The sequence below is a fragment of the Dyella monticola genome (assembly GCF_003363155.1).
Taxonomy (GTDB): domain Bacteria; phylum Pseudomonadota; class Gammaproteobacteria; order Xanthomonadales; family Rhodanobacteraceae; genus Dyella_B; species Dyella_B monticola.
In genome coordinates this window covers 115,344-173,014 of the sequence record NZ_QRBE01000001.1, presented here as the reverse complement: position 1 = coordinate 173,014, position 57,671 = coordinate 115,344, and the positions used below count along the sequence as shown (strand labels likewise).

The following is a 57,671-nucleotide window of genomic DNA, read 5'->3' as shown; positions in this document are numbered from 1 at the left end:
TCTGCGACTCTCGATCGTCGACTTGACCGCGGCCGGTCATCAGCCAATGATTTCGAATAGCGGCAATCTTGTCCTGGTCTATAACGGAGAAATTTATAACTCCAATGAACTTCGAGAGGAGATCGGCCGGGTCGACCCCAGTTATCCTTGGCGGGGACATTCTGATACGGAAGTACTACTTGCATGTATAGAGAGATGGGGTGTTCAAGCTGCTCTCCAGCGCTGCAATGGAATGTTCGCACTCGCGCTGTGGGACAAAGCAAAAAGAACGCTGACTCTTGCTCGTGACCGCATGGGCGAAAAACCCCTTTATTTCGGTTGGCCAAAGGGTCGTTTTGCATTTGCATCAGAGCTCAAGGCGCTATGCACAATCCCGGACTGGTCCCCTCGCATGCATGCCGGAGCTATTTCGTGCGTCTTAAGTCTGGGCTATGTAAGAGGCGCCCAATCTGCTATCGATGGTATTTACCGCCTTCCACCTGCGTCAATGTTGACCCTCAACGCCGACGAGTTTAATAACACTCAAACGCTGGCGGATCTTTCGCACCGTATAGTTCAGTATTGGTCATTACAGAATTTTGCCGAAACAGGGCTCAATGAAAGCGACGTGGGAGATGAAGACGCCCTTCTCAGTACATTGAGCGATCTACTTCATGACGCCGTGGCAATGCGTATGACTGCAGACGTACCCATAGGGGCGTTTCTTTCTGGCGGCATCGACTCCAGTCTCGTTACTGCGATCATGCAGCAACATTCAACCCAAAAAATACAAACTTTCTGTATAGGGTTTGATGAAAGTAGCCACAACGAAGCAAATTATGCGCGCGTCGTGGCCGAACACATCGGTAGCGAACATACCGACCTCTATCTAAGCGCCACCCACGCGCTAGACCTTGTTCCTAGGCTAGCCACAATATTCGACGAACCTTTTGCGGATAGCTCACAGCTCCCTACCCTGCTTGTGTCCGAACTGGCTCGCAAAAAAGTCAAAGTCGTACTTTCTGGTGACGGCGGCGACGAATTATTTGCCGGTTACGGTAGATACGCTTCGATATTGCAGATATGGAAATGGCTCAATCAATCTAGCTTTTCCGCACGGCACGTTTTCAAGCCCGCGCTATCCGCCATGACCATGGCGTCACACCTTCTGACGCCATTTTATTCCAAATCTTCGCAGCGTCTTGAGCGACTTCGCGAACGCACGCAGTTCAGCGACATTGACGACTTACGGCTTTCCTTCATAGCAGGCGCTGGTTTTACGCACATTCAGTCATCTACCTTTGGACAAGCACAGAGCCAAACGCCACGTCCAATGAATATCCAAAGCCCCTTGCGAAAGGTGCTGTTTTCAGATCAGGCTGACTACCTACCCGACAACATATTGCACAAAGTTGATCGCGCCACAATGGCTTATAGCCTAGAAGCACGAGTCCCGTTACTAGATCACCGTATCGTCGAACTTTCTTGGCACATGCGAGATTCTGCACTCTTTTCGGACAATGTCGGCAAACGCCCACTCCGTAAGTTACTCAGACAGTACGTACCGGCCTCGTTGGTCGATCGGCCAAAACAAGGTTTTGCCCCTCCCATTACTCAATGGTTGCGAGGCCCCCTTCGAGACTGGGCAGAAACGCTGCTTTCGACTGAATCATTACGCGAGCTACCACTTGTAGATGTCGCGGAAGTGCAAAGACTCTGGCGCAATCATTTGCGCCTCAGAATTGACGCGGGGCAAGTGCTTTGGAACGTCCTCATGCTCTGTAGCTGGCGATCATATATGAAGATAGGGCGATCCCTGTGAGGATACTCGTCATATCGGACCTACCACAGTTCGTGACCGGCGGCGCTGAAATGCAAGCCATGCGGCTCATAGAAAAGTGGCATGAACAGGGTCATGAGATCATTTGCCTCGGTCGGCGCATGGGCAGCTCCCCCGTAAAAACGCCCTCTGGCGCCATCGAGACCCATTGCATCCACACATTTTCTGCACTCGGCCGAATAGGCCGGGTATTGACTTACACACTATCTCTTTCGTGGCTTTTGCTGAGACTTAGGCACCGCGTCGATGTTGTCTACACTCGTTTCCTCGGGGAAGGCGCAGCGACCGTCGCGTTGCTCAAACGTTGGGGACTATTGAGCACTCCATTGATCGCAACCCCGGCCAATACCGGTACTGGCGGAGATATAACGTTCATTCGATCTATTCCTATGTCGAATCGATTGATCCGCCTCCTCGACAAAGAATGCGACGCCATTAATCTTATTGCAGAGGGCATGATTGCCGAGCTGAAGGCCGAAGGCTTTTCCGGCCATAACTTCACTACCATTCCGAATGGTATCTACGTAAAACCAATTTGCATCCGAAAGCCGTCGCACATCTTGCGGTGCATTGCCGTGGGTCGACTTACTCCTCAAAAGGGTTATGACGTATTGCTTCAAGCCCTTGCACACATACGCGCTCACCTCTCCTCCTACGAATTCGTGATTGTGGGAGATGGTCCAGAGCGTGCGCGCTTGGAACGAATGACGGAGGAGCTCGGCCTTTCTTCTCAGGTCCTTTGGCTCGGCGAACTAGGCGCGCAGCGTGTGCTGGAGGAGTTGGAACTGGCCCAACTATACATATTGCCGTCCAGATATGAAGGTATGTCTAACGCCGGCCTTGAGGCTATGGAGCGCGCGCTACCCGTCATATTGACCTGCTGCGGCGGTCTTGACTGTTATATCAAACAAGACATGGGCTGGGTCGTGCAACCCGAAGATGACGGCGCCTTGGCAGAAGTCATCCTCACCGCGCTGAACGAACATCATGAGCTGTTGCGAGCTCGCGGGATTCATTGTCGCAAAGTCGTGGAAGACCTGTTTGATATTGAACATACCTCGCGCCGCTATATTTCGCTGTTCGAAGATTTGCAGCGTCGGCTTCGCTCAAGAGAAGTCGCCGTATGACAGAGTTTATTAGTGTTGTAATCCCTACATATAGAAATTGGACCGGGGCCTACACTCTTGCAGAGGCGCTAGGCAGACAAGTCCTCCCCGCTGAAACAGAGCTGGACGTAGTTATAGTTGACGACGGCTCAGGCGAGATTCCTCCAGAAACGGTGAAGGACCTGAAATATGTCCAACTGCTGCAACTTGAGAAGAATATCGGTCGTGCAGGCGCTCGAAATGCCGGTAGCCGTGCATCCAAGGGGCAATATCTGTTCTTTATCGACTGCGACTGCCTGCCCTCAGACAATAAATTTCTCGCTTCGCACATGCATGCACTCCGCCACAATGCGGTCGGCAGCACCGGACACGTTTTAGGCGTAGGGGGTGGATTCTGGGACAAATATCAACGCCTCGCATCTCTACGCAGGCAAAAGCAGCACCGGCAAGGCCACGTCTGGGTCGGGAGCACTCAAAATCTTGCTGTCGCACGCTCAGCGTTTGAGCAGGCGGGGGAATTCAATGCCAGCTATCGACACTATGGATTTGAAGATAGGGAGTTTCTTATTCGACTCTCGTCTATAGGTGCTATCGCGTGGCCTTTGGAAGCGTCCGTGCTCCATAACGACGCCGTGCACCTCACCAGTATTGTGGAAAAGATGATTCAAGCGGCCGCGCTTTCTGCAAGGACGTTCTCATCTCACCACATGAAGGAATATCGCACTCTGGGTTATGCGCGCATCGATGCGCGCCTTCATACTTGGCTATATCTGCCAGCACGTTTGCTGGCCCCTTTCATCAAACCAGCGGCGCGGATGCTTGACAATACGCTACCACGGCTGCCTTTTTTTCTTGCTTACTCTCTCGTTAAGCTAATTACTGCCGGCGCTTTTCTTTATGGAAGCACTCTCGAACAAACGGATAACGGCGACGAGCAGCAAGCGCGGCCCTAGCGACGATCAGTTGCACATTGTCGCAATGCGACAACTGGTCCAAGCAAATCTGCAGCCTTGCTTCCTAACTGAAAATTCTTCGGTAATAGTCTAAGAATAGGCCACGAAGGATTTCCCGACCTCGCTCCGCCTGCAGCTATTCACCGAGGACAAACGCAGCGTGCCTCTGCATCCAAAGCAAATCGGAGTGGCTGCCGCTCAAGTGGTAAAAACTTTTCAGTCGCACGGTGGAGAGTAGTTTGACTTTGCCAACCCGATTCTCTCGGGTTAAATTGCCCAAAGCGGCCCATTCACACCAATTGCACATATACATATGACCACCTCTTCGCCCAAGATCACGCATTTGGATTTCTTGCAGAAAGTTCGCTCAAAAGAGCTAAGCCAAGTCCTCACATATTTTCCCTCTGCCGAAAATAATGGAACTCGACGAGCAGTTCTTGAAATCGGCGCCGGCACAGGTCAGCAAGCAAAAACAATTAAGGACCTCGGATATGATGTGACCGCCATAGATATTCCGAGTAGCCATTATTATAACGACCGCATTTTTGACGTAATTGATTACGATGGCCGTGCTATACCGGTGGCAACCGGCTCGATTGACGTAGTTTTTAGCTCTACCGTACTTGAGCACGTGCGCGAGATTGATGATCTCCTCCAAGAGACCATTCGAATAATGGCAAAGGATGCCATTGCCGTGCATGTTTTACCTACCAGCGCGTGGCGCCTTTGGGGGATAGTTGGCCACTACCTTTGGCTGATCAGGCGAATGCTAGCGTATACGTTTTCCAAGGTGAAAAGGCGCGGCGAACGAGTTTTTTCCAATGCCTCTCCGCGTAAACCGACATCTTTGAGAGAATGGCTAGGAACTTTTTTCCCTCTTCGCCATGGCGAGCGGGGAGTTACGGTAACTGAGGCCTATTATTATTCGCGCTATTGGTGGAAGCGAAAATTTTCAGAGCATGGATTGAGGATCATCAAGATCGAAGGCAACCACATTTTTTATTCTTCAGCTAATGCTTTAGGCGTGAACCTTAACATCAAGATCAGGACGTGGCTGTCATACTTATTTGGTTCTGCATGTAACATTTACGTATTGAAGCGAGATCCAGAAATTTAGCTTTAAAACAGCAGCAGCGAGATACAAGCAATATCAGCCGTCCATGCAGGACTACACATTCACGCCGCGTATGTCACCACTCCCAAGCAGCTGGTGGCACTAGGACGCGACGCGATGAGCATAGAGAAATGTGCTGGTAAAGCCCGGCCATGCCTCGTTTTCGTGATGGCAGGCGAATCCGCGCTGCTCAAGGTCTTTCCGAACGACATCCAGGTCGTACATATGCAATTGCATAGCAGGCTCGAACACCGGTCGACCACGAAACAAGTTGCGTAGCCAGTTCACCGGCGGAAAGTTATAGCGGATTCGCACCAGTCCTCGGATGATCGGCGAAGCATCATGACCGCTTAGGATTTGTACGACCAAATGGCCACCCGGAGCAACGCGATCAGCTAGTGCCTGTAGGATTAGGCGCCCTCGACGCCAGGGAATGTGCTGCAACACAATGTAAGAGTGCACCAAGTCGAATGTGCCTTGCACGCGCGAAAGAGAATCATCGGATTCAACGAAAGTGACATCCGTAACGTAAGCTGCGGCGCAGTTTCGTTTTGCTTCGACTATCATGGATGGCGAGATGTCGACCCCGGTTACCCGACCAATGCGGCGCGCGAGAGGGATGACCAGGCGGCCAACGCCACAACCGAAGTCGAGCGCAGCACGGGGAACGAACGCTGCCTTCGTTACGTCCTCGATATTCTGAAAGATTCGGGCGACGTGAGCTTCACCTGACGAGAAGAATTCCTTTTTTGCTTCGCTCGTCATCGTACCAGTGCGAAATTGTTCGCTGCTGTACACTCCGAAATAAGGGTCGGTCGCTCCCCATTGTTCCCAGTCGCGGTCAGTTCCCATCTAGTAATCCCCTCGTCTTTTCAAGAAACGATCTTACCTAACGCCGCCGTTTCCGTGTCCGCTCACGCCGACACCCTAAATCTGCTGGACAATCTTACTTCGCTGCCTGTAGTCAGCCCGCGACGGCATCAGCAGTATTTGCCGTTTTTTTGGAATTTTCGACTGGCGTGAGAGGATATCCCAAGTAGGCATGTGATTGCCTCTCAATATTCATTATTACTCCAACATCCCGAACAGCGCTGTTGATATCTTCTTACCGAAGCAACTCCAGTCGAAATGATTTGCAAAATCCTGTATGCCTTCACCTGGTAACGGCCGGCTTAGCAGCGCCAACACTGCATCCGCAAAAGCGCGACCATCACCGGAAGGAACAAGGTGTCCCGATATGCCCTCGGCTACGGCATCGACGACCCCACCGGTGGCGTAGGCGACCGTCGGTAGGCCGTGTGCTGCAGCCTCGATCGCGACCATACCAAAGCCTTCGGGATCGTTCGGGATGTCACGAACTGGGAATACATGCACATCGGCCGCCTGATAAATACTCGCCAATCGAACTCGGTCGGTCACGACGCCCATAAACTCCAGATGATCGGCGACGCCAGCGCTCGCAGCTGCCGCTTGTATGCTTTCGACGGTCTGCGCTTTTGCATGCAATGAATTCATGGGCGCACCACCCACGATCACCAGCAAAGCATTAGGACAATGCTCAAGAATACTTGGCAGTACATTCACAACGAATTCGCGCAAGCCCTTGCGGTTCGTCAAGCGCCCAACCGACAGCAGCAATGGTCGGTCGTTCCATTTTTTTTCCGCGCGCAGGTTAACTCCCCTATCAACATCCTCCGATCGATGGTGGGAAATGGTCACTCCCGGATTCACTACTTTGATCTTTGCTGAATTAACGCCAGCAACTTTGGCGAGTTGAGCTGTAGCCCTGCTGTTGGCGACCACACAGTCCAATCGCCGCAATGCCGGTATCCACACCTTGCGATAAAGCATGCTATCGACAGCCACATCCAGCCCATGCACGTATGCGGCAGATTTCGCCCGGCTCGTTCGTGCTGCAAACTCAGCGATCGGCGCGGTCAGCCCACTGCCTGCCAGGACAATGTCGGGGTCCCAGCGACGCGCCAACTTCGTTGCTTTTGCCAAAGCATTGAGTAGAAACCAAGGCAATGGCTCCAACGCGACCTCTAACACATCGACACCGTCAGGAATACCTTGCCGTGAACCAACAGGACCTACCAAGCACACCGAAGCCCTTTTGCTGAGCTCATCCACCATATGCCAATTGAGTTGTTCCATGCCCCCCCATAATGGCGGCATGTTTCGCGTGACTAGAAGCACACGCGGCCGGGAGCCTTTAATCATGACGACGATAGGTGAGCGCGGTGATTTGCTCGGACACCAGACCAATGAGAAATACGATGACGGATGCACTCCACATCAGCGTACTCATGTTTGTGAGTCGCCCGTCATGCATAAAAGTCCATGCGTAATTGGCACAACCAAGCAGAAAGAAAATTGCGCTAGCAGGAACAAACAGCTTCAGCGGCGAATACAGCGTAGCGATCTTAAAAATAATCAGTAGGAAACGTAATCCATCGCGCAATGGTCGGATATGGCTTTTGCCAATACGCTGTGCTGCCTTGATCGGCACGTAGGCTACTGGATAGGCGCTGCGGAAAAACGCCATCGTACTTGTGGTGGGGTAGGAAAACCCATTTGGCAGCAAGTAGAGGAATTCACGAAACCGGTCTGCACGAACCGCGCGAAAACCTGACGTGAGATCGGCTACCTCATGGCCCGTCATGCGTGTGGCAAGCCAGTTGTAAAGTGTGTTGGCGAGGCCGCGCCCCACTCCGGCCTGGCTCCCCCAATCGCGAGCTCCCACGGCCATGTCGTAACCTTCTGCAAGCTTTTCAATCAATCTGGTGATGTCTGCCGGATCATGCTGTCCGTCTCCGTCCATGAACACGACGATTTCTCCAAGAGCGGCACGTGCTCCGCGCTTTATGGCAGCACCATTCCCCATCGAATAGGGAGAGCTTAAGCACTGAACACCGCTTGCCTCGCACACATTGCGCGTTTCATCGGTTGAACCGTCGTCCACAACGATGATTTCCGCCGCAGAGTGAACTGCACGCAGGCGAGGCAGCAGGTCGATTAGGGCTCGCGCCTCGTTTTTGGCCGGCAAAACGATGCTGACAGTCTTCAAGCTTGTGTTTCCAGGAAAAGTTAAGGCCCGATGATAGCGGGTGCCTCTGATGGATAGGACCTTCGACGCATTATCAGCCCGGCTTCAAGAGGTCGACCTCAACACCGTGCGCAGAAATCGCGCCAAATCGATAGCCGGTCACCAAAATGTGCGGTAAATTCAAAGCCCACAGGGGGTCAGGCAGGTTCCAGCATGTCATCGCAACCACAACCATCCGCCGTCGGGCTGTCGGGCATGGCCCGGCGCCTCGTGTCCGAGGGGCTGCTTCCTGAGGCTGATGCCCGCAAGGCCATCGCCGAGTGCAGCCAGAACAAGAAGACACTGACCGCGTGGCTACTGGAACAGAACCTGGTGGATAGCCAGAAACTGGCCCAGGTCGCCTCAGCGGAATTTGGCATGCCGATGATGGATGTCACGGCCTTGACGCCGGCCAACATGCCGTTAAACATCATCAGCCAGGAGTTGATTAGCAAGCATCAGGTGCTGCCCCTGCTCAAACGCGGCAAGCGGCTGTTCGTGGGCATTGCCGATCCGATGCAGCTTCACGCCCTAGATGACATTAAGTTCCACTCCAACTGTATGGTGGAACCGATTCTGGTAGAGCGCACGCAGCTCATCCGCGCGATCGATGGTGCCGTCAGTAGCATGAGCAGCGCCATGCCAGACCTGGGTGGCGGTGAACTGGACGAGCTCGCCCTGGAAACGGGCACTGATGAGGAAGGTGGTGGCGGCAGCGGCAGCGATATTGACGCCAACGCCGATGCGCCGGTGGTGAAGTTCGTGAACAAAATTCTGGTGGACGCGATCCGCCGCGGGGCCTCGGATATCCACTTCGAGCCATTCGAATCGAACTACCGGGTGCGCTTTCGCATGGACGGTATGTTGCGCGCCATGGCTTCGCCTCCGCAGAAGCTGGCCAGCCGCATTTCCGCACGCCTGAAGGTGATGGCCGGGCTGGACATCGCAGAGCGCCGCGTGCCGCAGGACGGGCGCATCAAGCTGAATCTGTCCAAGAGCCACGCAATGGACTTCCGCGTCAGCACGCTTCCAACGCTGTTCGGCGAAAAAGTGGTGCTGCGCTTGCTGGACAGCTCCTCTGCCAAGCTCGGCATCGAGAAGCTGGGCTATGAGGAAAGCCAGAAGCAGCTTTACCTCGATGCCATCCACAAGCCTTACGGCATGGTGTTAGTTACCGGCCCCACAGGTTCAGGTAAGACCGTGTCGCTGTACACCGCGCTGAATATCCTCAACACCGCCGAGCGCAACATTTCCACGGTAGAAGATCCTGTCGAAATCCGCGTGGAAGGCATCAATCAGGTGCAGCAGAACACTAAGCGGGGAATGACCTTCGCGGCGGCGCTGCGCTCCTTCCTGCGTCAGGACCCTGACGTGATCATGGTCGGCGAAATCCGCGACCTGGAAACGGCGGAAATCGGCATCAAGGCCGCCCAGACCGGCCACATGGTGCTGTCCACGCTGCACACCAATGACGCGCCGCAGACCGTGGCGCGCCTCATGAACATGGGCATCGCGCCGTACAACATCACCTCATCGGTGACATTGATCATCGCGCAACGTTTGGCCCGCCGCTTGCATAGCTGTAAGAAACCCCTGCAACTACCGGCACAGGTCCTATTGGAAGCAGGTTTCACACAGGAGGAGATCGACGCGGGCCTCACCACTTATCAGGCAGTCGGCTGTGAGGAATGTAACGAGGGCTACAAGGGGCGCGTAGGTATCTATCAAGTGATGCCCATGCTGGAAGACATCCAAAAGATCATCCTGCAGGGTGGCAATGCGCTGCAGATCGCCGAGACGGCTCGCAAGGCAGGCATCAACGATCTTCGCGCCTCTGCGCTGCAGAAGGTCAGGGATGGCGTTACCAGCCTGACGGAAATCGACCGTGTCACCAAGGATTGAGGAACCGGTCAAATTTCCGGGGCGCTCCCGTGGCGGACTTGCGCCAGGGGCCACGAAACGGACGCCTGAAGTAACGTAAGCTGGGTAATGCCCTGTTTGGCGTTGGATGCCTGACAGGGACCGAATCATTGGGGGAATCTGCATGGCCACCGTAACAGCCGCCAAAAACATCCGGAACCAGGCCGCTCAGCGCGCCCAGGTGACCCAGATGCCGACCTACGACTGGGTCGCTCTGGACAAGCGTGGCAAGCTCATGAAGGGCTCCATGCAATCCAAGAACGCCACCTTGGTGAAGGCGGAGCTGCGTCGCCAGGGCATGAACCCGCAGACGGTGAAAGAGCGTTCCAAGCCGCTGTTTGGTGCCAGCGGAAAATCCGTCAAACCGCGTGACGTCGCAATTTTCAGCCGCCAGATCGCCACCATGATGGCCTCGGGTGTGCCGATGGTGCAGGCTTTCGACATTATTGCCGATGGCCAGAAGAACCCTCGCTTCAAGAACATGTTGATCGATGTGAAACAAGGCATCGAAGGCGGCTCATCGCTACATGAAGCGTTCGGTCAATATCCGGTGCATTTCGACGAGCTCTATCGAAACCTGGTGCGCGCGGGCGAATCGGCGGGTGTGCTCGATACGGTGCTCGATACGGTCGCTACCTATAAAGAGCGCATGGAAAGCATCAAGAGCAAGATCAAAAAAGCCATGTTCTACCCGGTCATGGTGCTGGTCGTGGCCATGCTGGTGTGTATGATCATGCTGCTGTTCGTTGTGCCGGTGTTTGCAAAAACCTTCCAGGATGCCGGTGCGGCGCTGCCCGCTCCCACACAGGTGGTCGTGAGCGCATCGAAATTCATGCAGAGCTATTGGTGGGTGGTGGTTTTCGGTGCTGTCGGAGCCGTGATCGGTATCTCGCAAGGCAAACGCCGCTCGCAGAAGTTCTCGCACTTTCTCGATCGCGTGATGCTGCGTTTCCCGGTCATCGGCGCCATTTTGCGCAATTCGGCTATTGCACGCTTTGCCCGTACCTTAGGCGTCACCTTCCACGCCGGTGTCCCGCTGGTGGAGGCGCTCGATTCAGTGGCAGGCGCCACTGGCAGCGTGGTCTATGGTGACGCCATCAAGCTAATGCGCGACGACGTGGCGGTTGGCCATCAATTGCAGCTCGCCATGCGCCAAACCGGCCTGTTCCCTAACATGGTGGTGCAGATGACCGCCATCGGCGAGGAATCCGGTGCCCTGGACAGCATGTTGTTCAAGGTGGCGGAGTTCTACGAGGAAGAGGTCAATAACGCCGTCGATACCCTCTCAACGCTGCTCGAACCGCTGATCATGGTGATCCTGGGTACGCTGGTAGGCGGCATGGTGGTGTCCTTGTACCTGCCGATCTTCAAGCTGGCGGGCGCCGTCGCAGGCTAATATCGCGACCATCTTTTTCTTTGGAGCCGGGCATGCCCGACTTGCCGTTGGTTGCGTGGATCATTCTGGCCGGCGTCGTCGGCCTCATCGTTGGGAGCTTTCTCAACGTCGTCATTCTGAGGCTGCCGACGCGGCTGGAGGCGCTGTGGCGGCGCGAGGCCAATGACGTGTTGGGGCTGGATGCGCCTGAGGCCGCGCTGCCTCCGGGCATCGTCAAGGAACGCTCCCATTGCCCCCACTGCAAGCACCCCCTCGCCGCGCGCGACAACATCCCGCTGTTCGGCTGGCTGTTGCTGCGCGGTCGCTGCCGTTATTGCCAGGCGCCCATTTCCCTGCAATACCCCCTGATCGAACTGCTTGCCGCGATTCTCAGCGCGGTCATCATCTGGAAGTTCGGCCCGACGTGGGCCGGTCTGGCAGGACTGTTTTTTACCTGGGCACTGATGGCCCTCTCCGGCATCGACTTCCGCACACAGCTGCTACCGGATCAGATCACCCTGCCCCTGCTCTGGGCCGGCCTGCTCCTGAGCCTCGCACACCTGTACGTCGAACCACCAGCATCCATCCTTGGCGCGGCCATCGGCTATCTCAGCCTTTGGAGTGTGTACTGGGTCTTCAAGCTGCTTACCGGCAAGGAGGGCATGGGGTTTGGGGATTTCAAACTGCTGGCGGCGCTAGGCGCGTGGATGGGACCGATGTCGTTATTGCCGGTGATCCTGCTCTCCTCGCTGATCGGCGCACTGGTTGGCGGCACGCTGATCGCCCTGCGTAAACATGGGCGCGAGGTGCCGATGCCGTTCGGGCCGTTTATCGCCATGGCCGGCTGGGTGTGGTTCGTGGCCGGCGAGCAGTTATGGCACGCCTACATGAGCTTCGCTGGCGTGCAATGAACAAACGCGTGCCGCTCACGGTGGCGCTGACTGGCGGCATCGCTGCCGGCAAAAGCGCAGTGGAACAGCGCTTCAGAGCACTTGGCGCACCGGTGTACGACGCTGACCAGGCGTCTCGAGTGGTGGTGGAGCCGGGTGGCGAAGGGCTGGCAGCGATCGTCGATGCCTTCGGCAAAGAAGTATTGGATTCCCACGGCCGCCTCGACCGCCCGCGCATGCGCGAACGCGTCTTCACCGACCCCACCGCGCGCAGGACATTGGAAGCCATCGTGCACCCGCGTGTGCGACAGTGGATGCTGGATCGGGTGCAGGTCGACGAAAGCCCTTACGTGATGTTGGCCATTCCGCTACTGGCCGAGAACATCGGGCATTACCGCTGGGTGGACCGCATCGCGGTCGTGGATGTGCCGGAAACCACCCAACTCCAACGCCTGATGGCTCGCGATGGCATGGATGAGGATCTGGCCGCCCGCATTCTGGCCACCCAAGCCTCCCGCACTGCCCGCCTGGCGCTGGCGGACGATGTGATCGACAACAGCGGCGAGGAATCGGCCCTTGAGCCGCAGATTGCCGTATTGCATCAGCGTTACCTGACCCTGGCAGCCGAGCGCCGCTGACGCCTGACGCCGCCTGCGGTTACGTAAACCCCTCAAACGGTTAAACTCGGGGGTTCCCGCCCCTCGCGCGAAGTTTTGACCCGATGTCCACCGAATCCGCCGCCGCCAAGCCTGCCGCAACCCCCGAGACCGACGCGCCGCGTGATTTCATCCGCCAGATCATTCGCGAGGATTTGGCCAACGGCAAACACGCAGCCATCCGCACGCGCTTTCCGCCCGAACCCAACGGTTATCTGCACATCGGCCACGCCAAGGCCATCTGCCTGGATTTTGGCATCGCTCGCGAGTTTGCCGGCTGGTGCAACCTGCGCCTGGACGACACCAACCCCGGCAAGGAAGACCCCGAGTTCGTCGAAGGCATCAAGGACGACGTGCGCTGGCTCGGCTACGAGTGGCACGACCTGCGCCACGCCTCCGATTATTTCGAAGTGTTGTACTGCGCCGCGATCAAGCTGATCGAGGACGGCAACGCCTACGTGGACGACTTGAACCCCGAGGAGATGCGCGAATACCGCGGCACCCTCACCGAGCCCGGCCGCAACTCGCCCCATCGCGACCGCAGTGTCGAGGAAAACCTGGCCCTCTTCCGCCGCATGCGCGCGGGCGAGTTCGCCGACGGCAGCAAGACGCTGCGCGCGAAGATCGACATGGCCGCCGGCAACATGAACCTGCGCGACCCGGCCATTTACCGCATCCGCAAAGTCACCCACCAGAACACCGGCGATGCGTGGCCGATCTATCCGATGTACGACTACGCGCATTGCCTTTCCGATGCGCTGGAAGGCATCACCCACTCGCTGTGCACGCTGGAGTTCGAAGATCACCGTCCGCTCTACGACTGGTTCGTGGACAAGGTGGATCTGCCGAACCATCCCGAGCTGTGGCAGCACATGCGCGACGCCGGTTTTCGGACCGAACCGGCCAAGCCGCGCCAGATCGAGTTTTCCCGGCTCAACCTGAGCTACATGATTACCAGCAAGCGCAAGCTCGCCCAGCTCGTGAACGAAGGCCTGGTCGACGGCTGGGACGATCCGCGCATGAACACCCTGCGCGGCCTGCGCCGTCGTGGCTTCACGCCGGGTGGTATCCGCCTGTTGATCGAGCGCCTGGGCGTAAGCAAGCAGAACAGCGTGATCGACTATGCCATCCTGGAGAACTGCGTACGCGAGGATCTGGACGCCGCCGCGCCGCGTCGCATGGCCGTGATCGATCCGTTGAAGCTGGTGATCACCAACCTGCCGGAAGGTCACGAGGAGTCGCTCACCTTCGCCAACCATCCGAAGGACGAAAGCTTCGGCAGCCGCAAAGTACCGTTCGCGCGCGAGCTGTGGATCGAGCGCGAGGATTTCGCCGAAGTGCCCCCGAAAGGTTTCCACCGGCTCAAACCGGATGGCGAAGTACGCCTGCGCGGCGTGGGCATCGTGAAGTGCGAGAAGCTCATCAAGGCGACCGACGGCAGCGTCGCGGAACTGCATTGCACGCTGGACCTCGAATCCCGCTCCGGCATGCCCGGTGCCGACCGCAAGGTCAAAGGCACCATTCACTGGGTGAGCGCCAAGCACGCCGTGGCGGCCGACATCCGCCTGTACGACCGCCTGTTCAACGTCCCCACGCCGGACGACGAAAACGACGGCAAGACCTGGCTGGAACACATCAACCCAGATGCCAAGCGCATCGTGCGCGGCTGGCTGGAGCCTTCTGCCGCCGAGGCGTCCCCCGAGCAGCGCTACCAGTTCGAACGCCTTGGCTACTTCGTGGCGGACCGCCTGGACCATCTGCCGCAGTCCCCGGTGTTCAATCGCGCTGTTACCCTGCGCGACACATGGACGACCAAACAGAACGCATGATGCTGCCGCTGCAGATTCACCTCACCCTTCCGCCGTGGATCGAAGACGTCGCCGATACGCAGCGCCGCTATCTGACGGATGAAGAACGCGTGGGTCTGGCCATCGATTTATCGCAGCGCAACATTGAACACGGACAAGGCGGCCCGTTCGGCGCCGCGGTGTTCGATGAGCATGGCCGCCTGATCGCCGCGGGGGTCAATCGCGTGATTCCGCAGACCTGCTCCGTGGCGCATGCCGAGATGCTGGCCTACATGGCCGCGCAGCAACGCCTGGCCAGTTATCGCCTCAACGAACAAGGCGGCCACTACACGCTCGCCACCAGCGCGCAGCCGTGCTGCCAGTGCTACGGCGCCACCTTCTGGGCCGGCGTGGACACCCTGCTGATCGGCGCCCGTGGTGAAGACGTGGAAGAACTCACCAAGTTCGACGAAGGCCCGCTGCCCGCCGATTGGCAGGGCGAACTGGAGCGACGCGGCATTGCCGTACGGGGTGACATCCTGCGCGACAAGGCCCGCGCCGTGCTGGCTGCCTATGGCGACAAAGGGGAAAGCTATTGAGCCGGCTGCGCGCCGCGCTTCCGCTGCTGCTGCTCATCGCGGCCGGCATCGCGCTGATTTTCTCCGGCATTTTCGATCGCCTTCATCCCGAACATCTGGTCGCACACCAGCGTGAACTGCGCGCGCATCTGGCCGAGCATCCCTGGATCGCGCGGCTCATCTATACCGGCTTGCTGACCCTCGCCACCTGCACCGGCATACCCGTGACGATCGTGCTGATCCTCGCTGGTGGATTTGCCTTCGGAGTGGTCGAAGGCACGATCTATTCCTCGATCGGGCTCACATTGGGCTCGCTGGTGCTGTTCCTGGCCAGCCGCTATGCGTTCGGCGTGGGCAGCAAACATCCGCCGAAGATTGCCGACAAGCTGCATCACGGTTTCGAGCGTCATCCCACGGCCTATACGCTGTTTTTGCGGCTGGTTCCGGTAGCTCCGTTTGGTCTGGTCACCATGGCTCTGGCATGGTTCCGCTGCCCGCTGTGGTTGTTCCTCGGCGCCACCTGGTTCGGCGGTGCGGTGATGTTGGTGTTTGAAACCTCGGTCGGTGCAGGCCTTGGACAAGCGCTCAGTCATGGGCGACGCCTGGGCAGCGGCCTGCTGTTCGATCCGCACGTGATCCTCCCGCTCAGCGCGCTTGCTGTGCTCTCGCTGATCCCCCTATTGGTCGAGCGCCTGCGCAGCCGGCGTCACCCTGCATCCGCGCAGAGCGAACAGTCGCCGCGCGAGCAATGATCTGACTCACCGTCGTGCCATGGCGTGGCTGTGTCCGCCAGCTATCGCAATGCAACATGGCATTTCACGAAATCAGAAGTAGAGTCCGAACCCTCGTTTCCCATTTTTTTTACGGCAGAACGCCGCGCTGTACCTTGCCACGCAGGTGCTTCTCCGTTAGCGTAATGGTAGCGCTAACATTATATGGTCACAAAACACGTATGAGCCTTGTTGTCGGACTCGATGTAGGCACCCAAAGCGTCAAGCTCGTCGCCTACGATCCCGCAAACCATCAGGTGGTCGCCACGCATGGTCAATCACTCCAATTGATCGCGGGCAACGATGGAAGCCGTGAGCAAGAGGCTCATTGGTGGATCGATGCCATCCGCCACTGCTTTGCCAAACTGTCTCCTGCGCAGCGCGCGCAGATCGTCGCCATCGGCGTGTCCGGACAACAGCACGGTTTCGTGCCGGTGGATGCGGCCGGCACGGTGCTCGCGCCAGCCAAGCTCTGGTGCGACACCAGCACGCAACGCGAATGCGACGAAATCATGACTGCTGCCGGCGGCGAGCAACGCTGCGTCGAGCTGGCGGGCAACCCCATCCTGGTTGGCTACACTGCTTCGAAGTTGCCGTGGACACGCAAACATCGGCCCGATGCTTACCGTCAATTGGCCAGCATCATGCTGCCGCACGACTATGTGAACTTCTGGCTGACCGGCGAGCGCTGGATGGAATCGGGTGATGCCTCGGGCACGGGCTGGCTGGACGTACGCACGCGGCAATGGTCTTCCACCATGCTTGCCGCGACCGATACGCAACGCGATCTGGCCGCATGCCTGCCGCCCCTGGTTGCCGCCGACGCAAATTTTTCCATTGCGCCCCCTATCGCCGATGAACTGGGCCTGCCCCGCCACGTGCGCGTCTCGGCGGGCGGCGGCGACAACATGATGGCCGCCATCGGCACCGGCAATGTCGTGCCCGGCGTGCTGAGCATGAGCCTGGGCACGTCCGGCACGTTGTTCGCGTATGCGGATCATCCGGTGGTTGACGCCGACGCACGCTGGGCCGCGTTCTGCTCATCCACCGGCGGCTGGCTGCCATTGATCTGCACGATGAACTGCACCGTCGCTACTGAAAATGTTGCGCGGGCTTTCGGGTTCAGCACGCGCGATGGCGACGCCATCATGGCCGACACCCAACCCGGTGCAGACGGCCTCACGTTACTGCCTTTCTTCAACGGCGAACGTACACCGAACCTGCCTTACGCACGCGCAAGCCTGCATGGCGTGGATCTCAACAATCTCACGCGCGGCAATCTGTATCGCGCAGCGATGGAAGGCGCGACCTACGCGTTGCGCAACGGCTACGACGCGTGGTGCGATGCCGGCCTGCCCTTCAACGCCATTCGCCTGACTGGCGGTGGTAGCCACAGCCAAGCGTGGCGGCAAATGGTGGCCGATGTGTTCAACCTTCCTGTCGAAGTGCCCGCGCAGGTCGAAGGCGCCGCGTTCGGCGCTGCATTGCAAGCGTTGTGGGCCTATGAAAGCGCACATCAGTCGAACACCGACTTCGCAGCCATCGCGCGCGAACACGTTCTGCTCGACGAGCGCCTTTCAGCTCAACCGAATGCCTCCAACGTCGCCGCTTACGAAGGCCACTACCAACAGTTCCAGCGTCACCTGCAAAACGCCACCGTGTTCTACGCGAGTCACTCCACCGAGCGCGCCGTCTGATTCGCAACCGAGCCCACCCAAGCCTTACCTATTGATCAGGATTTGAACATCATGAGCACCCCATTTATCGGCAACCGCGAATATTTCCCTGGCATCGGCCGCATTCCCTTCGAAGGTCGCGACTCGGACAACCCGCTGGCGTTCAAGCACTACGATGCAAACAAGAAGATCGGCGACAAGACGATGGCCGAGCATCTGCGTTTCGCGGTGTGCTATTGGCATAGCTTCTGCAACACCGGGCATGATCCGTTCGGTCCTGGCACGCGCAATTACCCCTGGGATGCCAAGGCCACGCCAATCGCCCGCGCCGAAGCCAAAGTCGACGCGGCGTTCGAGTTCTTCACCAAGCTCGGCGTGCCGTACTACTGCTTCCACGACATCGATCTCGCGCCCGATGCCGATGATGTGAGCGAGTACGAACAGAACCTCAAGCACATGGTTGCGCTCGCCAAGGAGCGCCAGAAGGCCACCGGTATCAAACTGCTGTGGGGTACGGCCAACCTTTTCAGCCATCCGCGCTACATGAATGGCGCCGGCACCAATCCTGATTTCGCAGTGGTCGCACGCGCAGGGGCGCAGATCAAAGCCGCACTGGAAGCGACGGTGGAATTGGGCGGCGAAAACTATGTGTTCTGGGGCGGCCGTGAAGGGTATTCATCGCTGCATAACACCCAGATGAAGCGTGAACTCGATCATTTCGCCCGCTTCCTTACCATGGCGCGCGACTATGGCCGCAGCATCGGCTTCAAGGGCACGTATCTGATCGAGCCCAAGCCGATGGAGCCGATGAAGCATCAGTACGACTTCGATTCGGCCACTGTCGCAGGCTTCCTGAAAGAACACGGCCTGGAAAAAGATTTCAAGCTGAACATCGAAGCGAACCACGCCACGCTCGCTGGCCACACCTTCGAGCATGATCTGCAAGTCGCCTCCGATCATGGGCTGCTCGGCAGCATCGATGCCAACCGCGGTAACGCGCAAAACGGTTGGGACACTGACCAATTTCCGACCGATCTGTACGACACCGTCGGCGCGATGCTGGTGGTACTGCGTCAAGGTGGCCTGGCACCGGGTGGATTCAACTTCGATGCCAAGGTTCGCCGTGAATCTACCGACGCCGACGATCTGTTCATGGCCCACATCGGCGGCATGGATGCATTCGCGCGCGGACTGGAAGTGGCGCATGCGCTGCTCACTGCATCGCCGTGGGAAACGTGGCGCGCCGAGCGTTACGCCAGTTTCGACAGCGGCGCCGGCCGCGATTTCGCGCAAGGCAAACTGAACCTGGCCGATCTGCGCGAGCTGGCCGCCAAGAACAGTGAACCGGCAAAGCGTAGCGGCAAACAGGAGCGCTACGAAAATCTCATCAACCAATACCTCGTACGTTGAACCGCCACGTGGGCGCTTCTCCATCGCTGCATGCGAGAAGCGCCCGCACAATGAACCGCTGTAATGCGCCCATGGAAGGATCCGATGATGTCAACGAGGTATCTGCGGCATGAATGACGTTCTGCTCGAAAGCACGCTGCCCGCGCAGCGCGAAGAAAACACGCGGTTCATCGTGAAAATCAGTGGCGTGGCCACGCTTGGCGGTTTTCTTTTCGGGTTCGACAGCGGCGTCATCAATGGTACGGTCGAAGGCCTGAAGACGGCGTTTCAATCCAGCTCCAGCGGTGTCGGTTTCGAAGTGGCGTCGATGCTGCTGGGCTGCGCACTCGGTGCATTCTTCGCCGGACGTGTCTCCGATTACTGGGGGCGGCGCTCGGTTCTCATCATTTCCTCGGTCTTGTTCCTGCTCTCCGCACTGGGTGCCGGCGCGGCGCACGCGGCGTGGTTTTTTATCTTCGCGCGCGTGACCGGTGGCTTTGCGGTAGGCGCCGCCAGTGTGATCGCGCCGGCCTATATTGCTGAAGTGGCGCCTGCGCGCTATCGCGGACGCCTGGCGACGGTGCAGCAGATCGCCATTATCGGCGGCCTGTTCTGCGCCTTCCTCAGCAATTATCTGTTGGCGAAGGCCGCCGGCGCCTCCACCGGCTCGCTGTGGCTTGGCCAATCCGCATGGCGCTGGATGTTCTGGATGCAGGTACTGCCGTCCTCGCTATTTTTCACCTCCCTGCTGTTCATTCCCGAAAGCCCGCGCTATCTGGTGGTGCGAAAGCGCGAGCGCGAAGCGTCTGCGGTACTGAGCCGCTTGTATGGTCAGGGCGAGGCGCTGATCAAGCTCACCGAAATCAGCGCTTCACTTGCGCAAGATCGTCATCGTCCGCAATTGTCGGATCTTCTGGACAAAGTCAGCGGCAAGATTCGCCCCATCGTATGGGTTGGCATTGGCCTGGCTGCGTTCCAGCAATTGGTCGGCATCAATGTGGTGTTCTATTACGGCGCGGTGTTGTGGCAGGCCGTGGGTTTTTCCGAAAGCGATGCATTGCTGATCAATGTGCTTTCCGGTGCGTTGAGCATCGGCGCATGCCTGATCGCCGTCATGCTGATCGATCGCATCGGGCGCAAGCCCTTGTTGTGGGTCGGCTCGCTCGGCATGGCGATCACGCTTACCTTGGTCACCTTCGCCTTTGCGAACGGTGGCCTGGATGCCAGCGGCAAGCTTGCGCTGTCTCCTTCCATGGGCACGCTGGCGCTGGTCGCCGCCAACGCCTACGTGGTGTTTTTCAACATGTCGTGGGGGCCGGTGATGTGGGTGATGCTCGGGGAGATGTTCCCCAATCAGATCCGTGGCTCAGGGCTTGCGGTAGCCGGGGCTGCGCAGTGGACGTCGAACTTTGCCATCACGGTCACCTTCCCGATTCTGCTCACCGGCATCGGCCTGGCCGGCGCTTACGGCTTGTATGCGGCGGCCGCGATTATCTCCGTGTTCTTCGTACGCCGTTGCGTGCACGAAACGCGCGGTAAAGAGCTGGAAGAGATGGAGGGCTGACCGTGTACAGCCGTGCGCCCTTCCGTCGGCGTCATGCGCGGGTAACCCCGCACAACGCCTCAGGCGCGTGGCTTGCCGGCAGAAGCCGTGTAAGTGGCGACCGAATCGCGCACAATCAATTGATGCGCGACTACGTGATCGACCACCACCTTGGTGTTGTTGTCCTTGCGTCGAATCGCGCGCAGCAGAATGTCGATGGCCGAATCGGCCATGGTCGAGATCGGCTGGCGGATGGTGGTGAGTTCGGGCCACACGGTGGTCGCCGCGGAGGTGTCGTCGAAGCCCACGATGGACAGATCGCGCGGCACATCGAGCCCGCGGCGGTGCGCCACCGAAATGGCCGCCGCCGCCATGTCGTCGTTGCTGGCAAAGATGGCACTGGGCGGCTTGCGCAGTGTCAGGATCTTCTCCACTTCGGGCAGCGCGGATCGGTAGGTGAAATAACCCTGCTGAACCAGCGCGGGATCAAACGCCATGCCGGCCTCCTTCAGCGCAGCCTGGTATCCCTCGAAACGCCGCGTGCTGGCCGTCTGGTTGGGATGTCCCTTGATGAAGCCGATGCGCGTATGGCCCATCTTGATGAGGTACTCGGTGATCTCCTTGCTGGCCAGGAAATCGTCGATGCGCACGCTGGAAATATCGTGATTGAAGCGCCCGGATGCGATCGCCACCACGGGTACGCCGGCGCTGACCAGTTCTTCGATCACGACCTTGGATTCGCACAAGGGCGGCGGCAGGATCACGCCGGACACACCCCTGGCCAGCGCACGCGCCGCCTTGCGTTCGCCGCCGGCATCGAGTTCATCCCAGTCGGCGATCACCAGTTGCGCCGCCGCGCTGGCCGCGCCGTGCAAGGCGCCCAGCAGCAACTCGCGCAGGTAGGCCGCGCTGGGGTTGGTGTAGATCAGCGCGATGCGCGCGTCTTGCGCCGCCGCCAGCGAGCTCGCCGCCAGGTTGGGGATGTAACCCAACTCCTGCACCGCCTTCATGACCCGTTCGCGCGTGGAATCACGCACCTTGGTGTGACCGTTGATGACGCGCGAGACGGTCATCGAAGAAACTTTGGCCAAGGACGCCACTTCGTCGATCGTAACGGCGAGGCCCTTACGGCGAACCGATTTCTTACCTGTCTTTTTCAATGCTGTTTCCCTTCAACCGGATCTGCCGCACCGTCGGGTCGCAGTATGTCGCGGAAATCCATGCCAGTCGTCATGCCGGAACGAATATGAAAGCATTCTTGCACAGGTTAGCGATAACAGGCGCACGCTCCGATAAAGATATCCGGGCGCGGCCGATGCATCCGGCTCCACGCGTGCATGCATGGATGACCATGCTGGTTTTGGCGGTTATATGCGTGTGCATGGCACCGCTCCACGCCGAAGACGGGTATGAGCTGTGGCTGCGTTACCACCTGCTTGCGACACAACAGGCAGCGATCTACCGCAGCCATGCCACGCAGTTGATCGAAAGCGCGTCGACGCCCACGCAGACCGTCACCCGCGCGGAGCTGCTGCGGGGTCTCGGCGGATTGCTCGGGCAGGCACCCCCCTCATCCGATGCAGTGACGAGCAACGGCGCGATCATCGTCGGTACACCTGGTTCCTCGCCGGTGATCGCCGGCCTGCATCTGGATACGAAAAGCCTCGGACACGAGGGCTACATCATCCGCACCGTTGAGGTGAATGGCCATGCCGCCACCGCCATCGTCGCGCATGACGACATCGGCGCGCTGTATGGCACCTTTCACTTCCTGCGCCTGCTGCAGACCGAACAATCCATTGATCATCTCGACGTAACCCAAATCCCGCACGTGAAACTGCGTGTGCTCAATCACTGGGACAACCTCAACGGGCAGGTGGAGCGCGGCTACGCCGGCGCCTCGATCTGGGATTGGTGGAAGCTGCCCGATTGGCGCGCGCCGCGCTATACCGATTACGCACGCGCGAATGCATCGATTGGCATCAACGGCACGGTGTTGAATAACGTCAATGCCGGCGCCCAGATTCTTACGCCCACATATCTGCAAAAGGTTGCCGCGCTGGCAGACGTTTTTCGCCCTTACGGCATTCGCGTTTACTTGAGCGTGCGCTTCAGCGCGCCGATTGAAATCGGTCACCTGAAGACCGCCGATCCGCTCGATCCGCAAGTGCAACGCTGGTGGCGTGACAAAGCGGATGAGATCTACAAGCTCATTCCAGACTTTGGCGGCTTCCTGGTGAAGGCCAATTCGGAAGGCCAGCCTGGCCCGCAGGATTACCACCGCACGCATGCCGACGGTGCCAACATGCTGGCCGATGCGCTCGCGCCGCATGGCGGCGTGGTGATGTGGCGCGCCTTCGTCTACTCGGCTAACGGGGAAGATCGCGCCAAGCAGGCCTACGACGAATTCAAACCGCTGGATGGCCATTTCCGCGACAACGTGCTCATCCAGGTCAAGAACGGCCCGATCGACTTCCAGCCGCGCGAACCCTTCAGTCCATTGTTCGGCGCCATGCCGAAAACACCGCTGATGATGGAGTTCGAGATCACCAAGGAATACCTGGGTTTCGCCACGCATCTGGTGTATCTGGGCCCATTGTTCCAGGAAGTGCTTTCCTCCGACACGATGGTGCACGGCAAAGGCAGCACCGTCGCCAAAGTGATCGATGGTTCGCTCGACCATCACACGCTTACCGGCATGGCAGGTGTCGCCAACATCGGCACCGACCGCAACTGGAGCGGCTCGGATTTCAACCAGGCCAATTGGTACGTATTCGGTCGCCTTGCCTGGGATCCCACGCTGTCTTCGCGCACCATTGCCGAACAATGGGTGCGGATGACCTTCACCAACAACCCTGCTTTCGTCAAACCCGTGGTCGACATGATGATGGGTTCGCGCGAAGCGGCCGTTGATTACATGACACCGCTGGGGCTGCACCACATTATGGGGCCGAACCATCATTACGGACCCGCGCCGTGGGATGCCAGCGAAGCACGTGCCGATTGGCGGCCCGTTTATTACAACCGCGCGGATCACCAAGGCATCGGTTTTGATCGCACGCGCACTGGCAGCGATGCGGTCGATCAGTACGCGCCAGCCGTCGCTGACGAATTCAACGACATCACCAAAACACCTGAAACACTGCTGCTCTGGTTCCATCATGTGCCGTGGGATTACCGCATGCATTCCGGCCAGACGCTGTGGTACGAACTGGTCGCGCACTACACGCAGGGCGTCGATGACGTAAAGCGCATGCGTGAAACCTGGAGCCACATGAACGGCTACATCGACCCCGAGCGTTATCAGCAGGTGGCGACGTTCCTCGCGATCCAGCAAAAAGAAGCGCAATGGTGGCGCGATGCCTGCATTGCGTACTTCCAGAGCCAATCGGGCCTGCCGCTGCCGCCAGGCTTCGCACCGCCGCAGCATTCGCTCAAGTACTACCAATCTCTGACGTTCGACTTTGTCCCGGGCTACTCTTCATGGTGATCCGTGCTCGTGCGGGCGCGATGCTGTTGGCGCTGTCGTGTGCAACGACGTTCTGTGCGCACGCTGCCAGCACCAACGACGCGCTATTGAACCCCCTCTTCCAGGACAGCGCCGTCCTGCAGCGCGGCCATGCCAATCCGATCTGGGGGCATGCCACGCCCGGCACCGCGGTTACCCTCACGCTGGCCGATAAGCGCGTCAGCAGTCGCGCCGACACGCATGGCCATTGGGAAGCATCGCTGCCGCCGCTTCCGGCAGGCGGTCCGTACACGCTTACCGTCAGCACGCAAGACGGTGCGACACAAACCATCCACGACATCCTGATCGGCGATGTATATCTGTGTTCCGGGCAGTCCAACATGGTGTTGCCGGTCAGGCGCACGCTGGATGTGGATTCGGAAATCGCCAACGCATCGAACGATCGCATTCGCGTGCTGAGCGTGGACAACGTGAGCAGCGCCACGCCACTGGACAGCATCCCGGCCAACGATCATTGGCTGAAAACCACCCCGGCGAACGTGCCCCAATTCTCGGCCACCTGTTATTACTTCGCACGCGAATTGCAGAAAACCGTTGACGTGCCGATGGGCCTGATCGTGTCCGCCTGGAACGGCTCGCGCATCGAACCGTGGCTAAGCGCGCAGGCGTTGCGCAGCGTCGGCGGCTACGACGATAGTCTGAACCTGCTCGAACGTTACGCTACCGATCGCACGCAAGCGGACGCGCTCTGGGACCATCAATGGAAAACCTGGTGGCTATCGCGCCCGGGTGTCACCGCAGACAACGCACCGTGGAACCCTGCACATATCAGTAGCAAAGGCTGGTTGCCCGCACCGATCGACCGCGGCCCCTGGCAGCATTGGGGGGTGCCATCGCTGGCCAGCTTCACTGGCATGCTGTGGTATCGCACCACGCTCACGTTGACCAAGCAGCAGGCTGAGCACGGCGTCGCGCTGTCATTGGGCATCGCCAACGAGATCGATGAAACCTGGATCAACGGCCACTGGATCGGCACCGCTTACGGTGGCGTTGCGCGCGTGTATGCCGTGCCACCGGGCGTGCTGCACGAAGGCGACAACCTGATTACCGTCAACGTGCTCAACACTTATCGCGACGGTGGTGTCTATGGCCCGGCCGATCAACGCACGCTGCGTTTGAGCGATGGCTCCACCGTGCCGCTGGGCAACTGGCAATATCGGGTTGTACCCTCCGCCTTCGGCTCGCCGCCGCGTGTGCCCTGGCAATCGACATCGGGGCTCACCACGCTCTACAACGGCATGATCGCGCCGCTTGGCCACTACGGCATGCGCGGTGCGCTGTGGTATCAGGGCGAATCCAATACAGGCGATCCGGGCAATTATCGTGCGTTGCTGGAAGCACTGCGCAGCGAACTGCGCACGCGCTTCGGCGCTGATCTGCCGATGCTGATCGTGCAACTGTCCAGCTACGGCCCTTCGCCCACGCATCCAGGCGAAAGCGGCTGGGCCGATGTACGCGAAGCGCAGCGGGAAGTCGCCGCGGAAGATGCGCATTCCGGCCTCGCCGTTACCGTCGACATCGGCGAACGCTACGACATTCATCCGGCCAACAAACAAGAAGTCGGCCGGCGTCTGGCACGCGCTGCTCGTCACGTGGTGTACGGCGAAGCGTTGCCGCCCTCCGGCCCCGTTCCGGCCAAAGCGAAGCACGATGGCGATACAGTCACGCTCGCATTCAAAGATGTCACGGGACAACTGGTCGCCTATAGCGGCGATCATCCCATCGGCTTCGAACTGTGCGGCGCGACACAGGGCAGCTGCCACTACGCGCAAGCGGACATCCACAGCGATCAGATCGTTCTGCACGCTCCATCCGCGAACACCGTTACTCGCGTGCGCTATTGCTGGGCCGACAGCCCCATTTGCACGCTTTACGACAACGCCGGCTTGCCCGCCGGGCCGTTTGAGTTTTCCCTTTCATCCACGCACTCTCATTCGTGAATCCGATCATGAACACCGCATCTACTCCTGCAAGCAACACCCATAGCTCGGCGCGCGATCGCGAGATCGTGGACGCACGCGTCATCGTTACCTGCCCCGGGCGCAACTTCGTCACCTTGAAGATCGAAACGCGCTCCGGCATCACCGGCCTTGGCGACGCGACGCTCAACGGGCGTGAATTGGCCGTCGCTTCGTATTTGCAGGATCACCTCGCGCCCAATTTGATCGGCCGCGATGCCGGCCGCATCGAAGACATCTGGCAGTTCTTCCATCGCGGCGCCTATTGGCGACGCGGCCCGGTGACCATGACCGCCATTGCTGCGGTAGACGTGGCGCTGTGGGATATTCTGGGCAAGTTCGCCAATATGCCGATCTACCAGTTGCTGGGTGGACGCTCGCGCGAAGGCGCGCTGGTATACGGCCACGCCAACGGTCGCGACATCGAAGAAGCCAGCGATGCCGTCGGGCGCTTTATCGAGCAAGGTTTTCTCGCTGTGCGTGCGCAATGCGGCGTACCGGGCGTGAAGAAGGCGTATGGCATTTCCAGCGGCAAAGCCTACGAACCGGCAGAAAGCGAGCTTCCGCTCGAGACAGTCTGGTCGACGCCGCAATACCTGGACATCGCGCCGAAACTGTTCGAACGCCTGCGGCACGATCACGGCACCGATGTCCACTTGCTGCATGACGTCCATCACCGCCTGACACCGATCGAAGCCGCACGCCTCGCACGCAGCCTGGAACCGTATCGCCTGTTCTGGATGGAGGATGCAACGCCGGCGGAAAACCAGAAGTCCTTCGAGCTCATCCGCCAGCACTCGACTACGCCACTGGCCGTCGGAGAAGTATTCAACTCGATCTGGGATTGCAAACACCTGATCGAAAACCAGCTCATCGACTATATCCGCACCACGATCGTGCACGGCGGTGGCATTACGCACATGCGGCGACTGGCCGATTTCGCGGCGCTGCATCAAGTGCGCACGGGATTCCACGGCGCGACGGATCTGTCGCCGGTATGCATGGGCGCCGCACTCCATTTCGACACCTGGGTGCCCAATTTCGGAATTCAGGAATACATGTTCCATTCTGACGAAACCGACGAAGTATTTCCGCACGACTACGTGCTCCGCGACGGCCGCCTGCATTGCGGCGAAACAGCGGGGCATGGCGTCACGATCGACGAAAAGCTTGCGGCGCGCTTTCCCTACTCGCCCAAGCAACTGCCGATTGCGCGTCTTGAAGACGGCTCGATGTGGGACTGGTAACAACCAAGGATTCGCGCGTGAAAAAGCTCAATCTCAGAATGCTCCTCATCGTCGCCCTGCTTACGTCGAGCGCGCTTCCCGCGTGGTCGCAGACAGCCATCTATCAGGACCCCACTCGCAGCTTCCAGGATCGCGCTGCCGATCTGGTGTCGCGCATGACACTGGAAGAAAAGGTTTCGCAGATGCAGAACACCGCCCCGGCGATTCCTCGCTTAGGCATACCCGCCTACGATTGGTGGGATGAAGGCCTGCACGGCGTAGCACGTGCCGGACAGGCTACCGTCTTTCCGCAAGCGATCGGCCTTGCCGCCACCTTCGACACCACGCTGATGGGCCAGGTTGCCACCGCCATCAGCGATGAAGCCCGCGCCAAGTACAACGAGTTCGAACGGCGCGGCATGCACGGTCGCTACGAAGGCCTGACGTTCTGGTCGCCGAACATCAACATTTTCCGCGATCCGCGCTGGGGACGCGGGCAGGAGACCTATGGCGAAGACCCCTTCCTCACGTCGCGCATGGGTGTAGCGTTTGTGGAGGGCATGCAAGGCGATGATCCGAAGTACCGCAAGCTGGACGCCACCGCCAAGCATTTCGCGGTGCACAGTGGTCCGGAATCGGAACGTCATCACTTCGACGTGCATCCAAGCGACCGCGATCTCTACGAAACCTACCTGCCGGCGTTCCAGGCACTCGTGCAGGAAGCGCATGTCGACGCCGTCATGGGCGCATACAACCGGGTCAACGGCGAACCGGCCACAGCCAGCACGTTCTTGCTGCAGGATACGCTGCGCAAGCAATGGGGTTTCACCGGTTATGTCGTTTCCGATTGCGATGCCGTGCAAGACATCTATCTGCAGCACAAGGTCGTGCAAACGGCCGAACAAGCTGCCGCCCTTGCGGTAAAGCATGGCGACGATCTCAACTGCGGCACCACCTATGCCGCGCTGACCAAGGCCGTGCACGACGGATTGATCAGCGAAGCGGACATCGATAGATCACTCAAGCGCCTGATGTTCGCGCGCTTGCGCCTGGGCATGTTCGATCCGCCCAAGCGCGTGCCGTGGTCGAAGCTGCCCTATTCGGTCAACGATTCCCCGCAGCACGACGCGCTGGCGCGCCGCGCTGCGGACGAGTCGATCGTGTTGCTGAAAAACAACGGCATTCTGCCGCTCTCGCGCAGCACGCGTCGCATTGCCGTGATCGGGCCGACCGCTGACGACGTCACAGCATTGGTCGGCAATTACCATGGCACGCCGGCAGCACCGGTAACCATCCTTCAGGGCATTCGCGAGGCCGCCCCCAACGCGTCGATCACCTATACGCACGGCACTGAACTCGTCGAAGGATTCAACAGCTCCGGCTTGGCCACGCTGATCGAGCCGGCCTACTTACGCCCATCCGCGGATGCGACCGAGCATGGTCTCAAGGCCGAATATTTCCGGGGTGACAATTTCAGCACCGCACCGGTTCTGACCCGCGTCGATACCAAGATCAGCTTCAACTGGGATCACAGCACGCCCACCGATGATCTGGTGACGCGTGGCGAATTTCCCGCCGACAAGGCCCTCCAGGACAACGATTTCAGCGTGCGCTGGACGGGCAAGCTCATTCCGCCCGTATCCGGCCGTTATGAACTGAACGCTGCTGCCAAGGGTGGTTTCCGCCTGTATCTGGATAATCACCTGCTGATGGACGCATGGCGAGCGAATGGCGACTCGCGAAGTCATAACGCCTCCATCGAGCTTGAAGCCGGCAAGGCTTACGACATTCGCCTCGAATACGCCAAGACGAGCGATCAAAACCCCGACGTAAAGCTGGCGTGGCGCGTGCCGGGTGCCAAATCCCCGTTCGACCAAGCCTTGGATGACGCACGCCAGGCCGACGTAGTGATCTACGTCGGCGGCCTTACCAGCGAGCTCGAAGGCGAAGAGATGAAGGTCAACTATCCGGGTTTCTCCGGTGGCGACCGTACCGATCTGCGACTACCGGCCACACAGCAAACATTGCTGAAAGCTCTCAATGCCACCGGCAAACCTGTCGTCTTCGTGGTAACCACCGGCTCCGCGCTGGCGATCGACTGGGCCAAGCAGCACATTCCGGCAATTCTGGTGGCGTGGTATCCCGGGCAACGCGGCGGCAATGCCGTGGCGGATGTACTGTTCGGCAACACCGATCCCGCAGGACGCTTGCCGGTCACCTTCTACAAGGCCGACGAAAAGCTGCCGCCGTTCGATGACTACAGCATGATGGGCCGCACCTATCGCTACTTCAAAGGCGAGCCGCTTTATCCGTTCGGCTATGGCCTGTCATATACGACGTTTGCCTATTCCAATCTCCAGCTCGACCAGCAGACGGTCAATGACAAGGGCCACCTCCACGTCACGCTGAAGGTGAAGAACACCGGTTCACGTGCTGGCGACGAAGTGGTGCAGTTGTACATGCATCCGCTCACCGCGCCGCACGCGCGCGTGATCAAGGCATTGCACGGCTTCCAGCGTGTGCATCTGCAACCGGGCGAAGAACAGAGCGTTTCTTTCGAGATTTCGCCAGAACACGATCTGCGGTATTACGACGAGGTGCATCATGCCTACGCCGTCGATCCGGGCAGCTATCAAGTGCAGATCGGTGCGTCCAGCGACGATATACGCCTGACCCACGATTTCAGCGTTGACGATTGACGAGAACCGCGATGCCTAACGAACCACTATCCACCGCGCGCCGTATCGTGTGCTTCGGTGAACTGTTGATGCGGATGTCGCCGCCGGGAAACGAGCTGCCGCTGCAATCACCCCGCTTTGAGGTGCGTTTTGGTGGTGCGGAAGCCAATGTCGCCGCGTCGCTGGCTATTCTCGGTCACGACAGCGTCATGGTCAGCGCGCTACCGGACAACATGCTCGGGCACGCGTGCGCGGGCGAGCTGCGCCGCCACGGGGTGGATACCACGAGCCTGCATTACGCCGAAGGACGCATGGGGCTCTATTTTTTTTCGCCGGGCGCCATGCATCGGCCTTCCGAGGTGCTCTACGATCGGGCGGACTCGGTCTTCGCGCGCGTAGCGCCGGGTGCCTACGATTGGCCGAGCCTGCTTGCGGGCGCGCAGTGGCTGCACGTATCGGGCATCAACCTAGCCCTCGGCACATCCACGGCCCAAGCGACGCTCGATGCTGTCCGCGCGGCGCGCGAAGCCGGTCTGTCGATCTCCTTTGACTGCAATTACCGCAGCAAACTGTGGGGATCGCGCGCCGCGCAGGCGCCCGCGTTGTTGCGCGACATCGTCAGCGAAGCGGACCTGATGTTCGGCAATGATCGCGATGTTGCCCTGATACTTGGCCGCGATTTCCCAGGTGCAACGGCCAACGACCGTTTTCGTGCCGCCGCCGATGCCGCCTTCGCGCAATGGCCGCGCCTTCGTCGCCTGGCTGCAACTGAGCGTTTTCATCGCAACGTCGATGACCAGGACATCGTGGGTCTGCTCGCCACACGCGAACACGTACTGAGCAGCACCACACATAGCTTGACCCAGATTGTCGACCGTATCGGCGGCGGCGATGCCTTTGCCGCCGGTCTGTTGCACGGCCTGTTCCGAAACATGCCCGAACACGCCGCTCTCGACTTTGCCATGGCAGCCACGTGCCTGAAGCATTCGATTCCTGGCGACGTGAATACGTTGCGTGAAGCGGACATGCTTGCCTTCCTTACCCAAGGCGGCTTCGAGGTAAAGCGATGATGAGCACTGTCTCCCATCGCACCGATCGCCTGTCGGAACTGTCCCTGGCCAGTTTGCCGGCGTCTGTCATCAAGCCGGCGTATGAACCAGGCCGCACGCGCATCGGCATCGTGCACATAGGCGTGGGCGCGTTTCATCGTGCGCATCAGGCGGTTTACATCGACGACCTGCTGGCGGACCGCCCGGATTGGGCCATTTGCGGCGTGTCCCTGCACAGCGCGGAAGTAAGCCAGGCATTGATGCCACAAGATGGGCTTTACTCGCTGCTGTTATTGGGTCAACAGACACGCTTGCGCGTGATCGGCTCGATCCGCGAATTACTGTGCGCCCGCGAGGAACAGGCCGCGGTGCTGTCGCGACTGGCCGATTCGGCCGTGCGCCTGGTCACGCTGACCATCACCGAAAAAGGCTACTGTCTGGCGGGTGACGATCTGGACGTTACGCATCCGGACATCGCGCATGATCTCGCTTCGCCCGAAACGCCGCGCAGCGCCATCGGTTATATCGTCGCGGGCCTGCGCACGCGCCGTCGACAAAGTGTTATTCCCTACACCGTTCTCAGTTGCGACAACCTCGCCGATAACGGCCATCGTCTGCGCCGCGCCGTGCTGCAGTACGCCCATCACATCGACCCGCGCCTGGCCGACTGGATCGACGCAAAGGTGGCGTTTCCGTGCTCGATGGTGGACAGCATCACGCCGGCCACCGACGATGCGCTGCGCGAGCGCGTCGTCGGCGAATTGGGTTATGTGGATGCATGGCCCATCCAGCGTGAAATGTATACGCAATGGGTGATTGAAGATCGGTTCTGCAACGATCGGCCGCCGTTTGAGCGTGTCGGCGTCACCATCAGCCACGACATCGCCGGCTACGATCGCGCCAAGCTTCGCTTTCTCAACGGCGCGCATTCGACGCTGGCGTATCTGGGCTCGCTGATGAACATCCAGACCGTGGCCGAAGCCATGGAGGAACCGCTTCTGGCAGGCTTTGTCGAGCGTTTGATGCACGCGGCGATAGCGCCTGCGATCACGCTGCCGGGCAATTTCGACACCGATGCCTATATCGCGGCCATTCTCGAGCGCTTTCGCAATCCCTCCATTCGCCATCGGCTTCTGCAAATTGCCTGGGACGGATCGCAGAAACTCCCGGTTCGCTTGCTGAGCACGATCGCCGACGCGCAGGCGAAGGGGCAATCCATCGACCTTCTCTGCCTGCCCATTGCCGGATGGATGCAGTTCGTGCGCAGACAGGCGCACAACGGCATTGCGCTGGTCGACCCACTCAATGACACGCTTTCGCACGTGGGTCGCGCGTGCACCGGCGATGCGCGGGCCGATGTCGACGCATTCCTCAAGCTGGAGAGCGTGTTTGCCAGCTTGGCGCAGAACGCGGCGTTTGTGCATGCGCTGCAGGGCGCGTACGCGGCATTAGGCGATGGCACTCCCGCGTCGGTGACACGGGCATTGACCACGGCGTTGAACGCCTAGGGAGCGAACCGGCGACCAAAGCAACCAGGGCAGGCAGCTGATGCTGGATCCTCGCCGGATGCACATCTACCGGGTGCGCCTGTACGCGGCGCGGCGATAGCCTTTGCACTGCTGGCGCGGCGTCGCGTCGGTCCTGATCGTCGCGCTAAAGCTTGTAAGCCTTTTTTGGCAGGTTGTACGCGAGATCCACAGCGAGCTCTGCTGCTTCATCTTCATCAAGTCGGTGCTCGGCCACCAGCTTGGCCAGGAACGCACAGTCGACGCGGCGCGCCACATCATGGCGTGCCGGGATGGATAGAAAAGCGCGGGTATCGTCGTTGAAGCCGACGGTGTTGTAGAACCCTGCACTGCTCAGCGTCCATTCGCGGAAGCGCCACATGCCCTCCGGCGCATCGTGGAACCACCAGGCTGGCCCCAGCAAAAGCGCTGGATAGTGGCCCGCCAGCGGTGCGAGTTCGCGGCTGTAGGTGCTCTCGTCCAAGGTGAACACGATCAGCTTGAAGCCGGGCTCGTTGCCGAAGCGGTCCAGCAGTGGCTTGAGCGCATGAACGTATTCGGTGCGCAGCGGAATATCCGCACCTTTGTCGCGCCCGAAATGCTTGAACAGTTCGTGGTTGTGATTGCGGAAGCATCCCGGGTGAAGTTGCATCACCAGACTGTCGTCGAGACTCATCGCGGCCATTTCGGTGAGCATTTGCGCGCGAAACAGCTCCGCGTCCTCGGCGGTAGCGACGCCGCGCACCACTTTGTCGAACAATTTACTGGCCTCCGCACGGGAGAGATCGGCCGTTGCCGCGGTCGGGTGGCCATGATCGGTCGAGGTGGCGCCCGCCTGCGCGAAGAATGCCCGGCGCTGGCGATGAGCCTGCAGATAACCATCCCAGGTGTAGACATCTTCTCCCGTCAATACACCAAAACGTTGCAGCGCAGAGGGAAATTGCTCGTGCTCCGGATCGATCACCGGGTCAGGCCGATACGCCGTGATGACGCGCCCGTGCCATCCGCTCGCGCGAATCGCCGCGTGGTGGTGAAGCTCGTCCAGCGGCGATTCGGTAGTCGCAATCAGCTCGATGTTGAAGCGCTCGAACAGCGCGCGCGGAAGATACTCTGCCCGCTTCAAGGCCTCGGTGATATGGTCGTAGTAAAGATCGGCCGTCGCGGCATCCAGTTTGACGCGCAGCCCGAAGACGTCATGGAACACATGATTGAGCCACATGGACGACGGCGTACCGCGGAACAGATGGACGTTTTTCGCAAAGATTCGCCATGCTTCGCGCGGATCGACCGCCGCGCGCGAACCATCCAGGCGCGGAATGCTCAACGCATCCAGCGATACGCCCTGACTGTAGAGCATGCGAAATACGTAGTGATCCGGAACAAGCAGGAGTTCCGTCGCATTCGCAAAAGGCTTGTTCTGGGCAAACCATGCCGGGTCGGTATGACCGTGAGGGCTGATGATCGGCAGCTTGGCGACGTGGGCGTACAAACGCCGTGCGATGGCGCGCTGCGCTGGATCAACGGGGAAAAGGCGGTCTTCGTGCAGCGACAAAGGTTGGGTTTGGGTATGCATAGCTTCAACGAGGCTCAAGGTGCTGTACCGGTTACGGCGCGATCTGATCCGGCAATGGTGGAATGGTCGCCCCCGCGCACGTACTCACGCAACCAGCGCAGCGCGGGGCGTTCGCTGCCATCGGCACGGACCAGATAGGCGCGCTGCTTGGTTCGCCATAGGCCTGGCCGGTAGCCCCATAGCGTGATGCCTTTGACATCCGGATGGCTCCAGAACACGGGGACGATGCGCTGGTAATCCTTCAACTGCTGCGCATCCGTTGGGCCGTCTATGTCGAGTTCGGAAACATAAATGGGCAAGCCCGTCGCAGCCAGTCGATCGAGATTGGCGCGATGCACGGACATCGGCACTTTCGGCGTGGTTTCGAAGGCGTGCTCTTGTACGCCGATGCCATCGATCAGATGATTCTTTTGCAGCAGGGTGATGATCTGCAGATAGCGCGAAGTATTTTTTTCGCTATTGGTGACGTTGTATTCGTTGATCAGCAACTTGGCATGGGGAAAATCCCTGCGTGCCATGCGATAAGCAGTGACGACCCAATCCCAGCCGCCCGCACCGCTGCCGCCAAGTGCCTGCATGTAATGGCCACCGTCCTTGTGATTCGTGTCCGGTGGCGTGTTCAAGGGTTCGTTTACGACATCGATGAAATCGAGGTCCGGGTAGCGCGCCGCCACGGCGGCAAACCACTTTTCGATCTCACGGCGCTGCTCGTCCGGCGGCAGATGCCGGATCCAGCTCGGCTGCTGCTGTCCCCAGATCAGGTTGTGCATCTGGAACGGAAAGCCATGCGATTTGGCGAAGTGATAAGCCTGGTCGAGCGCCGTCCAGTCCATATGGCCGCGTATCGGCTCCGCATTACCCCATTTGCCTGCGTTTTCCGGCGTGACCTTGTTCCAATAATCGGCGAACCCCGGCGCCTGCGCGGTACTGTAAGCGGAGCCGAGAAATTTTGGCTGCCCCTGCGCAAGTGGCGTGCCTTGCGCATGCACGCCTAGTGAGCTGAGCAAGAGAGCAACTGCGACCGCACCTTTCATTCCTTTTACTCCGCCGCGCCTGCGATGATTGAAGAGGTTTCCAAGAGGGCCGGTTCCAATCGAGGAACCAAGCCGTGGACTACAGCGAGTGCGATCAAATACGCCGAACCCGCCATGAAAAACACGGGCAGATAGCTCCCCGTGAACTGCAATAAAAGACCTATCGCCGTCGATATCAGCATGCCGCCCACCGCACCGGCAAACCCGCCAATGCCCACGACGGAAGCGACGGCATGACGCGGAAACATGTCCGAAGCCATGGTGTACACGTTGGCGGACCAGCCTTGATGGGCCGCCGTCGCCAATCCAATGAGTGCAACGGCCACCCACAAATGACTGGCCTTCGCCGCGAAGACGACCGGAACGACCAGCAATGCGCACAGCAACATCGTCCCCTTGCGCGCGCGATTGACACTCCACCCTCGCCGAATCAAACGACCTGCAACCCAGCCGCCTGCGACACTGCCGACATCCGCCAGCAGGAAAATGGCGATCAGCGGCGCGCCCAGCCCCAATAGCGTCAGGCCGTATTCGGAGTGCAGAAATTTGGGCAGCCAAAAAAGAAAGAACCACCAGATGGGATCGGTGATGAACTTGGCGGCCGCCAACGCCCAGGCCTGACGATGACGAAGCAGCCGCGACCATGGAATGCGCACCGAAGGTGCAGACGGCTCACGCCCGATGTAGTCGCGTTCGGCTGCGGATAATTTGGGTTGCTTATCCGGCGTGCGATATGTGATCAGCCACACAGTGACCCACGTGGCGCTCAATACACCCGTAAAAAGAAAAGCTGCCTGCCATCCCAGCCGCGAGGCAATGATGGGAACGAGCGCCGGCGCAACGATGGCGCCGATATTGGAGCCGGCATTGAAAATCCCTGCCGCCAGCGCACGTTCCCGTTGCGGAAACCATTCGGCCACGGCTTTGATCGCTGCCGGGAAATTGCCCGACTCGCCCAAACCGAGCGCAAATCGCGCCGCGGCGAAACTTACCACCCCTACCGCGAGCGAATGCGCCATCGCTGCAAAGCTCCACACGCCAATGGCCAGCGCGTAGCCGATACGGGTGCCGAAGCGGTCGATGATGGCCCCCGTGCCCAGCAAACCGATCGCATACGCGGCCTGGAAAGCGGTGACGATATAGCTGTAATCAAGCTCGCTCCAGCCGAAGTTTTGCTGCAGGAAGGGCGCGAGCACGCCAAGCACCTGGCGGTCGATGTAGTTGATGGTGGTGGCCGCCAGCAACATCGCGCAGACGCGCCAGCGGTAGCCGCCAAGCTTTGTGGTCACGCTCACCCCTGCCGCCCCGCTCAAATCATTCATATCAACCCCAAAGGGCCGGCCGACGTCAAGGTCGTCTCCAGCATGAAAACTGCGCCCGGCCAACGCCTTGCGCGGCAAGGCTTAACTGTTAGCGCTATCACTAACATACTCGCATTACCGAGGATCATCCAGCTGCGCTCGGCGACCCCCGATGTTCGCCGAACTTGCCTTTCTAACGCGTATTTGTCGGGTTTTATGTGACTTTAGTCATTAGGTAAATTTATGTTGCCGTGCAGCGTGCGCGAGCAAAATGTTAGCGCTACCTTTCGCTGGCCGATGCAAAAGCCGCGCTCGTGGTCTTTTGCATCGAAGGGGTGCCCGCCTTCGGCGATGAGCATTCCGGCCATAACAATTCGGGAGGGGAAGTAAGGTGCAGATTCAATTTGCAAGAACCGTGCTCTCGCACGCATTGATGGTTGCCTTGTTGGGTACGGCGGGCATCGCTCAGGCGCAGGACACGTCGCAGCCAACGGCTACGACGCAGAATCAAACACAATCGCAAAATTCGCCAACGCGGGCGAATGCGCAACAACAGAATTCTCAGCAGACCCCCAAGGCGCAAGTCAAACAGCTCGGTGCCGTCAATGTCAGCGGCGGCTATCGCAGCAGTATTGAATTTTCGACGGAAGCCAAGCGCGACGCCACCAATGTGGTCGACACGGTCTACGCCGAAGACATCGGCAAATTCCCGGACACCAATATCGCCGAGTCGCTGAACCGCATCCCTGGCGTGCAGATCTCGCGCGACGTGGATGGCGAAGGCATGAACGTACAGATTCGCGGTTTGGGCACGGACTTCACCAAGATCCTGCTCAATGGCGACCAGATTTCGGTGGCCTCTTCCGGCTCTTTGGATTCGCAGAACCAGAACCGCGAAGTCGACCTGGATCTGCTCCCTACCGAGTTCTTTACGCAGTTGACGGTCAACAAGACGCCGCAGGCCGACATGACCGAAGGCGGCATTGCCGGCGTGGTGGACATGCGCACCACGCGCCCGTTCGACAACCCAGGCACGCACCTGACCTACTCGGAACAGAACACCTATAACTCGATCGGCGATGACGTGAAGCCGCGTGGCGCTGTCATCGGCAGCTGGACGAATTCAGACAATACCTTTGGCGCCTTGATCGGCTTAACGGGCTCGCGCAGTGACTACGACGTGCGTGGCTTCGAAACGATCGGCTGGACCACGCCCAACCTCAGCGCGGCCCAGTGTGGCGGCGCCGGCGGCTGCAGTCCCGGCGCTGGCAGCTGGATCATCCCGAGCACGGTGCCCGCCGGCGCTGGCGCGGGCCTGACGGCAGGACAAACCATCAACAATGCGTGGCTCCTGCAGCACAACCCTGGCCTGACTACCTCGCAGATCGCCAACGCCTTGATTCCGCGTCTGGGACGCGATTCGTACATCCAGGGCACCAACGATCACCAGTCGGCGCTGATGTCGTTCGAATTCCGTCCGGATGAGCGCGCGCATTTCTACCTGGACACGTTGTTCTCCAAGCAGGAACGCAACTTCGATCGTCTGGATATGGATCTGGTCGGCCGCAGCGGCCAGATGATCCCGACCAATATGCAGGTCGATCAGAACGATGTCGTGACCAGCGCGACGTTCGCCAATGCGCAGGAGTTCCTGGAAGACCGTCCGTACAACGAGCACGTGCATTTCTACAACATCAACCCGGGCGGCGAGCTGCTGTTCGGCGATAATGAAAACATCAAGCTGGATTTCCAGGGCTATTCCCAGCGCAGCTGGTACATGAACGAGCAGCCGACGATCGCTGTACAGTCGCCGCTGATGACGGTGACGTATAACAATACCGACGGCAAATACCCCGTCATCTCGCCCAGCGTCAACCTCAACAACCCCAATGCGGGCTGGACGTGGTATCGCTTGAACGTCGATAACGAAACACGCGTCACCGACAACAAGGGCACGCGCGAAGATCTGACCTGGGGCGATGACGACAACAACCTCAAGCTCGGTGTTGCCTACGACGACATCGCGCGCCAGATCAAAGCCTACGTCGATACCTCGGCATGGCAGAACTTTGGTGAATCGGCCATTCCCGCCTCGTCGCTGCCGGCGTACCTGACGTCCGGGCCGGCCGGCTTCATCGGTGCGAATAACAGCGCGATCATGGCGGCCACCGACTACGCGTACTTCGAATCCATTGCAGCGTCCTCGTCAGCTGCCGCCACGGGCGCCAGCTCCGGCGATATCGAGGAAAGCACCTGGGCGTGGTACCTGGAAGGCAACGGCAAGTACGACCTGTGGGGCAACGACCTGCGCATCAACGGCGGTGTTCGCCACGCGTATACCGACCAAACCGTTTCCGGCCCGGTAACGCTGAACGGCCAGACCGAAACCGTAACGCTCAAGCACAATTACGGCTATTACCTGCCATCGTTCAACGCCGCCTATAACGCCACCGACGATATCATCGTGCGCCTGGCCGCTTCGCGCTCGATGACCCGTCCAGACCCCAGCGCGATGGTGCCGGGCCTCAACTTCAGCGACCCTGCAGCCGAAATCGCCAGCGAGGGTAATCCCAAGCTGGCGCCTTACCTTTCCACCAACCTCGATTTCGGCGGTGAGTGGTACACCGGCAACGAGGGTTACGTCGGCGTGGATCTCTTCGGCAAACGCATTACCGGCTTTACCGTCAACGGCACCAGCCTGGTTCCGTTCACGGCGTTGGGTGTGCCCTTTGCTGATCTGACCTCGACCCAGCAGCAGTCGATCGATCTGCGCGGCGGTGCCAATTCGGCGATGGTGCAAGTCACCCAGCAGGTCAATGCCAACGGCACGCTCTTCATCAAGGGTGCGGAGCTGACCTGGGTGCAGCCGCTGGACTTCATCTTCAAGGGGCTGGGCCTGCAGTCGAACTACACCATTGTTTCCCAGCGCAACATCGGTGCGGGCGTGCCTGCCCAGGCGGTCGGCATCTCGCCCCACACCTACAACGTGACCGGTTACTGGGAAGGCTACGGCACCACCCTTCGCCTGTCGTACGTGTGGAACGCTGCACAGATCAGCTCTACGGCCGATCAGAACGGGCTCCCGTTCGGCCAGATCAAGACCGATGCACGCGGTCAGCTTGATCTGGGTGCCAGCTACCAGTTTGCGCATCTGCCGTCCAAGCCGATGATCACGCTGGATGCCATCAACATGACGAAGTCGGATCTGCGTTCGACCTTCACCTACGAGAACGCCGCCTATACCTATTACACGCCGGGCTTCTCGGTCATGCTGGGTATTCGTGGCAGCTTCTGACGGACGTTTCAACGCATAGTCCAACAGCGGCCCACCCGGTTGTTGCAAACTGGGTGGGCCGTGTCGTATCCAGACATTCAATGGAACGACGCGATACTCATGTCCCGAGGAAGTAGCGATCGCGCAATGAACAACCCCTCTCAAAAACTCTCGGCCGTGGAGAAAATCGGCTACAGCCTCGGGGATCTTTCGGCCAATCTGATTTTTCAGACACTGGTAACGTTTCTCGCCTTCTTCTATACCGACGTCTTCCGGATTCCCGCGGCAACGGCGGCCACCGTTATTTTTGTCGTCGGCATGCTTGGGGCGTTCGTCTTCACGCCCATCATCGGGCTGGTCGCCGATCGCACCCACACGCGCTGGGGCAAATTCCGGCCGTGGATCTTGTGGACAGCCATTCCGTTTGGCGGCCTTTCTCTGCTCGCTTTCAGCACCCCCTCACTGGGCGAGCAGGGAAAGGTGACTTATGCGCTGGCTACGTATTCGTTGCTAGTACTGGTGTATGTCGCCAACAACCTGCCCTACTCCGCATTGAGCGGCGTGCTCACCGGCAGCATGGCCGATCGCAACAGTCTTTCGTCCTACCGCTTCGTGGCAGTGATGGTGGCGCAGTTCATCATCCAGGTGTTGTTGCTGCCACTGGTGTTGATTCTCGGTGGTGGCGACAAGGCGCGCGGTTTTCACAATACGATGATGCTATTCGCCATCGTGGGCACCGTGTTTTTTCTGATTACCTTCTTCACGACGAAGGAACGCATCGTGCCGACGCATGGGCAGCGTTCCAGCGTTCGCGATGATCTGATCGATCTGGCCCGGAATCGCCCCTGGCAGATCATGCTCGCCGTAACGGTGCTGATTTTCATCAATCTTGCACTCAAGGGCGGCATGTATATCTACTACTTCAAGTACTACATGCACGAAGCCCAACTCGCAGCGTTTCTCCAAAACGTTGGATTCAACGATCTCATCGCCGGCTTGAACAAGGTGCTGGTCGGCATAGGCCTGACCCACTTCCAATGGCCGAAGGATGCGCCCACTTCTGCGTTCAGCCTGTTCAACGCTCTGGGCATCATCTTCATGATCGTGGGCATTGGCTTTTCCAAGCGATTGGCTGATCGCTTCGGCAAACGCGATGTGTTCGGTGGTGCGTTGTTCGCATCGACCCTTTTTCTGCTGGCGTTCTATTTCTATTCGCCGGACAGCGTTGGCCTGGTCGTTATCTCGTACATCTTCCACGGCTTTTTCTACGGCATCACCATTCCGCTGCTGTGGGCGATGATCGCCGACGTCGCGGACTATTCCGAATGGAAAAACCGGCGACGCGCCACCGCCATGATCTTTTCCGCCATGCTGTGCGGTTTGAAAGTAGGGCTTAGCGTCGGCGGCGCATTGGTGGCGGGCATTCTCGCGTTCTATGGCTACCATCCTGATGCACCCACGCAATCGGCTGATGCCGTCAACGGCATCCACCTCACTGTCAGTCTGCTCTGTTCGCTTCCCTTCCTGGCGGGCGTGGGGCTGATGTTTCTGTATGAGATCGACAAGCCCATGGAGTTGCATATCGAGCAGGAGCTTGGTACGCGCCGTCTTCAGCCCGGCTTGGCATAATCGAATGGTTACCTGCAATGTCCGATGAAACTGTAACGTCTGATCTGCCTTCACTCGCCGCCAAGGCCATTTCGCAGCCGCTGGTCACGCATATCTACACAGCAGACCCATCGGCGCATGTGTTTGATGGGGCGATCTACATTTATCCATCGCACGATATCGAAGGTGGCGTTCCGTTCAACGACAACGGCGATCATTTCTGCATGGAGGACTATCACGTCTTTCGCATGACATCGCCCGACAGCGAAGCGGTGGACTGCGGCGTCGCTTTGCACGTGAAAGATGTTCCGTGGGCCGAGCGTCAAATGTGGGCGCCGGATGCGGCATGCAAGAACGGTCGTTATTACCTGTATTTTCCGGCCAAGCGTGCGGACGGCATTTTTCAGATCGGTGTCGCGATAGGCGACCGTCCGCAAGGGCCGTTCACGGCCGAACCCGAAGCCATCGGCGGCAGCTATTCCATCGATCCGGCCGTGCTTGGCGATGACGACGGCGCGTTCTACATGTATTTCGGTGGCCTCTGGGGCGGACAACTTCAGAGCTACCGCGACAACGTCTACGCCCAATCCAACGAAGAGCCGCGCGATGACGCGCCTGCGTTAGGGCCACGCGTCGCGAAGCTCAGCGATGATATGCTGCAGTTCGTCGAGCCGCCACGCGAGATCACGATTCTTGACGAGCACGGTCAACCGTTGCTTGCAGGTGATCACGACAGGCGCTATTTCGAAGGGCCGTGGATGCATAAATACCAGGGCACGTATTACTTGTCGTACTCCACCGGCAACACGCATCTTCTGTGCTACGCAACGGGCGACAACCCTTACGGACCGTTCACCTATCGGGGCCAGATTTTGACGCCGGTCGTCGGTTGGACGACACATCATTCCATTTGCACAGTCGCTGGCAAGTGGTATCTGTTCTATCACGACTCGCTGCTGTCTGGCGGCGTAACGCACCTGCGTTCGATCAAGATGACGGAGCTGCATTACGATGAACACGGCAACATCGTGACGCTGCACCCTTATGGAACATGATGCAAAGATGCCGCGCGATCATGCGCTCGAACCACTCGCACCGGGCCCGCTGATCCGCATTGCGTGCGGCGAACTTGCGGTTGATATCGCTCCGTCAGCCGGTGGCCGTATCGCGCAGATCACGCGTCATGGTGTGCCGTGGCTTGTTGGGTACAGTCAAGAAAACGAGGCGATGATTGCGTGGGGAAGTTATCCCATGGTGCCGTGGGCCGGTCGCGTTCGCCACGGGCAATTTCGTTTCCAGGGAAGCGATTACCAGCTTCCGCGCAATCTAGGCGAGCATGCCATCCATGGCGTGGGGTTTGGCGCGCCATGGCAGATCGATGAATATTCTCCTACGCACCTCGTTCTCTCGCTCGCATTACCCGAGGATGCGCACTGGCCATTCGGCGGCACCGCACGACAACACATCGAAGTGAGTGAAAACACGCTGCGATTGGCGCTAACGCTGACGGCCGGCAAGCACGCCATGCCGGCAACAATCGGTTGGCATCCTTGGTTTCAGAAACCGGATCAACTGGATTTCGAACCCGCCGCGATGTATCCGCGTGATCGCGATGGCATAGCCACGTTGCCGGTATCGCCGCCCGTTGCAGGACCCTGGGACGATTGCTTCATCAACCAGCACCCCGTGTTCATTCACCGCAACGGACAACGCTTGCAGCTGAGTTCCGATTGCACGCATTGGGTGGTGTACGACCAACCCGCGCATGCTACGTGCGTGGAACCGCAGAGCGGGCCACCCGATGCGTTCAACCTGACGTCCAATGCACCGATTCTGCCCGGTGCATCGGTTTGCGCATGGTTTCTGTTTGAATGGAGCCCTTAAGGGACCAACAGGGAGCGCGTACTAGCGTGCCCTCGGGTAAGCATCGACGCAGACTGCCCATGGGGCGACCGTTCTCCTACGTATTAATTGCGCCGACCACCTCGCGTCTCAGACCCTTGCCTGATAGCAAGGGTCCACCGGCTAATTACCGCTATACGCATTCATCAGAACGAGTGCGTAAATCAATCGATGCTCTGGTCAAAATCGGCGATCCCACAACCACACGGGGTAAAGTCGTCTCATTCCATGACAGCGGCAAGAATCATGGAATCAGCATCGCGAGACATGGCGACAAGGCGTCCTGCGGCACTTGCCCAGGGCTGTGGCCCATCATCGCCTCATGCGAGCTCATGCGCTTCCATAGCAAGGCCGCGGTGCAAGATGGTGACTTGATAGCTTCCCCACGTGGAAAGAATCGCGTCATCGCGATGTCGACGAATATGCATTACTGCCGCTCAGGCGGTGGGGCCAGTCGTGTGGCCCCGAACGGCTCAGGTGCATCCATTTCGATTTATCCAAACGCTCCCCGGCCAGCCATTATCAAAAATAAGCTCTGATCTTGGTTACGATCAAATGCCGGGATGAAATCCGTCGCCGTAAGCATCCTCCTTGCAGGAGGCGAATGCCGCCTTGACTCATCTGATGAACCGCAAATGTACTTGGCGCAGAAGACGCTGTCTGTCAGTACAAAGCTACGCGCACAAAAAACCCGCAGAACTGTTGTTCATGCGGGTTCCCAATTGGTGGGCCGTGACAGATTCGAACTGTCGACCAACGGATTAAAAGTCCGCTGCTCTACCGACTGAGCTAACGGCCCGGAAAAAAGTGAGTTGGTAATTCTATGGCCTGATGGCCCACGGCACAAGCAATGCGTACGGGTGGCTCACACGTAGCGGGTGGGATCGGCCAGCCCGGCCTCGCGGAAACCCTGCGCACGCAAGCGGCATGCATCGCAGCGTCCACAGGCACGGCCTTGAGCGTCGGCCTGGTAGCAGCTTACGGTTGCGGAGAAGTCCACGCCCAGGCGCTGCCCCTCCCGCGCGATATCCGCCTTGCTCATGGCCATCAATGGCGCATGGACGCGGATGCCCGCGCCTTCCACGCCGGCCTTGGTGGCCACGTTCGCAAGCCGCTCGAACGCTTCGACGAAGGCCGGGCGGCAATCGGGGTAGCCGGAGTAGTCCACGGCGTTGACGCCGCACCAGATGTCGGTGGAACCAAGCACCTCGGCCCAGCCCAGCGCCACGGACAGCATGATGGTATTGCGCGCCGGCACGTAGGTGACGGGAATACCCTCGCCGCCCTGCTCCGGCACATCGATATCCGCGGTGAGCGCGGAGCCGCCAATGCTGCGCAGATCGGCGTGCACGGTTTTGTGTTCGACGGCGCCGAGCATGCGCGCGACGTTCGCCGCTGCGTCCAGCTCGGAACTGTGACGCTGCCCGTAAGCGACGCTCAGGGCATGCACCTCGTACCCCTGCTCGCGTGCGAGGGCGATGGTGACGGCCGAGTCCATGCCTCCCGAGACGAGGATGACGGCCTTGCGCGGTGTAGATGCTGACATAGTGAATTCCAAGTGCAGAAGTACGGCCGGTCACCGGCCGGAATCGCTGCCGGCGACACAGGCCGGTGCGTGTGGTTTTAGTTTCCGCCTACAGCAGAAGCTTCATAGCGTCATTTCGGCGAACGCGGAAATCCAGTCAAAAGTGACGTGCGAAGCGCTACGAGAAAATCATTGCGTGCTTCGCAAAGCGTATTCAACTGGACCCCGGCCTTCGCCGGAGTGACGGTAAGGCAAGCACGTGCATGCTCCATGCGGAGCGCGCTCAGTGTCCCGGCGCGTCGTTCCACAGCAGTTTGTGCAGCTGCAGTTGAAAGCGCACGGGCAGTTTGTCTTGGATGATCCACTCGGCCAGCGCGCGTGGTTCGACTGCGCCATGCACGGGCGAAAACAGCACCATGCAGCGCTGGTCGATCCGGTGTTCGGCCACCGCGTTGCGCGCCCATTCGTAATCGGCGCGGCTGGCGATCACGATCTTCACCTGGTCGTGCGGCAGCAGATGGTCGAGGTTGGACCAGAGGTTGCGCTGGCTCTCACCGGAGTCGGGCGCCTTCAGATCCATCACCTTGCGCACGCGTGCATCGACGTCCGCCACATCGAGTGCGCCGGATGTCTCCAGCGACACTTCGTAGCCGGCATCGCACAACTTGTGCAGCAGCAGCAGGCAGCGCTTCTGCGCAAGCGGTTCGCCACCGGTGACGCATACGTGCGCAGCGCCATGTGAGGCGACCTCAGCGAGAATGTCGTCGATGTCGCGCCAGTTACCACCGTAAAACGAGTATTCGGTATCGCACCAGACGCAGCGCAACGGGCACCCGGTAAGGCGCACGAACACGGTGCGCCAGCCGATCGCATCGGCCTCACCCTGGATGGAGTGGAATATCTCGGTGATGCGCAGGCGCTCCGACGCCGGTTGCGTCGACGTGGCGCTTTCCACGTTCGTCGTGCTGCTGCTCACCGCTTTACCCTCAATGAGCCGCTTGCTGCGAGAGCCGATGCAGGCGTTCCTGGGCTAGCTTGGCTGCATTGGAACTGGGGTATTTGGCCACCACCGACTTGAGCGTGGCAACACCCGCATCGGTCTGTTTCATCTCCAGCTGGCTGTAGCCGAGCTTGAGCGTGGCATCGGGCACCTTGTCGCTTTGCGGATACTGGTCCAACAGGTGCTTGAAGGCCTCGACGGCAACCTGATAGTTGGTCGTGGCGTAGTACGACTCGCCCAGCCAATAGAACGCATTGGGGGTGAGCGCGTCGTTGGGATAGGTCTGGATGAATTCGCGGAAGCCGCGCGATGAAGAAACGTAATCGCCAGCGCGCAACGATTTAAACGCGGCGTTGTAAGCCTTCAGCGCAGCCCCTTTTTGTGCAACAGATTCGGCCGGAGGCTGAGCCGGAGCGGCGGGCGCGGGTGTTGCGGACGATGCGGCGGACGCCGTGGAGGCTGCACCGGCGGGCGCGGCAGCACTGGATGATGGCGCAGCCGGGTTGGCCGTACCTGTTTTCTCCAGGCGACCGACGCGGCTATCTAGATCGCTGTATTGGGCCTTGCTCTGATCCTGCAGCTGCTGGACCTGGTGCTGTAGTTCTTCAATCTGGCCCTGCAACTGCTGCATGGTCGACTGCATCTGCTGCAGCTGATTGAGCAGGTTGGTGCGGCTCTGATCCTGATTCTGTTGTTGCTGCTCCAGCCGGGCCACGCGATCGGACAAGCTCATGGGCGAGCTTTGGGCGTGTACGGGCGCCATAAACAGCATGGCGGACGCCAAGGCGCCCGCCATGCTGAGATTGGCCATGAAACGATTAGCCAACCGAAACACCATTATGTCGCGGTGTAGACGATATCGACGCGACGGTTCTTGCTCCAGCAATCCTCATTGTGCTCGCGGCACACCGGCTTTTCTTTGCCGTAGCTGATCACGCTGATCTGGCTGGAGGAACCGCCATTGGCCTGCAGCGCGCTGGACACGGCGTTCGCACGGCGCTCGCCCAAGCCCAGGTTGTATTCACGCGTACCGCGCTCGTCGGTGTTGCCTTCCAGGCGCATGCGAGCGGTCGGGACGTCCTGCAGGAACTTGGCGTGGCACTGCATGATCTGCTGGAATTCCGGCTTCACTTCGTCCTTGTCGAAGTCGAAGTACACCACGCGCTGCTTCAGGCAGGCATCGGTGTCGAGGTCAGCAGCGGTGTACTTGCCAGTGCCCTGCTGGGCCGGAGCAGTGGTGGTTTCCTGCGGCTGCTGCGGCTGAGGCTTCACTTCCTGCTTCTTGGAGCAAGCGGCCGCACCGACGCAGAGCAGGGCGACCAGGGCGATACGAACGGTCTTATTCATGGTGACGTTCCTTCAAACGGGTTTGATTTCCGACAGACAATGACGATTTCGGTTAGGGACAGCCATCGCCGGTGAACCGGCTGTTGTTTTGTTTTTTCTTACTGCGACAAACTAAGGCCACGCATTGTACTGCAGAGGCCCCTAAAACAGGCATGGCAAAGCGCCACGCCCGCCTTGGCCGGGACGCTTATGCGTCCCGAGCCCCTCCTCGGACATCCGGCCCCGCCTTCAGGCGCGACCGGCTGGATTTACTGCTTGCGATAAGGTCCCCAGGCCGGCTCGCGGACGTTGCCATCGGCGAGCGCCAGGCGCTGACGCACCATGCCATCATTCGAAACGGCATAAAGCACGTCTCGGACTCCATCGGTGGCGGCGTAGATCAACATGCTGGCGTTCGGCGCGAAGCTTGGCGATTCGTCAATCGGACCGGGCGAGATGAAGCGCACCTGCCCACCGAGGCTCTGGTCCATGATGGCGATACGATACACGTTCCCGTTGGCCTGCACCATGGCAATTTGCTTGCCATCGTAGCTAATGTTGGAGTCCAGGTTCTGCTGGCCCTGGAAGGAGATGCGCTCGGGTGTGCCACCCGTGGCCGGCATGCGATAGATCTGCGGGCGTCCAGAGCGGTCAGAGGTGAAATAGATGCTCTGGCCATCCGGCGACCAGACCGGCTCGGTATTGATGGCGAGGCTGCGGGTCAGGCGGGTTTCCTGGCGGCTGGCCAGGTCCATGACATAGATCTCCGGATTGCCCGTATATGACAAGGACAAGGCCAGCTTGCTGCCATCCGGCGACCAGGCTGGCGCGCTGTTGATGCCCTTGGCGCGGCCAGAAATCAGCTGACGCGCACCCGTCGTGACGTTCTGGACATAGACGGCCGAGTTGCCGCTTTCGAAGGATACGTATGCGATACGGGAGCCATCCGGCGACCACTTGGGCGACAGCAGCGCTTCGTGCGAGCGCGCCACCACCTGCGGATTGTAGCCGTCCGAATCGGCCACGATCAGCGAATAGTTGGCGTTGTTGCCGGTGCCGACCATGGTGATGTAGGCAATGCGCGTCCAGAACGCACCGCGCACGCCGGTGATCTGCTGATAGATGGCATCGGCGATCTGGTGCGCCACGCTGCGCAGGTCACTGATGGACGCCGGCGGCATGGCACCACCCAGCAGACGCTGTTGGCGGTTGACGTCCCACAGCTCGTATTCGACCGACACCATGCCATTGCCGGCATCCTTGATGCGGCCGATCACGATGTAATCCTGCTTGAGCAGACGCCAGGTGGCGAACTTGATGTCCGAGCCCTGGCTCGGCTGCTCGACGATCTCGCTCACTGCCAACGAGCGGAATTTGCCGCAGCGGTTGAGATCGTTGCGGATTACGTCGGCCACATCGGTGGGCAGCGGCGCACCCGTTTGGGCGAATGGCACGACCGCGATCGGCGTAGCGGACTTGATGCCGCCGACGATCTGTACGTTCAACGCCTGGCCAAAAGCGGGGCCTGCAACCAGCGCTGCGATCAGCAGCAGCATGAGGGTGAATAGCGATCGGGATGATCTGCGCATGGGTGACTTGCTCATTGCGGTCTGAAGGTGAAATTGATGTCACGCTGGAAAACTTTTTCGAATCCCTGGTAGGGCAGCGGCTGCGCACGCAGCACGGCATCCTCCACGGATTTCTTGCCCGCCGCGTCATAGGGGCAGTTCGCCGATGCCTTGGCGCTCAGCACCTGGCCGCCAGGAATCTGCACGATGTGAACCACGCATGGCGCGTCCGGCATGTTATCCGGCCTGATCCAATTCTGCGTGACGGCGTTCTGAATCGCCGCCAAATATTGCGATAGCAGCGTGCTGTTGGAATTGTTGCCGGTTTGGGTTTGTGGCGCGTTCGGCAGGTTCTCCTGCCCGTTGAGCTGGGCATTTTTCAGGTCAGCCAGCTGCTGTTTGGCCTGCTTGGCCTTGCTATCGGCCTTCTGTGTCTGGGCCGAGGCGGCATCGAGCTGCTTGAACAGCTCATCTACCTTCTGCTGCTCGGCCTTCTTTTTGGCCGCCTGGGCGTCCAATTCTGCCTGGCGCTGGCGCTCTTTTTCTTCCTGCTCTTTCTTGGCGTCCTCGGCTTTCTGCAGGGCCTCTTGCACCACGCGCTCCTGATCGACCACATCCGGATGTTCGGGCGGCGGCGGCAGTTGGCTCACCTTGGGCTGCTCCACCTGCGGCGGCGGCGGCGGCGGTATCGAAGGTGGCGGCGGCACGGTATTGGGGATCGGCTTGACCTTCACCGACTTAGGCGGCGGCGCAGCCGTATTGCCGATCAGCGTGGCCTCGATCGGCGGCCCGCTGAGCTGCAGCGGTGGCGGCGTGCAGGTAATCGGGTTGGGCAAGTGCAACGCGGTGAGAAACTTCTCATACGTCGTGCACGGCAGCAGTGCCAGGAACAGGAAGGCGACGATGCCCAGATGGAGAACGGCCGATAGGACGACCGCGAGCGGCGTGCCCTTGGCGTTACGGTCTTCCATTCGGATTGCCCGTCTCCGGCGCACTCATCAAACCGACCTTGGCCACGCCGGCTTGCTGCAATAAGGCCAGTACCTGATAAACCCCGTCATACTTGCCGTCGCGATCGCCCGCGACGAGCACATTCACATCCGGATTCTGCTTCACGAATGCGCCAACCTTGACCTTCAGCGCATCGGCTTCGATGGGTTCTTTCTTGCTGGTGCCCAGGGTGAGGTACATGTGGCCCTGGGAGTCGACCGAGACGATCACCGGCTCTTTCTTGTCCTGCAGCGACTTGGCGTTGGCTTGCGGCAGGTTGACATCGACGTTGGCGTTGAGCATCGGCGCTGTGACCATGAAGATGATCAGCAGCACCAGCATCACGTCGATGTAGGGCACGACGTTGATTTCGGATTTGAGTTTCAGACGCTTATGGCGCGCGGAGCTGAGCATGATCGCGGGCCTCGCTTAGTGGTTGTCGTCGATCTGGATCTGACGCTGCAGCACCGACGAGAACTCTTCCTGGAACACCTCGTAACGCGATGCGACGCGCTCGACCTTGTTGGCATAACGGTTGTACGCCCACACTGCCGGAATGGCGGCGAACAGGCCCATGGCCGTGGCGATCAGTGCTTCGGAAATGTGCGGCGCAACCACGGCGATGGTGACGTCCTTCATCTCACCCAGGCCCTGGAAGGCACCCATGATGCCCCACACGGTGCCGAACAAGCCCACGTACGGACTGATGGAACCGACGTTGGCCAGAAATTCCAGATTGCGTTCCAGCAAGCCGATTTCCTTGGTGCCGGCCACGCGCATGGCGCGCTCGGAACCCTCGATCACGGTGGGCATGTCGCTGCCACGGCGCTGACGTTGCCGCACGAATTCGCGAAAGCCCGACTCGAAGATGCTCTCCATGCCGCCGCTATCGCCACCGTTGCTCACCTCGCGGAACAGCTGCGCCAGATCCGCGCCGGACCAGAAGCGCTCCTCGAAGGACTCGGCATTGCCCATCGCTGCTTTGAGCTGCGAGTACTTGCGGATGATGATCACCCAGGACATGAAGGAGAGCACCAGCAACACCAGCATCACTAGCTTCACTGGCCAGCTGGCGTCCGCAACGATCTCGAAAACGTTCAATCCACCGTTCATGGCTTGGGGGTTCTCCACCACATGGGTATGTCGTAAATATCTGGATCAGGCCGGGACGTGATCGATCCGGCCGGTAATGTCTTGCGGAATCCGCGCGGGCTGCATCCGTTTCAGATCCACGCATGCCGCGCGAACCTGCGCCTGGATAAGCACGGCACCATCGGCCCGGCTGATCGTTTGCGCGAAAAGAATACTGGCTGAACGCCGCTCTTTGACTGCCACGCTGACCGTCAGTTCATCGTCCAGCAGGGCGGCCTTGAGAAAGTCGATCTCCATCCGGTGCACCATGAAAGCCAGCCCGGTGGCCTCCTTGAACGCCAGCTGGTCTACACCCAGGCCACGCAACCATTCCGTACGGGCGCGTTCGAGGAAGCGCAGGTAACTGGCGTGATACACCACGCCGCCGGCGTCGGTATCCTCCCAGTAGACGCGTACTGGCCAGTGGAATGAGGAGAGCATGGCGAGTCAATGGCAGAGAAGGAGTGATCTCGAAGCTTAACAGATGCCCCGCAGCAGAGACGGGTCGCCCCAGGGTCATTCCTTCGATATGCATGGCGGACCACCCCTCATACGACCGCCAGTAGCAACAAGGGAATTCCCATCTCTGTCGGACGAGAGGACTACAAGAAACGACAGACCTCACTACTTCTTGATTTTGTTCGCCCATTGCAAGCTGGACTAGCACGTTCTCCGGTCATTTTTATATGAACCGTGCCAAGACAACAGCTTTAATCGACCAATGGTAAAGGGGCAAAAATGAAAAAATCGTACTTCATTGCATCTGCCTCATTGCTCGTTGCAAGCGGTCAAAGTGTTTGGCGCCGAGCCAGTCCAAACAGCCGTCGAAGCATATGCATCATCTAACGTCATCTAATGTTCGAAACTCTTTCAATGCGAAGATAGCTACCCTGGATCCTGTCGATGCCTTGTCATCGCCCGACTTAATGTCGCCCATGGCAGGTCCTGCTCCAAACATAGATATGACGCTTTACGACATCTATTTAGAATTTCGTACTGCCCCGATTGGCAACCTGAGCGTAAAAAGTGCCATCGCGGAAACAGGCTTGTTCTCGGCAAGCCGGCTGCTGCCGGCTTACGGAACCGGTGCCTTAATTGGCGCAGGGATCAACTCCCTGATTGATACATATGATCCGGCACTAGGCGACGCCATAGGCGGCACGATCGCGGGCATGGTGGATGCAACCAATCAATCATGGAGTGAGATCAAGCAGGGCCAGTACCAAGCCTCGTTTGATGCCTTGTTTGGATATCCCATTAGCGGCAGCGGAAATCCATCTGGCGATTTCGGCGAATTTGAACCCATGGAAGTTTATTGGGGCTCACAAGGCTGTTACTAAGTTAAAACGCCAAGGTCGAGTGATCTATTGCTCGACCAGTCAACTTTGGAGAAATCATGGCCAGTTCAAGCCTATGGAATTCACGATGGATGTGGGTATTTGTTTCTTTGGCATGCACAGCATCGACCCTCTACCAGGGGAAAGGATCGCCGGCTTCCTATCTCGGCGCTGGCGGCTTCCTCTGTTTGGCATGGGCTGAAGCCTTCAGAAAGCATCCACGTCCGGCCAAATTGAACGCCACTCTCGGAGAGATTTACCAGGGGTTTAAAACCTCCGAATACCGCCCAGAGCCTTTGATACGCGCCGTTAGTTATCTCGGCTTGGCGCTTTGGACTGCAAGCGTTGTCGTATGGTGGCGATCACCTTGAGAACGCCGACCAGCTAAGCACCATCCCCAAATAAATCCGGAGACTGTCGCGGAGTTGGCGGCGTGAGGCCGAGGTGACGCCAGGCCTTTGCGCTGGCCATGCGGCCGCGCGCGGTGCGGATCAGGAAGCCTTGCTGGATCAGATACGGTTCGACCACGTCTTCGAGCGTGCCGCGGTCTTCGCTTAGCGCGGCGGCCAGCGATTCCACGCCGACCGGGCCGCCGTCGAAGTTCTCGATGATGATGGCGAGCAGGCGGCGGTCCAGTTCGTCGAAGCCTTCGGCATCGACTTTGAGCATGTCCATCGCGGCGTTCGCCGCCTCGTGGGTGATGTGGCCGCTGGCGCGCACTTCGGCGTAATCACGCACACGACGCAGCAACCGATTGGCGATGCGCGGCGTGCCACGCGCGCGACGCGCGATTTCCTGCGCACCATCTACATCGCAGGGAATACCAAGAATGCGTGCCGAGCGACGCACGATCGCAGTGAGCTCGTCGGGCGAATAAAACTCCAGCCGCTGGACGATGCCGAAACGATCGCGCAAGGGCGCCGTGAGCAGCCCCGCGCGCGTGGTCGCGCCGATCAGGGTGAACGGCGGCAGATCCAGCTTGATCGAGCGCGCGGCCGGACCCTCGCCGATCATGATGTCGATCTGGAAATCTTCCATCGCCGGGTAGAGCACTTCCTCCACCACCGGCGAGAGACGATGGATCTCGTCGACGAACAGCACGTCGTTCTTTTCGAGATTGGTAAGCAGCGCGGCGAGATCCCCTGCACGCTCGAGCACAGGCCCGGAAGTGGAGCGAATGTTCACGCCCAGCTCGTTGGCGATCACATGGCTGAGCGTGGTCTTGCCCAGGCCTGGCGGCCCGAAGATCAGCACGTGATCGAGCGCGCCGCCGCGCCTTTTCGCCGCTTCGATATAGATCGACAACTGTTCGCGCACCGCCTGCTGGCCGAGGTATTCGGTCAGCCGCCTTGGACGGATGGACGCCTCGAGCGCTTCGTCGTCGAGGTGAGCAGCAGCAGCGATGATGCGGTGATCGGACATGCGGCGATTATGGCTGAGACCGGGGGCTCCAGGGGCACATGCAGCGCCCCCGCCCGATCAAATCTCCACCTGCGTTCCCAGCTCGATCAGCCGATTGCCGGGAATCTGGAAGAACGCCGTCGCCGGCAGTGCATTGCGTGACAGGAAGGCGAACAGCCGGTCGCGCCATAACGCCATGCCGGGGCGGCGCTTGTCGGCGACGATGTTCTCGCGCGAAAGGAAGAAGGTGGTATCCATCAGGTCGAACGGCACGCCGGATTTGGCGCATTTGGACAGCGCCAGCGGAATGTTGGGGTCCTCGGCGAAACCGAAACGCAGTTCCAGCCCCCAGAAGTTGCCGCCCATCGGAGACAGGTGGATGCGTTCATCGGGGTCCGCGACAGGCGATTCGAGCATTTCCACCGTCAGCATGACGTTGCGCTCGTGCAGCACTTTGTTGTGTTTGAGGTTATGCAGCAAGGCATGCGGCACTGCATTCTGGTTGGCGGTGAGGAACACCGCGGTGCCCGGCACGCGTAAGGGCGGATGCTGACTGATGCTTTCGATAAACGGCTGCAATGCCAGGCCACCTTGCTTGATCTCGCGCACCACCAGCTCGCGACCGCGGCGCCAAGTCGTCATCACCACGAACACGCCCAGGCCCAGCACCAGCGGGAACCAGCCACCCGCTTCGACTTTGAGCAGGTTCGCGCCAAAGAACGACAGATCGATGATGAGCAGACACGCACCCACCAGGATGAGCAACGGCAAGCGCCAACGCCACTGATGGCGCGCCACAAACAACGCCAGAATCGTGGTGATGCTCATCGTACCCGTCACGGCGATACCGTAAGCGGCGCTCAATGCGTCCGAACTGCCGAAACCCACCACGGCGACCAACACCATGACGAGCAGGAACGCATTGATCCACGGCACGAAGATCTGCCCCGACATCTCACGCGACGTATGCACCACCGGCATGCGCATGGAATAGCCGAGCGACATTGCCTCGCGCGTCATCGAAAACGCGCCGGAAATGACCGCCTGCGATGCAATCACCGTGGCGGCCGTCGCCAGGCCGATCATCGGATACAGAAACATCGACGGCACTGCTTTGAAGAACGGATTGTCGATGGCAGCCGGATCGCGCAGCAGCAGGGCGCCCTGGCCAAAGTAGTTGAGCACCAGCGCCGGCAGGATGAAGTAGAACCAAGCCACACGAATGGGCCGCTTGCCGAAATGCCCCATGTCCGCATACAGCGCTTCGGCGCCGGTCAAAGCCAGCACCACGCCGCCCAGCGCGACGAAAGCGCCCCAGCCGTGCCGCACAAAGAAGTGCAGGCCATAGTGCGGCGACACTGCACGCAAAATCTCCGGCGTTTGCACGATATTGTGCAAACCGATCAGCGCAATGACGATAAACCACACCACCATCACCGGTGCGAACAATTTGGCTACGCGATCGGTACCGTGTTTTTGCAGGGCGAACAGAAAGAACAGGATGACCGCCGACACCGGCATCACCCAGTGCCCCAGCGCCGGCGCCGCCACTTTTACGCCTTCCACCGCCGAGAGCACCGAAATCGCGGGTGTAATCACGCCATCGCCGTAGAACAACGCAGCACCGAAGATACCGATGATCGCCAGCAGCCAGCGCAATCGGGGCTTTCCGCCCACGCCGCGCAGCGCCAGCGCCATCAGCGCCATGATGCCGCCCTCGCCCTTGTTGTCGGCGCGCATGATGAACAGCACGTACTTCAGCGACACCACGATGATCTGCGCCCAGAAGATCAGCGACAGCACTCCGTAGATGCTGTCCGGATGCGGCATCTTGCCCTCATAGCTCAACGTGGTCTGCAAGGTATACAGCGGACTGGTACCGATGTCGCCGTAAACGACACCGATGGCGCCCAGCGCCAAGACAGCGAGCCGTTTGCGGCTATCCCCCTCGCTCACTCCCTGATGAATGTCTTGACCCACGAATCAACTCCCGAGTGCGGCGCGCAGCGCCTTGCGGATAATGGTTTCGGCGTTGTCGCCGGGTTCGGCCACCTTCTGCACCAGGCGGCTTACTTCGGCAGGCTTGTAGCCGAGCTGTTGCAGCGCCACGGTGGCTTCGGCAGCAGGGTCGAGCGGCGCGCCGGATGTTGCAGCGAGGCTTGCCACGCCGACGCCCAAGCCATCCACGCGATCGCGCAGCTCCACGATGATCCGCTCGGCCGTTTTCTTGCCGATGCCTGGAATCTTGGTAAGCGCCACGACATCGCCTGCTTGCACCAGCCGGGCGAAATCCTGCGTGGAGACACCCGAAAGCACGGCCAGTGCGGTCTTCGCGCCGATCCCGCTCACCTTGAGCAGATTGCGGAACGATGCGCGCTCGGCTTCATGGAAAAAACCGTAGAGCGCCACGCTGTCTTCCTTCACCGCGTAATGAGTCAGCAGCGTGACTTCCTTACCGGTAGCCGGCAGGTCGTAGATGGTGGACATGGGCGCTTCCAATTCGTAGCCCACGCCACCGACTTCCACCAGCAGCCACGGCGGCTGCTTGGATATCAGGATGCCTCTTAGGCGGCCGATCATCGGCGACGTCTCCATGCAGTGCGTGGAATGCCCACGCGTTCGAGACTGGCGCGCGTATGCGCATGCGCCACGGCAATCGCCAGCGCATCGGCTGCGTCGGCCTGAATCGGGCCTTTGAGCCCGAGCAGTACACCAATCATGTGCTGTACCTGCGTCTTGTCGCTGCGGCCGCCACCGACCACCGCCTTCTTCACTTCGGTCGCCGCGTATTCGTGCACGGCGATACCGCGATGGACCACCGCGCAAATCGCTGCGCCGCGCGCTTGTCCGAGCTTGAGCGCCGAGTCGGCATTGCGCGCCATGAATACGCGCTCGATGCCGCACTCGACAGGGCGATGCGTGGCGATGATTTCATCTATACCGTCGAAGATACGCTTCAGGCGCAGCGTGAACGTCTCTTCATCGGCGACCATCAAGGCGGCATGAAAAACATGCGACAGCTTGCCCGCAGCATCGACATCCACGATGCCGATGCCGGTGCGCTGGCTGCCTGGGTCGATGCCGATGATGCGGATCATTGAGAAGCGGCTTGGAAGCCGATCACTCAGCCGGTAGCAAGGCGTTGTGATAGACCTCGCTCACGTCATCGAGGCCATCGAGTTTTTCGAGCAGATCGGTGAGCGTTTCCAGCGTTTCGCCCGCCACTGCCGTGCGATTGTTCGGGCGCATCACCACACCCGCGTGCTGCGCATCGAGGCCCGCGTTGATGAGTTGCTGCTGCACGGATTCAAAATTCTCCGGTGCGCAGATCACGGTGCTTTCGCCGTTCTCGTTGATCACGTCGTCGGCACCAGCCTCAAGTGCCGCCTCCAGGATTTTTTCTTCTGCCGCCGCATCGCCGTTCGTGGTGAACACGAGTTCGCCGCAACGCGTGAACTGGAACGCCACCGAACCGCTGGTGCCAAGGTTGCCCCCATGCTTGGTGAGCGCGTGGCGCACATCGGCCACGGTGCGCGTGGTGTTATCGGTGAAGCATTCGATGATCAGCGCGATGCCGCCCGGGCCGTAGCCTTCGTAACGCAGCTCTTCCATCTTCGCGCCGCCATCCGCGCCGGAGCCGCGCTTGATGGCGCGCTCGATGGTGTCCTTGGACATATTGGCGGTCAGCGCCTTGTCCACGGCCGTACGCAGGCGCGGGTTGAGCGCTGGGTCCGGCACGCCGGCACGCGTGGCGACGGTGATTTCGCGGATCAGCTTGGTGAACACCTTGGCGCGCTTGGCGTCTTCGGCATTCTTGCGACCTTCGATGGACGGGCCTCTACCCATGGGGATACCTGGCTTGGGTTTGAAAGTGGAAAGCGGGGGATTTTACTGCATTGCGCCATCCCACTTCCTTCCCCCGCGGATTGTTTACACGCGTCGCCCCGGCGAAAGCCGGGGCCTAGCGGCTTTTTGGACGATCAAGCCACCGGGCTCCGGCTTTCGCCGGGGCGACGAAGCTAGGATTTCGCAGGAGAGAGCGGCCCAAAGCTGCCTTCGCGCAGGAACGACGCGGTCAACCGCGCCACTTCG

Annotated in this window: 48 protein-coding genes and 1 tRNA gene (2 of these 49 cut by a window edge); 26 read left to right on the top strand and 23 right to left on the bottom strand. The window is 59.7% G+C overall.

Annotated elements, in window-relative coordinates; genetic code table 11:
* The 4 genes from asnB to DWU98_RS00685 form a co-directional block, all read left to right on the top strand.
* On the top strand, window positions 1–1,801 hold the 3' portion of the coding sequence (asnB, locus tag DWU98_RS00700; protein ID WP_115493561.1) for an asparagine synthase (glutamine-hydrolyzing). 134 nt of this gene lie to the left of the window's left edge; 1,801 of the gene's 1,935 nt are visible here — the last part of the coding sequence; the start codon falls outside the window, past its left edge; its stop codon occupies window positions 1,799–1,801.
* On the top strand, window positions 1,798–2,946 hold the full coding sequence (locus DWU98_RS00695; protein ID WP_115493560.1) for a glycosyltransferase family 4 protein: 1,149 nt from the start codon (window positions 1,798–1,800) through the stop codon (window positions 2,944–2,946). Before asnB ends, DWU98_RS00695 begins: the two co-directional genes overlap by 4 nt.
* Window positions 2,943–3,878, top strand: a complete 936-nt coding sequence (locus DWU98_RS00690) for a glycosyltransferase family 2 protein (RefSeq protein WP_115493559.1) — start codon at window positions 2,943–2,945, stop codon at window positions 3,876–3,878. Before DWU98_RS00695 ends, DWU98_RS00690 begins: the two co-directional genes overlap by 4 nt.
* A 313-nt stretch (window positions 3,879–4,191) precedes the next feature.
* Window positions 4,192–4,995, top strand: a complete 804-nt coding sequence (locus tag DWU98_RS00685) for a class I SAM-dependent methyltransferase (RefSeq protein WP_115493558.1) — start codon at window positions 4,192–4,194, stop codon at window positions 4,993–4,995.
* A 99-nt stretch (window positions 4,996–5,094) separates the two neighbouring features.
* On the opposite strand, the gene DWU98_RS00680 is transcribed toward DWU98_RS00685, so the two are convergent.
* The 3 genes from DWU98_RS00680 to DWU98_RS00670 form a co-directional block, all read right to left on the bottom strand.
* Window positions 5,095–5,844, bottom strand: a complete 750-nt coding sequence (locus DWU98_RS00680; protein WP_115493557.1) for a class I SAM-dependent methyltransferase — start codon at window positions 5,842–5,844, stop codon at window positions 5,095–5,097.
* 216 nt (window positions 5,845–6,060) lie between these two features.
* Entirely contained in the window at window positions 6,061–7,170 is a 1,110-nt protein-coding gene (locus DWU98_RS00675) for a glycosyltransferase family 4 protein (RefSeq protein WP_425480196.1), read from the bottom strand.
* A gap of 37 nt (window positions 7,171–7,207) precedes the next feature.
* Complete coding sequence (locus tag DWU98_RS00670; protein WP_115493555.1) at window positions 7,208–8,062, bottom strand: glycosyltransferase family 2 protein; 855 nt, start codon at window positions 8,060–8,062, stop codon at window positions 7,208–7,210.
* Between the two features lie 192 nt (window positions 8,063–8,254).
* Between DWU98_RS00670 and pilB the strand changes: the two genes are divergently transcribed.
* The 10 genes from pilB to DWU98_RS00620 all read left to right on the top strand — a co-directional run bounded on the left by pilB (window position 8,255) and on the right by DWU98_RS00620 (window position 20,685).
* Window positions 8,255–9,982: a type IV-A pilus assembly ATPase PilB gene (gene pilB / locus DWU98_RS00665; protein ID WP_115493554.1), complete on the top strand. Its 1,728-nt coding sequence runs from the start codon at window positions 8,255–8,257 to the stop codon at window positions 9,980–9,982.
* A 142-nt stretch (window positions 9,983–10,124) separates the two neighbouring features.
* The gene (locus tag DWU98_RS00660; RefSeq protein WP_115493553.1) at window positions 10,125–11,396 is read left to right on the top strand and encodes a type II secretion system F family protein; all 1,272 of its coding nucleotides are present in this window, start codon (window positions 10,125–10,127) and stop codon (window positions 11,394–11,396) included.
* Window positions 11,397–11,428: 32 nt separating this feature from the next.
* Window positions 11,429–12,286 carry a prepilin peptidase gene (locus DWU98_RS00655; protein WP_115493552.1) on the top strand — a complete coding sequence of 286 codons (858 nt, stop codon included), beginning with the start codon at window positions 11,429–11,431 and terminating at the stop codon, window positions 12,284–12,286.
* Window positions 12,283–12,903 (top strand): dephospho-CoA kinase, encoded by a 621-nt coding sequence (coaE, locus tag DWU98_RS00650; RefSeq protein ID WP_115493551.1) that lies wholly within the window; start codon window positions 12,283–12,285, stop codon window positions 12,901–12,903. The genes DWU98_RS00655 and coaE overlap by 4 nt, the downstream gene beginning before the upstream one ends.
* Before the next feature lie 83 nt (window positions 12,904–12,986).
* Window positions 12,987–14,750: a glutamine--tRNA ligase/YqeY domain fusion protein gene (locus DWU98_RS00645; protein WP_115493550.1), complete on the top strand. Its 1,764-nt coding sequence runs from the start codon at window positions 12,987–12,989 to the stop codon at window positions 14,748–14,750.
* The gene (locus tag DWU98_RS00640; protein WP_115493549.1) at window positions 14,750–15,307 is read left to right on the top strand and encodes a nucleoside deaminase; all 558 of its coding nucleotides are present in this window, start codon (window positions 14,750–14,752) and stop codon (window positions 15,305–15,307) included. The genes DWU98_RS00645 and DWU98_RS00640 overlap by 1 nt, the downstream gene beginning before the upstream one ends.
* On the top strand, window positions 15,304–16,038 hold the full coding sequence (locus DWU98_RS00635) for a TVP38/TMEM64 family protein (RefSeq protein ID WP_115493548.1): 735 nt from the start codon (window positions 15,304–15,306) through the stop codon (window positions 16,036–16,038). Before DWU98_RS00640 ends, DWU98_RS00635 begins: the two co-directional genes overlap by 4 nt.
* A 200-nt stretch (window positions 16,039–16,238) precedes the next feature.
* Window positions 16,239–17,753, top strand: coding sequence for a xylulokinase (gene xylB / locus DWU98_RS00630; protein WP_115493547.1), 1,515 nt, complete (start codon window positions 16,239–16,241; stop codon window positions 17,751–17,753).
* Between the two features lie 51 nt (window positions 17,754–17,804).
* The gene (gene xylA / locus DWU98_RS00625) at window positions 17,805–19,142 is read left to right on the top strand and encodes a xylose isomerase (protein WP_425480194.1); all 1,338 of its coding nucleotides are present in this window, start codon (window positions 17,805–17,807) and stop codon (window positions 19,140–19,142) included.
* Between the two features lie 109 nt (window positions 19,143–19,251).
* Window positions 19,252–20,685, top strand: a complete 1,434-nt coding sequence (locus tag DWU98_RS00620; protein WP_115493546.1) for a sugar porter family MFS transporter — start codon at window positions 19,252–19,254, stop codon at window positions 20,683–20,685.
* Between the two features lie 59 nt (window positions 20,686–20,744).
* Here the strand turns inward: DWU98_RS00620 and DWU98_RS00615 are convergent, their stop codons facing one another.
* Entirely contained in the window at window positions 20,745–21,824 is a 1,080-nt protein-coding gene (locus tag DWU98_RS00615; RefSeq protein ID WP_115493545.1) for a LacI family DNA-binding transcriptional regulator, read from the bottom strand.
* Between the two features lie 155 nt (window positions 21,825–21,979).
* Between DWU98_RS00615 and DWU98_RS22135 the strand changes: the two genes are divergently transcribed.
* From DWU98_RS22135 to DWU98_RS00585, 6 genes are read left to right on the top strand one after another with little or no spacing between them, the layout of a single operon-like run.
* Window positions 21,980–24,154, top strand: coding sequence for an alpha-glucuronidase family glycosyl hydrolase (locus tag DWU98_RS22135; RefSeq protein ID WP_425480193.1), 2,175 nt, complete (start codon window positions 21,980–21,982; stop codon window positions 24,152–24,154).
* 20 nt (window positions 24,155–24,174) lie between these two features.
* On the top strand, window positions 24,175–26,133 hold the full coding sequence (locus DWU98_RS00605) for a sialate O-acetylesterase (RefSeq protein WP_230474651.1): 1,959 nt from the start codon (window positions 24,175–24,177) through the stop codon (window positions 26,131–26,133).
* 8 nt (window positions 26,134–26,141) lie between these two features.
* The gene (gene manD, locus DWU98_RS00600; protein WP_115494117.1) at window positions 26,142–27,398 is read left to right on the top strand and encodes a D-mannonate dehydratase ManD; all 1,257 of its coding nucleotides are present in this window, start codon (window positions 26,142–26,144) and stop codon (window positions 27,396–27,398) included.
* 38 nt (window positions 27,399–27,436) lie between these two features.
* Complete coding sequence (locus tag DWU98_RS00595) at window positions 27,437–30,076, top strand: glycoside hydrolase family 3 C-terminal domain-containing protein (RefSeq protein ID WP_115494116.1); 2,640 nt, start codon at window positions 27,437–27,439, stop codon at window positions 30,074–30,076.
* An 11-nt stretch (window positions 30,077–30,087) separates the two neighbouring features.
* Window positions 30,088–31,125, top strand: a complete 1,038-nt coding sequence (locus DWU98_RS00590; RefSeq protein ID WP_115493542.1) for a sugar kinase — start codon at window positions 30,088–30,090, stop codon at window positions 31,123–31,125.
* On the top strand, window positions 31,125–32,612 hold the full coding sequence (locus tag DWU98_RS00585; RefSeq protein ID WP_425480192.1) for a mannitol dehydrogenase family protein: 1,488 nt from the start codon (window positions 31,125–31,127) through the stop codon (window positions 32,610–32,612). The genes DWU98_RS00590 and DWU98_RS00585 overlap by 1 nt, the downstream gene beginning before the upstream one ends.
* A gap of 145 nt (window positions 32,613–32,757) precedes the next feature.
* Here the strand turns inward: DWU98_RS00585 and uxaC are convergent, their stop codons facing one another.
* Genes uxaC through DWU98_RS00570 form a run of 3 tightly spaced genes read right to left on the bottom strand, consistent with a single transcriptional unit; the run spans window position 32,758 to window position 36,538 of the window.
* Window positions 32,758–34,182, bottom strand: coding sequence for a glucuronate isomerase (gene uxaC / locus DWU98_RS00580; RefSeq protein ID WP_115493540.1), 1,425 nt, complete (start codon window positions 34,180–34,182; stop codon window positions 32,758–32,760).
* Window positions 34,183–34,196: 14 nt separating this feature from the next.
* Window positions 34,197–35,216 (bottom strand): endo-1,4-beta-xylanase, encoded by a 1,020-nt coding sequence (locus DWU98_RS00575; RefSeq protein ID WP_115493539.1) that lies wholly within the window; start codon window positions 35,214–35,216, stop codon window positions 34,197–34,199.
* Window positions 35,217–35,221: 5 nt separating this feature from the next.
* Window positions 35,222–36,538, bottom strand: coding sequence for an MFS transporter (locus DWU98_RS00570; RefSeq protein ID WP_115493538.1), 1,317 nt, complete (start codon window positions 36,536–36,538; stop codon window positions 35,222–35,224).
* Window positions 36,539–36,908: 370 nt separating this feature from the next.
* On the opposite strand from DWU98_RS00570, the gene DWU98_RS00565 reads away from it, so the two are divergent.
* The 5 genes from DWU98_RS00565 to DWU98_RS22520 all read left to right on the top strand — a co-directional run bounded on the left by DWU98_RS00565 (window position 36,909) and on the right by DWU98_RS22520 (window position 43,840).
* Window positions 36,909–39,812: a TonB-dependent receptor gene (locus tag DWU98_RS00565; protein ID WP_115493537.1), complete on the top strand. Its 2,904-nt coding sequence runs from the start codon at window positions 36,909–36,911 to the stop codon at window positions 39,810–39,812.
* Between the two features lie 126 nt (window positions 39,813–39,938).
* Window positions 39,939–41,420 carry an MFS transporter gene (locus DWU98_RS00560; RefSeq protein ID WP_115493536.1) on the top strand — a complete coding sequence of 494 codons (1,482 nt, stop codon included), beginning with the start codon at window positions 39,939–39,941 and terminating at the stop codon, window positions 41,418–41,420.
* A 17-nt stretch (window positions 41,421–41,437) separates the two neighbouring features.
* Window positions 41,438–42,454, top strand: a complete 1,017-nt coding sequence (locus DWU98_RS00555; RefSeq protein WP_115493535.1) for a glycoside hydrolase family 43 protein — start codon at window positions 41,438–41,440, stop codon at window positions 42,452–42,454.
* A 7-nt stretch (window positions 42,455–42,461) separates the two neighbouring features.
* Window positions 42,462–43,283, top strand: coding sequence for an aldose 1-epimerase (locus DWU98_RS00550; RefSeq protein WP_230474604.1), 822 nt, complete (start codon window positions 42,462–42,464; stop codon window positions 43,281–43,283).
* Window positions 43,271–43,840, top strand: a complete 570-nt coding sequence (locus tag DWU98_RS22520; protein ID WP_425480191.1) for a PAAR domain-containing protein — start codon at window positions 43,271–43,273, stop codon at window positions 43,838–43,840. The genes DWU98_RS00550 and DWU98_RS22520 overlap by 13 nt, the downstream gene beginning before the upstream one ends.
* A 184-nt stretch (window positions 43,841–44,024) precedes the next feature.
* Here DWU98_RS22520 and DWU98_RS00545 read toward each other — a convergent pair.
* The 10 genes from DWU98_RS00545 to ybgC all read right to left on the bottom strand — a co-directional run bounded on the left by DWU98_RS00545 (window position 44,025) and on the right by ybgC (window position 51,282).
* A tRNA-Lys gene (locus DWU98_RS00545) sits at window positions 44,025–44,100 on the bottom strand.
* 66 nt (window positions 44,101–44,166) lie between these two features.
* Window positions 44,167–44,847 carry a 7-cyano-7-deazaguanine synthase QueC gene (gene queC / locus DWU98_RS00540; protein WP_115493533.1) on the bottom strand — a complete coding sequence of 227 codons (681 nt, stop codon included), beginning with the start codon at window positions 44,845–44,847 and terminating at the stop codon, window positions 44,167–44,169.
* Between the two features lie 262 nt (window positions 44,848–45,109).
* A complete protein-coding gene (queE, locus tag DWU98_RS00535; RefSeq protein ID WP_115493532.1) occupies window positions 45,110–45,802 on the bottom strand; it encodes a 7-carboxy-7-deazaguanine synthase QueE in 693 nt (230 codons plus the stop codon).
* Window positions 45,803–45,812: 10 nt separating this feature from the next.
* Window positions 45,813–46,637: a tol-pal system protein YbgF gene (gene ybgF, locus DWU98_RS00530; protein WP_230474603.1), complete on the bottom strand. Its 825-nt coding sequence runs from the start codon at window positions 46,635–46,637 to the stop codon at window positions 45,813–45,815.
* A gap of 26 nt (window positions 46,638–46,663) precedes the next feature.
* Complete coding sequence (gene pal / locus DWU98_RS00525) at window positions 46,664–47,173, bottom strand: peptidoglycan-associated lipoprotein Pal (protein ID WP_115493531.1); 510 nt, start codon at window positions 47,171–47,173, stop codon at window positions 46,664–46,666.
* Between the two features lie 248 nt (window positions 47,174–47,421).
* Window positions 47,422–48,741: a Tol-Pal system beta propeller repeat protein TolB gene (gene tolB / locus DWU98_RS00520; protein WP_115494114.1), complete on the bottom strand. Its 1,320-nt coding sequence runs from the start codon at window positions 48,739–48,741 to the stop codon at window positions 47,422–47,424.
* Window positions 48,742–48,752: 11 nt separating this feature from the next.
* A complete protein-coding gene (gene tolA / locus DWU98_RS00515; RefSeq protein ID WP_115493530.1) occupies window positions 48,753–49,691 on the bottom strand; it encodes a cell envelope integrity protein TolA in 939 nt (312 codons plus the stop codon).
* Window positions 49,678–50,124 (bottom strand): protein TolR, encoded by a 447-nt coding sequence (tolR, locus tag DWU98_RS00510; protein WP_115493529.1) that lies wholly within the window; start codon window positions 50,122–50,124, stop codon window positions 49,678–49,680. Before tolR ends, tolA begins: the two co-directional genes overlap by 14 nt.
* A 15-nt stretch (window positions 50,125–50,139) precedes the next feature.
* Window positions 50,140–50,823, bottom strand: coding sequence for a protein TolQ (gene tolQ / locus DWU98_RS00505; RefSeq protein ID WP_115493528.1), 684 nt, complete (start codon window positions 50,821–50,823; stop codon window positions 50,140–50,142).
* Between the two features lie 45 nt (window positions 50,824–50,868).
* Complete coding sequence (gene ybgC / locus DWU98_RS00500) at window positions 50,869–51,282, bottom strand: tol-pal system-associated acyl-CoA thioesterase (protein ID WP_115493527.1); 414 nt, start codon at window positions 51,280–51,282, stop codon at window positions 50,869–50,871.
* Window positions 51,283–51,674: 392 nt separating this feature from the next.
* Here ybgC and DWU98_RS00495 point away from each other — a divergent pair, with 392 nt between their 5' ends.
* The gene (locus tag DWU98_RS00495) at window positions 51,675–52,181 is read left to right on the top strand and encodes a hypothetical protein (protein WP_147293168.1); all 507 of its coding nucleotides are present in this window, start codon (window positions 51,675–51,677) and stop codon (window positions 52,179–52,181) included.
* Window positions 52,182–52,562: 381 nt separating this feature from the next.
* Here the strand turns inward: DWU98_RS00495 and ruvB are convergent, their stop codons facing one another.
* From ruvB to DWU98_RS00465, 6 genes are all read right to left on the bottom strand, one after another.
* Window positions 52,563–53,600 (bottom strand): Holliday junction branch migration DNA helicase RuvB, encoded by a 1,038-nt coding sequence (gene ruvB, locus DWU98_RS00490; RefSeq protein ID WP_115493525.1) that lies wholly within the window; start codon window positions 53,598–53,600, stop codon window positions 52,563–52,565.
* Between the two features lie 57 nt (window positions 53,601–53,657).
* A complete protein-coding gene (locus tag DWU98_RS00485; RefSeq protein ID WP_230474602.1) occupies window positions 53,658–55,559 on the bottom strand; it encodes a potassium transporter Kup in 1,902 nt (633 codons plus the stop codon).
* Between the two features lie 3 nt (window positions 55,560–55,562).
* On the bottom strand, window positions 55,563–56,159 hold the full coding sequence (gene ruvA, locus DWU98_RS00480; protein ID WP_115493523.1) for a Holliday junction branch migration protein RuvA: 597 nt from the start codon (window positions 56,157–56,159) through the stop codon (window positions 55,563–55,565).
* Window positions 56,156–56,677: a crossover junction endodeoxyribonuclease RuvC gene (ruvC, locus tag DWU98_RS00475; RefSeq protein ID WP_196239445.1), complete on the bottom strand. Its 522-nt coding sequence runs from the start codon at window positions 56,675–56,677 to the stop codon at window positions 56,156–56,158. The genes ruvA and ruvC overlap by 4 nt, the downstream gene beginning before the upstream one ends.
* 22 nt (window positions 56,678–56,699) lie before the next feature.
* The gene (locus tag DWU98_RS00470) at window positions 56,700–57,425 is read right to left on the bottom strand and encodes a YebC/PmpR family DNA-binding transcriptional regulator (protein ID WP_115493522.1); all 726 of its coding nucleotides are present in this window, start codon (window positions 57,423–57,425) and stop codon (window positions 56,700–56,702) included.
* A gap of 173 nt (window positions 57,426–57,598) precedes the next feature.
* Window positions 57,599–57,671, bottom strand: the 3' portion of a protein-coding gene (locus DWU98_RS00465; protein WP_115493521.1) for an alpha/beta fold hydrolase. It continues 569 nt past the right edge of the window; 73 of the gene's 642 nt are visible here — the last part of the coding sequence; the start codon falls outside the window, past its right edge; the stop codon is at window positions 57,599–57,601.

What these genes read in the sequence shown, in the direction of transcription:
- tolR (WP_115493529.1), bottom strand. Translation starts at nt 50,124, where the DNA reads ATGCTCAGCTCCGCGCGCCATAAGCGTCTGAAACTCAAATCCGAAATC.
- DWU98_RS00470 (WP_115493522.1), bottom strand. Translation starts at nt 57,425, where the DNA reads ATGGGTAGAGGCCCGTCCATCGAAGGTCGCAAGAATGCCGAAGACGCC.
- DWU98_RS00645 (WP_115493550.1), top strand. Translation starts at nt 12,987, where the DNA reads ATGTCCACCGAATCCGCCGCCGCCAAGCCTGCCGCAACCCCCGAGACC.
- pilB (WP_115493554.1), top strand. Translation starts at nt 8,255, where the DNA reads ATGTCATCGCAACCACAACCATCCGCCGTCGGGCTGTCGGGCATGGCC.
- DWU98_RS22135 (WP_425480193.1), top strand. Translation starts at nt 21,980, where the DNA reads ATGCATCCGGCTCCACGCGTGCATGCATGGATGACCATGCTGGTTTTG.
- tolB (WP_115494114.1), bottom strand. Translation starts at nt 48,741, where the DNA reads ATGCGCAGATCATCCCGATCGCTATTCACCCTCATGCTGCTGCTGATC.
- DWU98_RS00640 (WP_115493549.1), top strand. Translation starts at nt 14,750, where the DNA reads ATGCTGCCGCTGCAGATTCACCTCACCCTTCCGCCGTGGATCGAAGAC.
- DWU98_RS00560 (WP_115493536.1), top strand. Translation starts at nt 39,939, where the DNA reads ATGAACAACCCCTCTCAAAAACTCTCGGCCGTGGAGAAAATCGGCTAC.
- tolQ (WP_115493528.1), bottom strand. Translation starts at nt 50,823, where the DNA reads ATGAACGGTGGATTGAACGTTTTCGAGATCGTTGCGGACGCCAGCTGG.
- ybgF (WP_230474603.1), bottom strand. Translation starts at nt 46,637, where the DNA reads ATGGCCAATCTCAGCATGGCGGGCGCCTTGGCGTCCGCCATGCTGTTT.
- ybgC (WP_115493527.1), bottom strand. Translation starts at nt 51,282, where the DNA reads ATGCTCTCCTCATTCCACTGGCCAGTACGCGTCTACTGGGAGGATACC.
- DWU98_RS00685 (WP_115493558.1), top strand. Translation starts at nt 4,192, where the DNA reads ATGACCACCTCTTCGCCCAAGATCACGCATTTGGATTTCTTGCAGAAA.
- DWU98_RS00590 (WP_115493542.1), top strand. Translation starts at nt 30,088, where the DNA reads ATGCCTAACGAACCACTATCCACCGCGCGCCGTATCGTGTGCTTCGGT.
- DWU98_RS22520 (WP_425480191.1), top strand. Translation starts at nt 43,271, where the DNA reads ATGGAGCCCTTAAGGGACCAACAGGGAGCGCGTACTAGCGTGCCCTCG.
- DWU98_RS00605 (WP_230474651.1), top strand. Translation starts at nt 24,175, where the DNA reads ATGCTGTTGGCGCTGTCGTGTGCAACGACGTTCTGTGCGCACGCTGCC.
- DWU98_RS00495 (WP_147293168.1), top strand. Translation starts at nt 51,675, where the DNA reads ATGCATCATCTAACGTCATCTAATGTTCGAAACTCTTTCAATGCGAAG.
- DWU98_RS00555 (WP_115493535.1), top strand. Translation starts at nt 41,438, where the DNA reads ATGTCCGATGAAACTGTAACGTCTGATCTGCCTTCACTCGCCGCCAAG.
- pal (WP_115493531.1), bottom strand. Translation starts at nt 47,173, where the DNA reads ATGAATAAGACCGTTCGTATCGCCCTGGTCGCCCTGCTCTGCGTCGGT.
- DWU98_RS00570 (WP_115493538.1), bottom strand. Translation starts at nt 36,538, where the DNA reads ATGAATGATTTGAGCGGGGCGGCAGGGGTGAGCGTGACCACAAAGCTT.
- ruvB (WP_115493525.1), bottom strand. Translation starts at nt 53,600, where the DNA reads ATGTCCGATCACCGCATCATCGCTGCTGCTGCTCACCTCGACGACGAA.
- DWU98_RS00575 (WP_115493539.1), bottom strand. Translation starts at nt 35,216, where the DNA reads ATGAAAGGTGCGGTCGCAGTTGCTCTCTTGCTCAGCTCACTAGGCGTG.
- xylA (WP_425480194.1), top strand. Translation starts at nt 17,805, where the DNA reads ATGAGCACCCCATTTATCGGCAACCGCGAATATTTCCCTGGCATCGGC.
- DWU98_RS00660 (WP_115493553.1), top strand. Translation starts at nt 10,125, where the DNA reads ATGGCCACCGTAACAGCCGCCAAAAACATCCGGAACCAGGCCGCTCAG.
- coaE (WP_115493551.1), top strand. Translation starts at nt 12,283, where the DNA reads ATGAACAAACGCGTGCCGCTCACGGTGGCGCTGACTGGCGGCATCGCT.
- manD (WP_115494117.1), top strand. Translation starts at nt 26,142, where the DNA reads ATGAACACCGCATCTACTCCTGCAAGCAACACCCATAGCTCGGCGCGC.
- DWU98_RS00550 (WP_230474604.1), top strand. Translation starts at nt 42,462, where the DNA reads ATGCCGCGCGATCATGCGCTCGAACCACTCGCACCGGGCCCGCTGATC.
- DWU98_RS00585 (WP_425480192.1), top strand. Translation starts at nt 31,125, where the DNA reads ATGAGCACTGTCTCCCATCGCACCGATCGCCTGTCGGAACTGTCCCTG.
- DWU98_RS00595 (WP_115494116.1), top strand. Translation starts at nt 27,437, where the DNA reads ATGCTCCTCATCGTCGCCCTGCTTACGTCGAGCGCGCTTCCCGCGTGG.
- DWU98_RS00620 (WP_115493546.1), top strand. Translation starts at nt 19,252, where the DNA reads ATGAATGACGTTCTGCTCGAAAGCACGCTGCCCGCGCAGCGCGAAGAA.
- DWU98_RS00680 (WP_115493557.1), bottom strand. Translation starts at nt 5,844, where the DNA reads ATGGGAACTGACCGCGACTGGGAACAATGGGGAGCGACCGACCCTTAT.
- DWU98_RS00655 (WP_115493552.1), top strand. Translation starts at nt 11,429, where the DNA reads ATGCCCGACTTGCCGTTGGTTGCGTGGATCATTCTGGCCGGCGTCGTC.
- xylB (WP_115493547.1), top strand. Translation starts at nt 16,239, where the DNA reads ATGAGCCTTGTTGTCGGACTCGATGTAGGCACCCAAAGCGTCAAGCTC.
- DWU98_RS00675 (WP_425480196.1), bottom strand. Translation starts at nt 7,170, where the DNA reads ATGCCGCCATTATGGGGGGGCATGGAACAACTCAATTGGCATATGGTG.
- ruvC (WP_196239445.1), bottom strand. Translation starts at nt 56,677, where the DNA reads ATGATCCGCATCATCGGCATCGACCCAGGCAGCCAGCGCACCGGCATC.
- queC (WP_115493533.1), bottom strand. Translation starts at nt 44,847, where the DNA reads ATGTCAGCATCTACACCGCGCAAGGCCGTCATCCTCGTCTCGGGAGGC.
- DWU98_RS00690 (WP_115493559.1), top strand. Translation starts at nt 2,943, where the DNA reads ATGACAGAGTTTATTAGTGTTGTAATCCCTACATATAGAAATTGGACC.
- ruvA (WP_115493523.1), bottom strand. Translation starts at nt 56,159, where the DNA reads ATGATCGGCCGCCTAAGAGGCATCCTGATATCCAAGCAGCCGCCGTGG.
- uxaC (WP_115493540.1), bottom strand. Translation starts at nt 34,182, where the DNA reads ATGCATACCCAAACCCAACCTTTGTCGCTGCACGAAGACCGCCTTTTC.
- tolA (WP_115493530.1), bottom strand. Translation starts at nt 49,691, where the DNA reads ATGGAAGACCGTAACGCCAAGGGCACGCCGCTCGCGGTCGTCCTATCG.